Annotated in this window: 49 protein-coding genes and 3 tRNA genes; 23 read left to right on the forward strand and 29 right to left on the reverse strand. The window is 36.3% G+C overall.

Going from position 1 to position 53,762, the window contains the following annotated elements; translation table 11 throughout:
* Together G5B32_RS17100 and G5B32_RS09725 are read left to right on the forward strand one after the other, a co-directional pair.
* Nucleotides 1-286 (forward strand): hypothetical protein (locus G5B32_RS17100; protein ID WP_206366867.1); only part of this gene is annotated, 286 nt, incomplete at its 5' end.
* Nucleotides 287-686: 400 nt separating this feature from the next.
* On the forward strand, nucleotides 687-878 hold the full coding sequence (locus G5B32_RS09725) for a cold-shock protein (protein ID WP_165291352.1): 192 nt from the start codon (nucleotides 687-689) through the stop codon (nucleotides 876-878).
* Between the two features lie 65 nt (nucleotides 879-943).
* On the opposite strand, the gene G5B32_RS09730 is transcribed toward G5B32_RS09725, so the two are convergent.
* The 4 genes from G5B32_RS09730 to G5B32_RS09745 all read right to left on the reverse strand — a co-directional run bounded on the left by G5B32_RS09730 (nucleotide 944) and on the right by G5B32_RS09745 (nucleotide 6,765).
* Nucleotides 944-1,020 (reverse strand) — tRNA-Ala (locus G5B32_RS09730).
* 12 nt (nucleotides 1,021-1,032) lie between these two features.
* Nucleotides 1,033-2,943, reverse strand: coding sequence for a DUF3857 domain-containing protein (locus G5B32_RS09735; RefSeq protein WP_165291353.1), 1,911 nt, complete (start codon nucleotides 2,941-2,943; stop codon nucleotides 1,033-1,035).
* Nucleotides 2,943-4,916 carry a DUF3857 domain-containing protein gene (locus G5B32_RS09740; RefSeq protein ID WP_165291354.1) on the reverse strand — a complete coding sequence of 658 codons (1,974 nt, stop codon included), beginning with the start codon at nucleotides 4,914-4,916 and terminating at the stop codon, nucleotides 2,943-2,945. The genes G5B32_RS09735 and G5B32_RS09740 overlap by 1 nt, the downstream gene beginning before the upstream one ends.
* Nucleotides 4,917-4,986: 70 nt before the next feature.
* The gene (locus tag G5B32_RS09745) at nucleotides 4,987-6,765 is read right to left on the reverse strand and encodes an ABC transporter ATP-binding protein (RefSeq protein ID WP_165291355.1); all 1,779 of its coding nucleotides are present in this window, start codon (nucleotides 6,763-6,765) and stop codon (nucleotides 4,987-4,989) included.
* Nucleotides 6,766-6,924: 159 nt separating this feature from the next.
* Between G5B32_RS09745 and G5B32_RS09750 the strand changes: the two genes are divergently transcribed.
* The 7 genes from G5B32_RS09750 (at nucleotide 6,925) to G5B32_RS09780 (ending at nucleotide 12,380) form a co-directional block, all read left to right on the forward strand.
* Nucleotides 6,925-7,992, forward strand: a complete 1,068-nt coding sequence (locus tag G5B32_RS09750) for a Glu/Leu/Phe/Val family dehydrogenase (protein WP_165291356.1) — start codon at nucleotides 6,925-6,927, stop codon at nucleotides 7,990-7,992.
* 60 nt (nucleotides 7,993-8,052) lie between these two features.
* Nucleotides 8,053-9,000, forward strand: a complete 948-nt coding sequence (gene nusB / locus G5B32_RS09755; RefSeq protein WP_165291357.1) for a transcription antitermination factor NusB — start codon at nucleotides 8,053-8,055, stop codon at nucleotides 8,998-9,000.
* An 8-nt stretch (nucleotides 9,001-9,008) separates the two neighbouring features.
* Nucleotides 9,009-9,446, forward strand: a complete 438-nt coding sequence (locus G5B32_RS09760) for a DUF1573 domain-containing protein (protein ID WP_206366868.1) — start codon at nucleotides 9,009-9,011, stop codon at nucleotides 9,444-9,446.
* Between the two features lie 22 nt (nucleotides 9,447-9,468).
* Complete coding sequence (yajC, locus tag G5B32_RS09765) at nucleotides 9,469-9,783, forward strand: preprotein translocase subunit YajC (protein ID WP_165291358.1); 315 nt, start codon at nucleotides 9,469-9,471, stop codon at nucleotides 9,781-9,783.
* Nucleotides 9,784-9,935: 152 nt separating this feature from the next.
* Nucleotides 9,936-10,832, forward strand: coding sequence for a hypothetical protein (locus G5B32_RS09770; RefSeq protein WP_240899043.1), 897 nt, complete (start codon nucleotides 9,936-9,938; stop codon nucleotides 10,830-10,832).
* A 7-nt stretch (nucleotides 10,833-10,839) separates the two neighbouring features.
* Nucleotides 10,840-11,433: a dephospho-CoA kinase gene (gene coaE, locus G5B32_RS09775; protein ID WP_165291360.1), complete on the forward strand. Its 594-nt coding sequence runs from the start codon at nucleotides 10,840-10,842 to the stop codon at nucleotides 11,431-11,433.
* Nucleotides 11,427-12,380 carry an MBL fold metallo-hydrolase gene (locus G5B32_RS09780; RefSeq protein ID WP_165291361.1) on the forward strand — a complete coding sequence of 318 codons (954 nt, stop codon included), beginning with the start codon at nucleotides 11,427-11,429 and terminating at the stop codon, nucleotides 12,378-12,380. Before coaE ends, G5B32_RS09780 begins: the two co-directional genes overlap by 7 nt.
* Before the next feature lie 205 nt (nucleotides 12,381-12,585).
* Here the strand turns inward: G5B32_RS09780 and G5B32_RS09785 are convergent, their stop codons facing one another.
* From G5B32_RS09785 to G5B32_RS09795, 3 genes are all read right to left on the reverse strand, one after another.
* Nucleotides 12,586-12,894, reverse strand: a complete 309-nt coding sequence (locus G5B32_RS09785) for a hypothetical protein (RefSeq protein WP_165291362.1) — start codon at nucleotides 12,892-12,894, stop codon at nucleotides 12,586-12,588.
* 287 nt (nucleotides 12,895-13,181) lie between these two features.
* A tRNA-Phe gene (locus G5B32_RS09790) sits at nucleotides 13,182-13,254 on the reverse strand.
* A gap of 40 nt (nucleotides 13,255-13,294) precedes the next feature.
* Nucleotides 13,295-13,370: transfer RNA gene (locus tag G5B32_RS09795), tRNA-Phe, on the reverse strand.
* 185 nt (nucleotides 13,371-13,555) lie between these two features.
* Here G5B32_RS09795 and mnmA point away from each other — a divergent pair.
* Nucleotides 13,556-14,647 carry a tRNA 2-thiouridine(34) synthase MnmA gene (mnmA, locus tag G5B32_RS09800; protein WP_165291363.1) on the forward strand — a complete coding sequence of 364 codons (1,092 nt, stop codon included), beginning with the start codon at nucleotides 13,556-13,558 and terminating at the stop codon, nucleotides 14,645-14,647.
* Nucleotides 14,648-14,680: 33 nt separating this feature from the next.
* Here the strand turns inward: mnmA and rimK are convergent, their stop codons facing one another.
* The 5 genes from rimK to rnhA form a co-directional block, all read right to left on the reverse strand.
* The gene (rimK, locus tag G5B32_RS09805) at nucleotides 14,681-15,616 is read right to left on the reverse strand and encodes a 30S ribosomal protein S6--L-glutamate ligase (RefSeq protein WP_165291364.1); all 936 of its coding nucleotides are present in this window, start codon (nucleotides 15,614-15,616) and stop codon (nucleotides 14,681-14,683) included.
* Between the two features lie 59 nt (nucleotides 15,617-15,675).
* Nucleotides 15,676-16,107: an ATP-dependent zinc protease gene (locus G5B32_RS09810; protein WP_317166105.1), complete on the reverse strand. Its 432-nt coding sequence runs from the start codon at nucleotides 16,105-16,107 to the stop codon at nucleotides 15,676-15,678.
* Nucleotides 16,108-16,112: 5 nt separating this feature from the next.
* Nucleotides 16,113-17,291 (reverse strand): AIR synthase related protein, encoded by a 1,179-nt coding sequence (locus G5B32_RS09815; protein WP_165291365.1) that lies wholly within the window; start codon nucleotides 17,289-17,291, stop codon nucleotides 16,113-16,115.
* A 75-nt stretch (nucleotides 17,292-17,366) separates the two neighbouring features.
* Nucleotides 17,367-17,846, reverse strand: a complete 480-nt coding sequence (locus G5B32_RS09820; protein ID WP_165291366.1) for a DNA-deoxyinosine glycosylase — start codon at nucleotides 17,844-17,846, stop codon at nucleotides 17,367-17,369.
* A gap of 11 nt (nucleotides 17,847-17,857) precedes the next feature.
* A complete protein-coding gene (gene rnhA, locus G5B32_RS09825; RefSeq protein WP_165291367.1) occupies nucleotides 17,858-18,361 on the reverse strand; it encodes a ribonuclease HI in 504 nt (167 codons plus the stop codon).
* An 85-nt stretch (nucleotides 18,362-18,446) separates the two neighbouring features.
* Between rnhA and G5B32_RS09830 the strand changes: the two genes are divergently transcribed.
* Nucleotides 18,447-20,273 (forward strand): alpha-L-fucosidase, encoded by a 1,827-nt coding sequence (locus G5B32_RS09830; protein ID WP_165291368.1) that lies wholly within the window; start codon nucleotides 18,447-18,449, stop codon nucleotides 20,271-20,273.
* A gap of 19 nt (nucleotides 20,274-20,292) precedes the next feature.
* On the opposite strand, the gene G5B32_RS09835 is transcribed toward G5B32_RS09830, so the two are convergent.
* The 5 genes from G5B32_RS09835 to G5B32_RS09855 form a co-directional block, all read right to left on the reverse strand.
* The gene (locus G5B32_RS09835) at nucleotides 20,293-20,802 is read right to left on the reverse strand and encodes an FUSC family protein (protein ID WP_165291369.1); all 510 of its coding nucleotides are present in this window, start codon (nucleotides 20,800-20,802) and stop codon (nucleotides 20,293-20,295) included.
* Nucleotides 20,803-20,880: 78 nt separating this feature from the next.
* The gene (locus G5B32_RS09840) at nucleotides 20,881-21,525 is read right to left on the reverse strand and encodes an uL13 family ribosomal protein (RefSeq protein ID WP_165291370.1); all 645 of its coding nucleotides are present in this window, start codon (nucleotides 21,523-21,525) and stop codon (nucleotides 20,881-20,883) included.
* A gap of 16 nt (nucleotides 21,526-21,541) precedes the next feature.
* Nucleotides 21,542-22,651 carry a lipid-A-disaccharide synthase gene (lpxB, locus tag G5B32_RS09845; RefSeq protein ID WP_165291371.1) on the reverse strand — a complete coding sequence of 370 codons (1,110 nt, stop codon included), beginning with the start codon at nucleotides 22,649-22,651 and terminating at the stop codon, nucleotides 21,542-21,544.
* A 277-nt stretch (nucleotides 22,652-22,928) separates the two neighbouring features.
* On the reverse strand, nucleotides 22,929-24,131 hold the full coding sequence (locus tag G5B32_RS09850) for a porin (RefSeq protein ID WP_165291395.1): 1,203 nt from the start codon (nucleotides 24,129-24,131) through the stop codon (nucleotides 22,929-22,931).
* Between the two features lie 237 nt (nucleotides 24,132-24,368).
* Nucleotides 24,369-24,596, reverse strand: coding sequence for a hypothetical protein (locus tag G5B32_RS09855; RefSeq protein ID WP_165291372.1), 228 nt, complete (start codon nucleotides 24,594-24,596; stop codon nucleotides 24,369-24,371).
* Nucleotides 24,597-25,107: 511 nt separating this feature from the next.
* Between G5B32_RS09855 and G5B32_RS09860 the strand changes: the two genes are divergently transcribed.
* From G5B32_RS09860 to G5B32_RS09880, 5 genes are read left to right on the forward strand one after another with little or no spacing between them, the layout of a single operon-like run.
* Nucleotides 25,108-25,827, forward strand: a complete 720-nt coding sequence (locus tag G5B32_RS09860; RefSeq protein WP_165291373.1) for a GNAT family N-acetyltransferase — start codon at nucleotides 25,108-25,110, stop codon at nucleotides 25,825-25,827.
* Between the two features lie 56 nt (nucleotides 25,828-25,883).
* Nucleotides 25,884-27,071 (forward strand): argininosuccinate synthase, encoded by a 1,188-nt coding sequence (gene argG / locus G5B32_RS09865; protein ID WP_165291374.1) that lies wholly within the window; start codon nucleotides 25,884-25,886, stop codon nucleotides 27,069-27,071.
* Nucleotides 27,071-27,517, forward strand: a complete 447-nt coding sequence (locus tag G5B32_RS09870) for a GNAT family N-acetyltransferase (RefSeq protein ID WP_165291375.1) — start codon at nucleotides 27,071-27,073, stop codon at nucleotides 27,515-27,517. The genes argG and G5B32_RS09870 overlap by 1 nt, the downstream gene beginning before the upstream one ends.
* Nucleotides 27,518-27,532: 15 nt before the next feature.
* Entirely contained in the window at nucleotides 27,533-28,552 is a 1,020-nt protein-coding gene (gene argC, locus G5B32_RS09875) for an N-acetyl-gamma-glutamyl-phosphate reductase (protein WP_165291376.1), read from the forward strand.
* A gap of 41 nt (nucleotides 28,553-28,593) precedes the next feature.
* Nucleotides 28,594-30,132 carry a SulP family inorganic anion transporter gene (locus G5B32_RS09880; protein ID WP_240899044.1) on the forward strand — a complete coding sequence of 513 codons (1,539 nt, stop codon included), beginning with the start codon at nucleotides 28,594-28,596 and terminating at the stop codon, nucleotides 30,130-30,132.
* Nucleotides 30,133-30,190: 58 nt separating this feature from the next.
* On the opposite strand, the gene G5B32_RS09885 is transcribed toward G5B32_RS09880, so the two are convergent.
* On the reverse strand, nucleotides 30,191-30,565 hold the full coding sequence (locus G5B32_RS09885; RefSeq protein ID WP_165291377.1) for a hypothetical protein: 375 nt from the start codon (nucleotides 30,563-30,565) through the stop codon (nucleotides 30,191-30,193).
* A gap of 160 nt (nucleotides 30,566-30,725) precedes the next feature.
* On the opposite strand from G5B32_RS09885, the gene G5B32_RS09890 reads away from it, so the two are divergent.
* Nucleotides 30,726-31,514: an SDR family oxidoreductase gene (locus G5B32_RS09890; RefSeq protein WP_165291378.1), complete on the forward strand. Its 789-nt coding sequence runs from the start codon at nucleotides 30,726-30,728 to the stop codon at nucleotides 31,512-31,514.
* Between the two features lie 39 nt (nucleotides 31,515-31,553).
* On the opposite strand, the gene G5B32_RS09895 is transcribed toward G5B32_RS09890, so the two are convergent.
* From G5B32_RS09895 to G5B32_RS09910, 4 genes are all read right to left on the reverse strand, one after another.
* The gene (locus tag G5B32_RS09895) at nucleotides 31,554-33,044 is read right to left on the reverse strand and encodes a RagB/SusD family nutrient uptake outer membrane protein (protein ID WP_165291379.1); all 1,491 of its coding nucleotides are present in this window, start codon (nucleotides 33,042-33,044) and stop codon (nucleotides 31,554-31,556) included.
* Between the two features lie 19 nt (nucleotides 33,045-33,063).
* Entirely contained in the window at nucleotides 33,064-36,273 is a 3,210-nt protein-coding gene (locus tag G5B32_RS09900; RefSeq protein ID WP_165291380.1) for a SusC/RagA family TonB-linked outer membrane protein, read from the reverse strand.
* Nucleotides 36,274-36,495: 222 nt separating this feature from the next.
* Nucleotides 36,496-37,542, reverse strand: a complete 1,047-nt coding sequence (locus G5B32_RS09905) for a dipeptide epimerase (protein WP_165291381.1) — start codon at nucleotides 37,540-37,542, stop codon at nucleotides 36,496-36,498.
* A gap of 8 nt (nucleotides 37,543-37,550) precedes the next feature.
* Nucleotides 37,551-38,777 (reverse strand): C40 family peptidase, encoded by a 1,227-nt coding sequence (locus G5B32_RS09910; protein WP_240899045.1) that lies wholly within the window; start codon nucleotides 38,775-38,777, stop codon nucleotides 37,551-37,553.
* Nucleotides 38,778-38,894: 117 nt separating this feature from the next.
* Between G5B32_RS09910 and msrA the strand changes: the two genes are divergently transcribed.
* Entirely contained in the window at nucleotides 38,895-39,407 is a 513-nt protein-coding gene (gene msrA / locus G5B32_RS09915; RefSeq protein WP_165291382.1) for a peptide-methionine (S)-S-oxide reductase MsrA, read from the forward strand.
* A gap of 43 nt (nucleotides 39,408-39,450) precedes the next feature.
* Here the strand turns inward: msrA and G5B32_RS09920 are convergent, their stop codons facing one another.
* Nucleotides 39,451-42,117 carry a DNA gyrase/topoisomerase IV subunit A gene (locus G5B32_RS09920; protein ID WP_165291383.1) on the reverse strand — a complete coding sequence of 889 codons (2,667 nt, stop codon included), beginning with the start codon at nucleotides 42,115-42,117 and terminating at the stop codon, nucleotides 39,451-39,453.
* 246 nt (nucleotides 42,118-42,363) lie between these two features.
* Here G5B32_RS09920 and G5B32_RS09925 point away from each other — a divergent pair, with 246 nt between their 5' ends.
* On the forward strand, nucleotides 42,364-42,996 hold the full coding sequence (locus tag G5B32_RS09925; protein WP_240899046.1) for a sterol desaturase family protein: 633 nt from the start codon (nucleotides 42,364-42,366) through the stop codon (nucleotides 42,994-42,996).
* Nucleotides 42,997-43,087: 91 nt separating this feature from the next.
* Here the strand turns inward: G5B32_RS09925 and G5B32_RS09930 are convergent, their stop codons facing one another.
* On the reverse strand, nucleotides 43,088-45,115 hold the full coding sequence (locus tag G5B32_RS09930; RefSeq protein ID WP_165291384.1) for a heavy metal translocating P-type ATPase: 2,028 nt from the start codon (nucleotides 45,113-45,115) through the stop codon (nucleotides 43,088-43,090).
* Between the two features lie 194 nt (nucleotides 45,116-45,309).
* On the opposite strand from G5B32_RS09930, the gene dinB reads away from it, so the two are divergent.
* The gene (gene dinB, locus G5B32_RS09935) at nucleotides 45,310-46,488 is read left to right on the forward strand and encodes a DNA polymerase IV (protein ID WP_165291385.1); all 1,179 of its coding nucleotides are present in this window, start codon (nucleotides 45,310-45,312) and stop codon (nucleotides 46,486-46,488) included.
* Nucleotides 46,489-46,667: 179 nt separating this feature from the next.
* On the opposite strand, the gene G5B32_RS09940 is transcribed toward dinB, so the two are convergent.
* Genes G5B32_RS09940 through G5B32_RS09955 form a run of 4 tightly spaced genes read right to left on the reverse strand, consistent with a single transcriptional unit; the run spans nucleotide 46,668 to nucleotide 50,276 of the window.
* Nucleotides 46,668-47,363 (reverse strand): murein L,D-transpeptidase family protein, encoded by a 696-nt coding sequence (locus G5B32_RS09940; protein WP_206366869.1) that lies wholly within the window; start codon nucleotides 47,361-47,363, stop codon nucleotides 46,668-46,670.
* A gap of 29 nt (nucleotides 47,364-47,392) precedes the next feature.
* Nucleotides 47,393-47,962, reverse strand: a complete 570-nt coding sequence (locus tag G5B32_RS09945; RefSeq protein ID WP_165291386.1) for a pentapeptide repeat-containing protein — start codon at nucleotides 47,960-47,962, stop codon at nucleotides 47,393-47,395.
* A gap of 7 nt (nucleotides 47,963-47,969) precedes the next feature.
* Entirely contained in the window at nucleotides 47,970-48,542 is a 573-nt protein-coding gene (locus G5B32_RS09950; protein ID WP_165291387.1) for a Crp/Fnr family transcriptional regulator, read from the reverse strand.
* Between the two features lie 48 nt (nucleotides 48,543-48,590).
* Entirely contained in the window at nucleotides 48,591-50,276 is a 1,686-nt protein-coding gene (locus G5B32_RS09955) for an RluA family pseudouridine synthase (protein ID WP_165291388.1), read from the reverse strand.
* A gap of 148 nt (nucleotides 50,277-50,424) precedes the next feature.
* Between G5B32_RS09955 and G5B32_RS09960 the strand changes: the two genes are divergently transcribed.
* Nucleotides 50,425-51,387, forward strand: coding sequence for an aldo/keto reductase (locus G5B32_RS09960; RefSeq protein WP_165291389.1), 963 nt, complete (start codon nucleotides 50,425-50,427; stop codon nucleotides 51,385-51,387).
* A 42-nt stretch (nucleotides 51,388-51,429) separates the two neighbouring features.
* Nucleotides 51,430-51,900: a Dps family protein gene (locus G5B32_RS09965; protein ID WP_165291390.1), complete on the forward strand. Its 471-nt coding sequence runs from the start codon at nucleotides 51,430-51,432 to the stop codon at nucleotides 51,898-51,900.
* Between the two features lie 34 nt (nucleotides 51,901-51,934).
* Here G5B32_RS09965 and G5B32_RS09970 read toward each other — a convergent pair whose 3' ends face one another.
* Nucleotides 51,935-52,339, reverse strand: coding sequence for an RDD family protein (locus G5B32_RS09970; RefSeq protein WP_165291391.1), 405 nt, complete (start codon nucleotides 52,337-52,339; stop codon nucleotides 51,935-51,937).
* Between the two features lie 167 nt (nucleotides 52,340-52,506).
* Here G5B32_RS09970 and fabV point away from each other — a divergent pair, with 167 nt between their 5' ends.
* Complete coding sequence (gene fabV / locus G5B32_RS09975) at nucleotides 52,507-53,709, forward strand: enoyl-ACP reductase FabV (protein ID WP_165291392.1); 1,203 nt, start codon at nucleotides 52,507-52,509, stop codon at nucleotides 53,707-53,709.
* Nucleotides 53,710-53,762: the final 53 nt, after the last annotated feature.

A 53,762-nucleotide genomic window follows, 5' to 3' on the forward strand; every position in this document is an offset into this window, starting at 1 on the left:
CTCTGTAACTATCACTAAAGAAGCGAAAATTTATTCTAAAACTGATACAAATAGTGTCGAGACAAATTATATTCAGTCTGGAGAGTCACTATATATGATATTAGATAGTTCAAGAAAAGGTTTTCGAAAGGTTAAGTATAATAACAGAATTGGTTTCATTTATAGACCTTCTTTTAAAGCATATTCTCCCAATTTGACTGCGGTAAATGACAGTGCTAAAATTAATAGAAAAAAAAAATCCACAAGCGTCTTCTTCGTCAGCGCCCAGTGGTACTGTTCATGTTAGAGGGTATTATAGAAAGGATGGAACTTATGTAAAGCCGCATACTAGAAGAGTACCTAAAAAGCGATAATTTCAAGAATATCGAACAATTTAAACGTGGAGGATTGCTCAATAATTAAAATAATAAAAAATTGGATATCAGATAAATAATGTTATCTTTGGGTATAATCAGGCTCTGCCTTGCTTCTCTAGAACCGAATAGTTTACTCTTCTTTTTTAGTTTTCGCTTTACATTGCTAATGTTATCATCTAATTTGATGAAGTTACTATTTGAATTTGTTCTCCTTCAAAATCATTTATTTCTTTTCACGTTTAGTTAACGAATGGTTATTTAGATCTAAAAAGTCTTAAAAAGGATGGCTTTATAGCCTTAACAAATTTTTTTATTTTAATATATTACAAAATGCAAGAAGGAACAGTAAAATTCTACAACAACACAAAAGGATATGGTTTTATTACACCAAATGATGGTGGAAACGATTTATTTGTGCACATGACAGGTCTTAGAGATAATATCAGAGAGAATGACCAGGTGTCATATGAAGTAGAACAAGGACGTAACGGACTTAACGCTACTAACGTAAGAGTAGTATAAAATACTTTATATTGTATTATTAGGCTAAAGCATAGTATGTTTTAGCCTTTTTTGTTTATTAAGGTTGGTGGAGCATATCGGATTCGAACCGATCACCTCTTCGCTGCCAGCGAAGCGCTCTAGCCAAATGAGCTAATGCCCCAAAGTGGAGGATTTACTTTTCTTCCGCAATATGGATGGTGTAGCGTATTCGGTCGTTCGCCGCTACTTTAGATATAAAATCAAAATACGTTTGGTATTGATCGGCAGGATAAGTTCCATCCTTAATCTCTAATTTACGATAATATTTCACTTTTTGACCATCAGAGGCAATTTTCAATTCATATTTTCCCATGGCACATTCAATGGATTCATTGACAGGAACTAAAAATCCTTTTAATTTCTCTTCAAAAACAAATTCTGTTTCATCGATATCGGTATATCCTCGGTTAATGTACAGCGGATTTGTTCGGTTTCGAGATTCTGGAATATTACGTTGTACATTGAATACATTAGGTGTCAGAATGTAATTGTTGCCATTTTTCACTACATAACTACGGATATTAACCTCTAAATTTTCTTCTAAAATAGGCTCTTTTTCATTATTTACTTTATATTCGATTTTGTCGAATACAATATTGTTGACATCATAATATTTCTTCAATTGTTTGTTTTGGTCAGGCAAGCTGTTAAACATATTGTAGAAATGGTTTTCAAATTGCGAACCTGAAAATTGAGTTGCTATTTTACCCACTAGAGTTCCTTCTTTAGTGACTTTAAAGGTATTTTTGCGGGTTTGTAGACTTTCAGTAGCAAGATATCTCTGTGTCCGAAATACTTTTCCTCCATCTGCTGTACACGCCAATACCAAGCGGTCATCCGTAAAATCTCCTAAATAACCGAAAGGATTTTTGTTGCTCGTACATTCAAGCCAAGTGGTGTCGTTTTCAAAAGGAACACACAGAATAATATGATTTCCATCCACCGCATTAGCAAAAGATTCATCCAAACTTACTTTCTGGTTACCTGCTTCTACCACACAATACAAGGATGGTATATCTACAGCTGCTAATAAACACTGCATATAGTTTACCAAAGCTTTACAGTCGCCGTATCCTAAACGATCTACGTAGGATGCTGGGAAAGGCTCCAAACCGCCTATGCCGATTTGTACGCTGACATAGCGTGTCTTATCTTGCATATACTTATACAGTGCCTTAGCTTTATCTCTAGGATGGTCAAATTGAGAAGCTATTTGTTTAGCTTTTTCTATTGTTGTGGCAGGGAGGTCATGCTTTCCTTTCAATAGTTCATCGTGTACCCATTTACCGAAATCTTGCCAATTGGTTACTTTACCAGTTCTTTTGTAGTATTGAAAAGTCTCTGGAACGATTTTGACAATCATCTTGCTGGGATGTTCAATCGGAGAATATGGTTCTTCCTTGCGTGCCTGGAGATTGGATGCGGTCCAAGTATATGTTTTTCCTTTTTCGTTAGTGGTTACTACAGCTTCTTGTTGTAGATTTTCGGTTTTGATGCGAAGATTGAGCTCTGGTTTGCAACTAAATTGATAGGTGCTTTTTTCGACGGCGAGATCATTACTGCGATTTGGATACCAATAGGGGATGAACAAATTTTGTCCATGCTTGATTTCATAGCTATACACTATGGTGTACGGATAGATTGTTACACTAGGAGAGTAGTGTTTTACGCGTGAATCCGCATACATGCTTACACCATCAGTAGCACTGTAATCTTTAAAATCTTTCTGTCCGAATTTTCCTATTTGTTTGCCAAATTCATCGTAGACAAATCCTTTGATATCTTTTATTGTTTTGCTCTTATCATAGAATAAAGTCAGATCACTATAATCTTCTCCGGACTTGTTCAGAATCGTAATGGCGCGTGTGACTGTTTCCGTTATATTGTTATCAGCTTTCATGTCAAAACTGATGTGTTCATTTCGCAAAATTGCCGTTGCTCTGCTTTTTAATCCGTTTGGAATAGTTTCAACGGCAAATTCCTGAGCGAAAAGGGAATTAAGAGCAAAGGTCAGCGCAATTAAAAGGATGCTAGTAAATCTCATTATTTAGGCTGGTAATTAAATTCATAATCTATTTGCATATGCTGAATAATGCGAGAGAACAATTCTTTCAAACCAAAATATTCTTCACTGGTATAAATGGCTTTGTTCAGCGCTAATTGTTGGGTAACGATTAATTTATTTCCTTGTACTTCTCCCGAATAATAGTAGCGTGCCGAACTACCTGGTAAGGCTATATTCATTTTTTTAGGTCCTTGTTTGAAAGTAAATCCTTCAGGCAATTCAATTTCTATCGTATGTTTTTCTGAATCACGAGCCCCCAAATCTACATCGTATGTACGTTCATCTAAATTGAATGGATTTTGTGTTATACGCGAAATAAAAATAGGGTTAAACTGAACATGTCCTGACTGCAGCGCCCCTGTTAAATGTGTTTCGATGTCAAACTCTTCATGAAGCAACTTCGCAGGATCATCCAAACTTTGAACGGATGAATTTATAATACTCGTGTTGGTTAATTTTTCATCGAACTTTTCAGTGTATTCCTCAAAACTTGGGTAGTCTAATATTTCTTTTCGTTTGTGTACAGCGTCCAGACCAGCAGATGTAATAGATAGTTTTCCTTTTAATTTACCATCCAAATCAAGTTTACCGATAAAAGTATATTCTTTGACTGAAACAGTTTTATTGGTTAGTTCAATCCATTCGGAGGATTTACGGGAATAAATAATTCGGCCTTTGCCGTTTATACAATGTAGTGGCAATTCTCCAAATGGCACCAACGGATCTGTCGCATCGGCTAGCACGTATTCATCGTTGATCTTCACTGCCGCAATCACATAATTGAAGTCGGATAGTACTGGATGCAAGTCATGCGGCAAACCATTATTTCGGGTCGAAATGATTACAGGATAGGCTTCCAAGCCCGCAGCATTAAATGCTGTGGTTAATGCTAAATTGATATCGCCAACATTTCCGCTACGGCGTTCTAAAGCATCTTCGATGCCATGCTGACTATATTTGCCATAAAGGTTGTTTAGTTTTATGTTTTTACTTACCCATTGGTAAGCTTCCGCTGATCGAAGTTGTGGATCTACAATCTCTAATATCTTAGGGTCTAATTTTTGTTTGATAAAATCTACTTTCTTTAGCTGACCTCCAAAGCTTTTGTCCGTCATTAGCTCCATATCGACATCTTTCCAGGCTTTGGTGTATTTGTCCACAGAGCCATTTGGATTCAGCATTTCGACAAGTTCAAAATTAATAGCAGAAATATAGTTTTTGGGCGCAAGCATATAAGCTTCTTCTTTGAATGCTGGAATAGCATTCATACTGTATATGATGTTCGAGCAATCGTATCGCGCTCCCATCAACACGATACAGCCACTTTCTCTTTTGGATTTAGTGTCTTCTAACTTTAAAGGACCTTTAAGGGTAACATTATAATTGCTTATAGCGGGGATTCGCACATTATATTCGCTGCGAATTTTTGGAATATCGGATTGAAATTGCCAGCTTCTAAAATTGAAAATATCAGGCGAAACTAAATTGTATTCTATTTCAATGATGGAGCCAACTTTAATGTTGGGTAGGGTGAATTTAGTTAATTGCAGGTATTCGCTTTTATTCTCGGTGATTACACTTTTTCGTTCCAGAATGGTTTCAGTCAAGCGTCCATTTTCTAGGTTATATGTTTTACCTTCAACATTGGTTACATATTCGAAATCTTTGCCAAACTTATATAGTGGTATAGTAAAATTAGCTTTATCAAATCCTTCTTGTGAAAGAATTTTTATTCTCGCTTTGTAGGTATGAAAAATGCGTAAAGCACGGTCGCGCTCGCTGATGTCCATGTGCGTTTTAGCAGTTTCCAATAACACAACGGCATTAGCATTTGGGTCAGGATTATTATTGACAATTTGAAAATTTGCTGGAGTAATTTTCGGAAATTCGCTTACTTGAGCAATAGAATGAGTGAAAAAGAGTAATCCTAAAAATACGGCTAATACCTTCATTGGTTAGTTAAAGTAAAATTATTTCTGGAAATTTAACAATTATACTTTAAAAACCAATAATTTATTGTGATTACTCTTGAGCTTGAAGTAGTTGCTTTTCGTACAAATCAGCATACTCGCCACCTAAGGCAAGTAAAGTTTCATGATCACCTTCTTCAATTATTCTGCCATTTTCCAACACAATAATATGATCAGCATTCTTAATCGTAGATATACGATGTGCTATGAATACAGATGTTTTGTCTTTCATAATCTGACTTAGGTTATGTAGAATTTCCTCTTCTGTTTTGGTGTCTACCGCCGAAAGACAATCGTCAAAAATTAAGATTTCTGGATTTTTAATTAAAGCACGAGCAATAGAAACACGTTGTTTTTGACCACCCGAAAGCGTAATGCCACGTTCGCCAATATGTGTTTCAAAGCCTTCTTCAAAACCTTTGATATTTTCGTATACTGCGGCTTGTTTTGCTGCGGTTTCGACTTGTTCTGAAGTATATGTGTCTAATCCAAATGCAATATTATTTGCAATAGTGTCCGAAAATAAGAACACATTTTGAGGAACAAAACCTATCTGATGACGCAAATGCGCATAGTCAAAATCTTTGATGTCTATACCATCGAAACTGATCTTACCCTTGTCAGCATCGTACATACGAAGCAACAGATTGGATAATGTACTTTTTCCCGATCCTGTTTTCCCGATAATAGCTACAGTTTGGCCAGCCTTGATTTCCAGATAGATATTATCCAATGCTTTTATACCTGTTTCTGGGTAAGTGAAGCTAACGTTTTCTAATTTGATATTTCCTGTCAAATTTTTAGTAATCGTTCCATTCGGAATCTCGGAGGTGGTATTCAAAAATTCATTGATACGTTTTTGGGAAGCTGCAGCACGCTGAATCAAAGAAGTTACCCACGCTAATGCCAATGCCGGGAAGGTTAATTGATTGACGTAAATAATAAATTCTGCAATATTACCGGCCGTAATAGTTCCTTTATTCACTTCCAAACCGCCGATATAAACGGTAATGATTGTACTAAAACCAACTAAGAAAATGATTAATGGGAAGAAAATAGCTTGAACACGAACCAAATCCAAAGCCGTATTGCGGTAATGGTTACTTTCTTTCTTGAATTCTTTTATTTTGCTGACTTCTTGGGTATAGGTTTTGATAACGCGTATACCCGAAAACGTTTCTTGTACGAAAGAAGAAAGTTTGGATAGTTGGGCTTGAATACGTGTACTGCGTTGGTTAATTATTTTATTGATAAACAAAATAATCACCATAATAATGGGGATAGGTAATAAAGCGTAAGTAGCCAATGTAGGATTGACATCATACATCGCATAGATGATCATAATTGATAATGTCACCGTATTGATCGTGTACATGATTGCAGGACCAAGATAATTACGCACTTGATTGACATCTTCGGTCGCACGACTCATTAAATCACCTGTATTATTACGTCTGAAAAAAGCAAAATCCAATGCCTGGTAATGCTGATAGATTTCGTTTTTCAAATCATATTCAATATATCTAGAAATTAAAATAATGGATTGACGCATTAAGAAAAGGAAAATACCTCGTAACAATGCTAATAATAATACGAGTCCGCCAAAATAAAGTAGGCTTTTACCGAAAGCATCATAAATAGATTGCTGGTTCTCAAAACCATCGTACAACTTATACAATTCGATGTTTTCTTTCACCAAGTCAAAGGCTTCTCGGATAACTTTGGCAGGTAGTATACCAAATATATTAGAGATAATAACGAAGATAACACCTGGAATCAAGCGCCATTTGTATTTTATGAAATATTTATTTAAATAAGCTAGATCTTTCATGATTTGCTAACAAAGGTAAGGGTTTAGCTTTAATATTTTCATCGATATGGTAGTATTAAAGTCATAGTTTTATAAATGCGTGAAAAGGTGATTTTAACAAAAATTATTTATTAATTTTGTACAGCCTAAGAAAGGGCAGTTTGAATTATAATTTTGGGTATGCAAAATTCTACTATTTTCAATCTGATGTCCACTGCTGATCATCAGAATTTGTTCTTTTGTAATGATCCTGCTGTAGGACTAAAAGCTATTGTAGCGATCCATGATACGACATTAGGTCCTGCCATTGGCGGAGTACGTATGTTGCCATATGAGTCAGAAGAAGAGGCTATCGAAGATGCATTGCGTCTTTCAAAAGCAATTACTTACAAAGCATCATTAGCTGGGTTGAATTTAGGAGGAGGATGTGCTGTAATCATAGGTAACAACCGTACGGACAAAACAGAAGTTTTGATGCGTCGAGTTGGTAAATTTATCGAAGGATTAAACGGTAATTTCATAGCCTCTATAGACGTAGGTACCACACAAAAAGATTTAGAATACATCCATGCCGAGACGAATTATGTAGCGGGCCTACCCACTTCAATGAACGGAGGAGGAGATACTACAGTTTTTGCGGCACGAGGTGTATTTTATGGAATCAAAGCTGCGATCAAAGAGTTATACGGTGATGATTCCTTAGCAGGACGTAAAGTTGCTGTTCAAGGTGTGGGATCTGTAGGGGAGCATTTAGTTTCTATGCTAAGAAATGAAAATGCACGTGTGTACGTTTCGGATATGACCGAAGAGCGTAAATTGAAAGTAGCGGCTAAGTACAAAGCTGAGCCAATCCAATATAGTACAAGTTATGAATTGGATGTGGATGTATATGCACCATGTGCATTAGGCGGAACTGTCAATCCAGATACTGTGCCTAAAATGCGTTGCAAAATCATAGCGGGTTCTGCAAACAACCAAATCAAAGAAGAAGAAAAAACAATACAATTGTTGAAGGAACATAATATATTGTACACACCAGATTTCTTAATCAATTCAGGAGCTTTAATTAGTTGCTATTCTGAATTGGAAGGATATGGTAATGACCGTACAGAATCATTGATCCGCAATATATATACTGCGACACGTCACGTGCTGCAGCGTTCTAGAGAAGAAAATATTACTACTTATGAGGCAGCGAAGCAATTGGCTGAAAAACGTATTGCGGATATGTCTCTAATCAAACGATAAGTGTAATTGGTCTTCACATTTAAAAGCGTTCTTTATAAATAAATTCGTTCTTATACACTTATGTTAAACAGAAGACACCTTAGAGTTAAGGTTATGCAAACGCTTTATGCGTACAGTTTATCTGACGATAAACAGATTAAGGATTTTGAAAAGGCACTTTTCAAGAATGTAGAAGAGGTAAATGAAATGTACATCTGGACATTGAATTTACTGGATGAAGTAGCTGAATACGTAGTAGTAGATGCCGAGAGTCGTGCCGCAAAATTTTTACCTACAGAGAAGGATAAAATTTTGACAACCAAACTGAATAGCAATACGTTTATTGAGTCGCTGCGTCAAAATAGAACTTACCTTGAGCTGGTAAAAAAATATAAGGTGTCTTGGGAGTTTGACCCAGAGATTGTACGTTCGATCTTTGCGCAGCTAAAAGATTCTGAGGCTTACTTGGAATACTTACAATCGGAAGACCGTAGTATCACTGCCGAGAAAGATATTATCAAATATATCTTCAAAAAAATTATTTTGAAATCGGTAGAAATCGAACAAGTTTTCGAAGAGAAATTCATCAACTGGACAGTGGATAAAGAAGTGTTGCAGGCGATGATTGCTAAAACCTTCAAAAACTTCAGTTCAGAAGTTCCTTCACAAAATAAATTAGCTGATTTGACTCCAAATTGGTCTGAAGATGAAGAGTTTGTTTCAGAATTATTGAAAACATCTATCCGTTACGCGGATGAATATCAACAACTTATTGCTGAAAAAACTAAAAATTGGGAAGCAGATCGTATTGCTTTAATGGATACGCTTTTAATGCGTATGGCAATTAGCGAATTAATCAATTTCCCATCTATACCTGTGAAAGTTACCATCAATGAATACATCGAATTGTCAAAAACATTCAGCACATTGAAAAGTAATACATTTATAAATGGTATATTAGACAAAATTCTTGCAGATTTGACCAAGCAAGGTCGTATTCGTAAGTCAGGAAGAGGACTAAAAGACTAGATATAACTATGAACAAACTATTATTTGCTGGTTTAGCTTTATCCATGCTTGTTGCATGTAATAATTCATCTAAAAACTCAAATGAAGCCGCTGATTCTACAGTAACTGTCGAAGGCGAAGCAACAGCTGTTGGTGGTGGCAAAATTGTATTTGAAGAAAGTAAATATGATTTTGGTACAGTAAAAGAAGGCGCAGTGGTGGATCACACTTTTAAGTTCAAAAATGAAGGAACTGAGCCAGTGATATTAGGTCAAGTATCGACTTCATGTGGATGTACGACTCCTAGCTATACTACAGACCCAGTATTGCCAGGTAAAGAAGGCGAAATAAATGTGAGTTTTAATAGCGCAGGTCATCCTGGTGTTCAGCAAAAGTTAATCACAATTTCTTCCAATGCTGAAACTCCTGTAATGACAGTAGAACTTAGAGGAACAGTAGAAAAGTAAATTATAAATTTTTAAATATATTATGATATCAAATATTTTATTACAAGCAAGTGGTGGTGGTTTAATGGGAATGTTACCAATGGTGTTAATCATCATTGTGTTTTATTTCTTTATGATCAGACCACAAATGAAAAAACAAAAAGATCACAAGAAGTATATCGAAGAATTGGGAGTTAACTCTAAAATCGTGACTACTGCTGGTATTCACGGACGTATTGTAGAAGTATCTGACACTACTTTCTTAGTAGATGTAGGTTCTGGTGTTCGCATTCGCTTTGACAAATCTGCAGTTTCTTTAGATGCGTCAAAAGCTGCTAATGCTGAGCCAAAAGTATAATTTTTGAGTTAAAATATATAAATAGCCATTTGCCTCGTCGGTAAATGGCTTTTTTTATGCGGAATACATTCCCATCCGCATATTTTTTTAACTTTGTGTATATGAAGCAACGCAGGTTTACAAAAATTCATAAAAGAAAGATAAACATCTTTTTGCGTTGTCTCATTATATCGTTTGTCGCTTGGTTGTTGATCGCTGTTTCCAATCAATATACATTTACTATCAAGGCCGGTATTCAATATGTCAATATTCCCGAGAAGCGAGCTTTTCACCCCTTGCAATCTGATACCGTGAATATACGGATTAAAATGAGTGGCTGGCATGTTTTGATGTCACAATTGCGCTCGGATACCACCAATGTGCAAGTCGATTTGAGTGGACTAAATACCAAAAATTTTGTGGTTTTCTCTAATCAAATTGGCTTTATCAATAGACAGTTTTCTTCGGAAAAGAAGGTTATTGGCGTTTCACCGGATACCTTGTATTTCGATTTTTCGCGTCAGACTCAGCGTAAAGTCCCTATAAAAGTTCCAACCAGTATTACCTTCAAAAAGCAATTTGGATTTGTAGGTGACACCAAAATGAATCCTTCTATGGTTACGATTACAGGACCGACCGAAGATGTGACCAATATTGAATATCTGGAAACAGATACGATTAAAGGGGATATGGTATTTACCGATATTCGTACGGTTGCCAATATCAATAAGCACAACAAAACGAATATTACCATTTATCCGCGCATGACTGAAGTGGTCATCCCTGTAGGAGAATTGACCGAAAAAATTATCGAGGTTCCGATTAAAATTACAAATGGTACGCGTTATACATCAGTGCGTACGGTTCCAAGTAAAGTGTCTTTAACAGTTATGGTTCCATTAAAAGATTATGTGAAATGGACAGCCAGCGATTTTGAAGCTATTGTAGATTTAGAAAATTGGGACGAAAGACATGTCAAAAGTTTGCCTGTTCGTATCACTAAGCTGCCTGATTTTGTGCAATTAATAAAGTTGGAACCCCAAAACGTAGATTTCTTCGTTCGTAAATAATAATCCTATGAAATCAATTAAAGTAGGAATCACGGGAGGTATAGGCTCCGGAAAAAGTTTTGTAGCTAAAATCTTCAAGACAATGGGTATTCCTTTTTATGATGCAGATAAGGAAGCTAAATTAATAATGACACGAAGTGTTATTATTCGTGAAGGATTGATTCAAGCTTTTGGGGAGGAAGTGTATTTTGAAGATGGAAGTCTGAATCGAAAATGGTTGTCTGCACAAGTATTTAATAATCCCGAAAAATTGGAACTGCTAAATACTATCGTTCATCCCGTGGTCATTCAAGATGCGGTAGATTGGGCTAATACGCAAACTTCATGTTACAGCCTGAAAGAGGCAGCACTTTTGTTTGAATCAGGCTCTTATAAGACCTTAGATTATACTATTCTGGTCGTGGCCCCAGAAGAATTGAGAATAGAGCGTGTAATGAATCGTGATGGGGTGAGCCGAGAAGAAGTCCTCAATAGAATCAACAAGCAAATGCCCGAGGAGGAAAAAAGAAAATTGGCTGATTTTATCATTGTCAATAATGGCATTCAACCTTTAATTCCTCAACTATATGAAATACATAAACAGCTAATACGTACATGCTAAAAACAGATATTTTAGAAGATTTTTTAATAGAGAATGAGTTAGGTTATTATTGTGTGTATGGTGATTTCTATATCGATCCAAAATATCCTGTTTCAAAAGCCGTGATTTCGCATGCGCATGGTGACCATGCCGTTCCAGGACATCATACGATTTTTGCTACTTCAAATACGATTGCTTTTATGCAGCATCGTTTCACTAAGCAACCTTTAAATTCTTATTTTCCAAAGGAATATAAACAGGATTTTAAAATAGGGGAGGTACAAATATCATTTATTCCTGCTGGACATATTTTAGGTTCTGCGCAGATTCTAATGGAATATAAAGGCGTTCGTTATCTTTATACGGGTGATTACAAATTGCAAGAAGATAGTACTTGTGAGGCTTTAGAATATGTCAAAGCGGATGTGTTGATAACAGAAACTACGTTCGCAGATCCAGCAGTTATCCATCCCAATCCGATTGAAGAAATCAAAAAGCTAAATTCAACAAAATTGAATATAATGTTGGGTTGTTATGCGTTAGGAAAGGCACAACGTATTACAAATTTAATCAACACCTACTGTCCCCAAAAGATTGTTTACACACATCATAATATAGCGCCTATTCATCGTATTTATGATGAAAAAGGTTTTGTCAAACTTAGCTATGAAATTTATAATAGAAAGGCTTTAAAGGACGGTCAAGATAAGATATATCTTGTTCCCCCAATGACCTTTCATAATTATTTCCGTGCAAAGAATGTGGTACGTGTGTTTGCTTCAGGTTGGAAGCGATTGCAGAATTATAACGATATGACGTTGTTTATTTCGGATCATATTGATTGGAATGATTTGAACCATTTTATTACGGAAGTCCAACCAACTGAAATTTGGACTGTACATGGTGAAGGTATTCACCTTAAACATCATTATGAGGGAAAAATAAAAGTCAGAAATATATTGAAATAGCTGTCTGGCTATTTCAATATATTATCTTCTTCACTACTGCTTTCTTCTCCTCGCATCGAAAAATACGAACTGATTTTCTCTCTTCTCTTCAGCATAAGATAGCCAAGTATAATCAATAAGATATTCCCTAATTGAAAATTTATACCAAAAGAATAGGCACTAGTAAGGCCTGAACCGTTGGAATTAAAATTAAGATCTAAAAAGTTCAGTAATCCCAAATAATACTTAAAAAACCAATAGTCACCACTAATAAATGAATAAATTCAGGTTTAGTAGTTTGGATCTTGTCGTCATAACCAGAAAGTAACCAATTCGCAAGCCAATCAGTCTTTACTAAGAAAATGTAAGCAAAGACGATGGGAATAATGAAAGTTGTGATTTGATTGCTATTGGCTGTTGATGGAAGAGCGTTAAAAACTGAATTTAAAAATCCGAAAATTCCTATTCCGATCAAGTATAGAAAATAGACTCCGAAAGCTTTTATTATGATTTTAAGCAAGTTTGAAATTAACATAGGTAAAAAGTTTTAATTGGAGGTTTATTAAAAATAGTTATATCTCTACACATATACAATTGCCACAAAACATTTTGAAGCATTCTGGGTTTATATAGTTGTGTCACATTAATAAATACTACTAACATGAACAAATTCTTTAGAGCATTGATAGCAGGCTGGGGTGCCAAGAAAATGGGACTTGGGTGCTTCGGGACGATAATCGTTTTTATAATTATCTACTATTTATTGGGATATTTAGGATAAAATACGAAAAAAAAAGCTTCACATTTGTGAAGCTTTTTTTGTGGTGCCAGCTGGATTCGAACCAGCGACACAAGGATTTTCAGTCCTTTGCTCTACCAACTGAGCTATGGCACCTTTTAAGTTTTTGATTTGAAACTGTTACTTTCAGTTTTAGTGGTGGTGCCAGCTGGATTCGAACCAGCGACACAAGGATTTTCAGTCCTTTGCTCTACCAACTGAGCTATGGCACCTTTTTAGCAACTATTTGTTCCCTTGTTGCGTTGCAAATGTAGCTTCTTTTTTTTAATTCTAAAACATTCCAAGTAATTATTTTCGGTATTTTTTCCAATTCCTTGATTTTGATTGAGATAAAATTACATGAAATAAACACGTTAATAAAGGAATTAAGGGTATCTTTGCACTTTAATAATTTGATATGAGTAAAAAGGGTAGAGTATTGGTCGCGATGAGTGGTGGTGTAGACAGTTCAGTTGCGGCTGTAATGTTGCACGAACAGGGCTATGAAGTGATCGGTATTACGATGAAAACTTGGGACTATGCAAGTTCCGGTGGATCATCGAAGGAAACAGGCTGTTGTAGCTTGGACAGTATCAATGATGCGCGTTCATTAGCTGTAAGTTATGGTTTCCCACACTACATACTAGATATACGTAACGAATTTGGTGATTATGTCATTGACAATTTTGTGGATGAGTATATTGCAGGTCGTACACCTAATCCATGTGTGCTATGTAATACACACATCAAGTGGGAAGCTTTGATTAAGCGTGCAGATAAATTGGATTGTGAATTTATAGCTACAGGGCACTATGCTAATATTCGTCAGCATGATAATGGTCGTTTTGTAATTTCAAAAGGATTGGATGAGCATAAGGATCAGTCTTATGTACTTTGGGGAGTGTCGCAGGAAAATTTAGCGCGTACGCAATTTCCTTTAGGATCTTTCCGTAAGTCAGAAATCAAACAAATGGCTTTGGATATGGGGCAACAAGAATTGGCGAATAAATCTGAGAGCTATGAGATCTGTTTCGTACCGAATAATGATTACCGTGACTTCTTAAGACACAAAAGACCTTCTTTGGATCAAGAGATCGGACCAGGTAACTTCATCTTATCGGATGGTACTGTAGTGGGAAAACATATTGGTTATCCTTACTTCACGATTGGACAACGTAAAGGATTAGGTATTGCCTTGGGTAAACCGATGTTTGTGATTGAAATCTTGCCAGAAAGTAATTCGGTAGTATTAGGCGAAGAGCATGAGTTGGAAAAAACACAAGCTTGGGTGCGTAATATCAATTTGGTGAAATATGCTTCAATTGAAGAGCCGATGGAAGCGGTTACGAAGATCCGTTACAAAGATTCAGGTGCACAATCTATCTTAACACAACACGGAGACACGATGCAAGTGGATTTCCCACATGCTGTAAAAGGTATTGCTCCAGGACAATCTGCTGTATTCTACGAAGGAAACGATCTTTTGGGTGGTGGATTTTTGATGAAATAAGTAATATTAAATATATCTAGAGAAAGCAAGCTATTAAAGCTTGCTTTCTTTTTTTACCCTACGTTTGGTCGTCGTAGGTTTATTTTGCTGTTTGAAATCATATTGTCTTTCTAAATACTTTATGATTTCTGCTGCAATATCTTTTTGCGTTGCTTTTTCAATACCTTCTAAACCAGGTGAAGAATTAACTTCCAAAATCAACGGTCCTCTTGAAGATTGAAGCATATCTACTCCTGCAACAGTTAATCCCATGGCTTTTGCCGCCGCTACTGCCGTTTCTTTTTCTTTGCGTGTTAATTTGATAATTTCAGCTGAGCCTCCACGGTGAAGATTCGAACGAAATTCTCCTTCTTTTGCGGTACGCTTCATAGCGCCTACGACTTTCCCATCTACTACAAAAGCTCTAATATCCGAACCTTTAGCTTCTTTGATGTATTCTTGAATCAAAATATTGTTTCCAAGACCATAAAAAGCTTCAATTACTGAAGATGCTGCTTTCTTTGTTTCTGCTAATACTACACCAATACCCTGCGTTCCTTCTAATAATTTGATAACGAGAGGCGCTCCTCCAACCATGTTGATCAAATCATCTACATCAGAAGCCATACGTGCAAAACCTGTAGTTGGTAATCCTAAACCTGCACCTGAAAGTATTTGCATACAACGCAACTTATCTCGAGAACGTGTGATGGCTTGACTTGGATTTGCCGAAATCACATCCATAACTTCGAATTGACGAACAATCGCTGACCCATAAAACGTCACGGATGATCCTATTCGAGGTATGATGGCATCGATATCGTTGATATCCTGTCCTTTGTAATGAATGCTAGGTTTTCCTTGTTGGATACCTACATAACATTTGCTGTGGTCCATGACAATACATTCATGCCCACGTGCTATTGCTGCTTCTACTAGACGACGTGTCGAATAGATGTTTTTATTGGTCGATAAGACTGCTATTTTCACAAAAAATGCGTGTTAAACTATGCTATAAACAAGAAACTATATAATTGGTTTTAATCCTATTAAAAGGAATTAGAGGCTAAGTTCTTTTTTGAAACATCCACAAGAAATTTCTTACTAATGAAATTTCTACCTAATAACATGGGGTAGGACATGGAAGAACGATCGCGGAGGGACAATTTGATATCATATAGCTGATCAAACATTCTGATTTTTGTTACAAAAATATGTCTCGTTTCTGTCTGTCCAAATGAACTTTTGACTACTCTCTCGCGATGTATCGGAAAGATAATGGTGAGGATTTCTTCGTCTTCTAAATGCGGTTTGATGTGACAGGTAATAAAACGCTGATCATTCTTTTCCGTGATTTCGAAATCCTCACAATGTAAAACTGAAGTGTCTGCTCCGGTATCAATCTTTGCTTCGATATTGTACATTCCCAATTCAGGAAGGTCAATAATCTCTGTGCGACCAATGATGAGCTTATCTTTCACAAATATTATTCGTAGATAAATGTGCCGTAAGGCGACTGAACTGTCACTTGTTTTTTGTCGCTCGCTTCTACACGACCAATAATCTGTGCAGGAATGCCAAACGATTCAGAAATAGCAATAATATCTTGCGCAATTTCTTCCGAAACGTATAATTCCATGCGGTGTCCCATATTGAATACTTTGTACATTTCTTGCCAATCTGTATTCGATTCTTTTTGAATTAATTCAAAAAGTGGAGGAATAGGGAATAAGTTATCTTTGATGACGTGTACATTATCCACAAAGTGAAGCACTTTAGTTTGTGCACCACCCGAACAGTGTACCATACCGTCAATTTGTGAACGGTATTTGTCTAAGATTTGTTTGATCACAGGCGCGTAGGTACGCGTAGGAGATAATACTAATTTACCTGCTGTTACTACTTCGCCAGTTTCTGTGGTGATTTTATCGGTCAATGCTTTACCACCAGCAAATACTAAATCGTAAGGAACTACTGGGTCGAAACTTTCAGGATATTTCTCTGCAATATATTTGCTAAATACGTCGTGACGAGCGGAAGTCAAACCATTAGAACCCATGCCGCCGTTGTATTCTTTTTCGTAAGTCGCTTTTCCGTATGATGCCAAACCAACGATTACATTGCCTGGTTTGATATTGTGGTTAGAAATTACATCTTCGCGTTTCATACGGCAAGTTACCGTACTATCTACGATGATTGTGCGTACCAGATCACCCACATCAGCAGTTTCACCACCTGTAGAGTAGATGCCTACTCCCATTTCTCGCAATTCAGCCAAAATTTCTTCTGTACCGTTGATGATTTCAGCGATTACTTCACCCGGAATATTGTTTTTGTTACGTCCAATTGTGGATGATAAAATGATATTATCAATTGCTCCGACACACAACAAATCATCTAAATTCATGATGATGGCATCTTGCGCAATACCTTTCCAAACGGAGATATCGCCAGTTTCTTTCCAATATACGTATGCTAAAGACGATTTAGTACCAGCACCATCTGCGTGCATAATGTTGCACCATTGTTCATCACCACCCAATATATCAGGGATGATTTTGCAGAAAGCTTTGGGGTATAAACCTTTGTCGATATTTTTTATGGCATTGTGTACATCCTCTTTCCCAGCGGATACACCTCTTTGGTTGTATTTTAAGTCTGACATCTTGCCACAAAAATAATCAAAGCATATGATTATAGCTAAAGTTTTTTACAAACACTATATCGCAGTTTTCCACGATTAAATTTTTATAATTTCCCAATGCTGCAAGAGTTTTTCAATTGAGAACTGTGCGTTGGCAGGGCTAGTACTCGGTAAGGTGATATAATTTAGGTTTTCTTGCTTTTTGAAATACTTCTCAAAAAGTTTTTGAGCTTTTTGCCCGTTAAAAATAACATTTGAAATAGCTGGCTTTTCAGCTAATAATTGAGGGATTGTATTTGGAATAACTTCCGAAATATCCGTGTCCATACTTCCGGGACGAATAGCCGAAGCGCATACATCCCAAAGAGCAATCTGCTGTTGATGAAGGAGCTTTATTCTCTCAGAATAATCAGATGTAAATTCTTGCTCAAAAAGTGCAAATAGCACTTTCCAAAATCTATTTTGAGGATGCGCATAATATTGGTCTTTCGCAATAGATAAATCTCCTGGCAAAGAGCCAAGAATAAGTATTCTAGGTTGATTTGGAATTATCGGAGCAAAAGATTGTTTGAGCATATTTCTATAAATTACAACAATCCCATTTTCTCTTCGGCTTCAAATACAGAATCAATTTGCCATTTCAACGGATCTTTGGAAGCAGCAACGGCTAATCTGTCGCAACGCTCATTTAAAGGATGGCCCGCATGTCCTTTTACCCAAACCAATTTCACATCGTGCAATTTGTAGGATTGCATTAATCGCATCCAAAGGTCTTTGTTTTTTTTGCCAGCAAATCCTTTTTGAATCCAACCATTGATCCATTTTTTATCAATAGCATCGATAAAATATTTGGAATCGGAATAGATTGTGACTTTTTGTTTTATATTTTTTAGTGCTTCCAAACCCACAATCACCGCCATCAATTCCATGCGGTTATTTGTTGTTTTGCGGTATCCTCCCGAAAATTCTTTCTCAATTAATTTGCCTTGAAAATCAGGATTCGATCCCGTATATATTGTACGTAAAATAGTGCCATATCCACCTGGACCAGGATTGCCACTTGAGGCGCCGTCTGTATATAATTCAATCATTATCTACAAAAATACGATTTTGCTTTTCATTATTCGGTTTACATATTTTAAATACTTATTTTTAAAGGGTAAACCTTTTAGCATTATGAAAAATAAACTTTTTGCAGTTTTGTACTGTATAATTGCGCTTCCAACTTTTGCCCAAAACACACTAACGAAGGAATCCCAGAAGATGGAATGGTTTGATGACGCGAAATTGGGCATTTTTATTCATTGGGGAATTTATGCGGTTAATGGCTTATCGGAGTCGTGGTCTTTTTTCAACAACTACACAAGTCATGAAAATTATCTTGAACAATTAAATGGTTTCACGGGAAAAAATTATAATCCGCAACAGTGGGTTAAACTGATTGAAGAGTCAGGAGCTAAATACACTGTAATTACGTCGAAACATCACGATGGAATAGCACTTTGGGATACCAAAGCGGAGAAAGGTTTATCTACAGCAAAAGATGCTGTCGCAAAAAAGGATGTGCTTACGCCTTTCATTCAGGCGGTGAAAAAATCGAATCTGAAAACAGGAATTTATTTTTCACTACCCGATTGGAGTCATCCTTATTATGATATCAAAACCAAAACTCAAAAGCGTTATGATTTAAAGCAAGAACCTCAACGATGGGGAAACTTTGTGGATTTTTATCAAACACAATTAACCGAAATTTCACAGCAATTTAAACCAGATTTATTGTGGTTTGATGGCGATTGGGAACATTCATCAGAAGAATGGAAAGCTGAAGAAAGTTTGAATTTATTACGAAAGTACAATCCAAATATTATCATCAATTCACGTTTAAATCATCATGGAGATTATGAAACACCTGAGCAAGGAATTCCTGTAGAAAGACCTAAAGGTAGATATTGGGAATTGTGCTATACCATGAATGACTCCTGGGGATATCAGCATTTTGACCACAATTATAAAACACCCAATATGATCGTGCGAACGCTGGTAGATTGTATATCCATGGGAGGCAATTTATTGTTAGATATTGGTCCTAAGGAAGATGGAACTATTCCCCACGAGCAAATAGAGATTTTAAAAGAATTAGGTCGCTGGACAAAGAAACATACAGAAGCGGTATATGGCACACGAGCTGGTATCGGTTCTGAGTATATTTTTGAGAAGAATGCTTTTTCTAAAGATGGTAAAACCTTATATATATACTTAGAAAATGTGAAAGAACAAATCGTTCTTTCTAGTTTGCAATCAAGACCTAAAAGTGTAAAAGTAGTTGGAAGTGGAGAGAAGTTGACTTTCGATTTTACACAACAAACTTTATTAGTGGGATTAGAGGATATTACTTTTGATCCGACAGTAACTGTATTAGCTGTTGAATTTGAAGAAAAGCCAACTTTTAATTTAAAACGAATAATCGTTCCTACAGATTTAAAATTTGTGCATACTATAGCGCATCCTTATGCGGGTATAAAAGAAATAGTAAGAAACACGAGTATTGGTGCTAATTTATTCAAAGGAAAATTGAATGATGATGCGAGTGAGATTGATAAAGACATACACTTTGCTTCGGAAACCGTCAATCAATGGGTGAAAAAACATGCTGAAGTATTGTATGATGCAAAAAAAGGTATTGATGGAAATCACTATAATGGTTATTCTGCGCTTTCTCCAGACAGACAGACCTTATATCTATTTGTGGAAGGAAAACCGACAGGACCAATTGCTTTGAAAGGTATTAAAAATGCAATATCAAGAATTCGTATTGTAGGAGAAGGCTCAATGATAGGGCACCAAATTTTCAACAAATTGTATTGGTCTGATCGACCAGGAATTATTTATATTGATATCCCCGAAAATCGACTGGATAAACATATGACTGTGATCGCTGTTTTATTAGACAAACCAATAGAATTGCACAAAGAAGAAGTAAAAGCTATAGAAAGTAATTTGTAAATAATAGAGTTCGGAATGTCTAATAAGGTATTCCGAATTTTCTTTTCAAAGGACGGAATATCATGGAGGTAAATACCACAATCAATAAACCTATGATACAACCTACAGCCACGGAACCAAAACGATAAATTGGTGCTTCTACCATGGAGGATTCGTGTGGTTGAACCATAATAATGAGTAAAGCGACCAAAGCTACTCGTGCCATATTTAATACATTGAAAAGTCGACATACTACGATAGTTATAAATACACCCAATAGTATAGAATAGACAGAAGGTTCGAGGAATAACAATAAAAGCATGGCGACAGCAGAACCTATAAAATTGGATTTAAACCGTTCTGTGGATAATCTTCGCGTATCTTTTTCCTCAGGTGAAATAACGAGGATAATGGAAAGTAAGGTCCAAAAGAGCTCAAAATCTGGAAACTCAATGTACAGCTTATAACCGATCAAAAATCCTATACAACATCTAATAATGTAGATAAGTAGGGGAGATGATACGATTCTTTTAAGCAGTTTGTCGAGCATTAAGGTTTGATTTGTACTGCAAAATTACGGAATCTATTTTGAGTAAAAAAGAAAACCTTCCATTCGGAAGGTTTTCTTTTATTTCGCGGTAATGGTTACTTTTCCCTCTTTACCTGGAGAACCAGAATAAATCTGTCCCTGAGGTACCCCACGCAGTCCGGGTGCAGAACGGCTGATTTGATCATAAATATTTCTCAAATCCGAAGAAGGCGTGACACGCAAACCTCCTGGTGTTACATCCGTGTGTAAATAATTATTAGCCTTTTTATTCTCAGTCTGAGGTGTAATACCCTGCGCATTATAAACGATATTGATATCTCCCGCATCTCCATTTGGATCGGTTTTAGTTCCATTGTTGGCGTCCTGCCCCCGAGCAACAACGTATAATGAACCTAACTTTTGGAAGTTAATATCAATATCAAAATTTGACGCATTATTTTGTCCTGCACGACCGCTGATAAATACTTTATCCCCAATCTCTGCATAACCCACTATTAGCTTTACATCTTTTTTGCCATAAAACTGCAAAGAAGATTTGTCTTTCATTATCAGTGTGTCTATATGGACCACAGCAGAAGAATCTCGATTGCGCTCAGCGAACACTTTCTTCTCTTTCTTATCCAATACTAATTTGGAAATTTTAACTTCATTGCTTTGCGCATTTACACTCCCAATTAAAATGAAAAGCGATAGCGCAAAGGTTAATATTCCTGTAATTTTCATAGTAACTCCTTTTAGTTTAACTTAAATACTCCACGATGAGTTTTGCGGTACGAGCTGAGGCTCCTGGCGTGCCTAATTTCTCCGCTAATACATCGTAATTTTCTAAGATACTTTCTCTATGCTCGGTTTCAACGATGATTTTTCCGATCTCATCTTTGATATCCGATGCTGTACAATCTTCCTGTATCAGTTCAATAACTGACAGATAATTGTTGATAAGGTTTACTAAGGAGATGAATTTAACTTTTATTAATTTTCGAGCAAGCCATACTGAAATAGGATTTGCTTTGTACACCACTACCTGGGGCACACGTAGTATCCCTGTTTCCAATGTCGCTGTTCCACTAGTTACAACAGCAGCTTCTGCATTCTTTAATAAATCATAAGTTTGATCAAAAACTACTGGAATTCCCAAATCGCCAATAAATTGCTGATAATACGCCTGATCAAAATTTGGTGCTCCAGCGATAACCAATTGATGTTTTGGAAATGAAAAACTAACATCTACCATTTCAGGTAAAATCTCCTCAATTTCCATTTTACGACTGCCTGGTAAAAGCGCAATAATTGGAGCATCGGTTAGATTGTTGTCCTGACGGAAATTTGGGTTAAATTCATAAGTAGAAATTGCATCAAGTAGGGGATTACCTACGTAATCCACTTTCATACCAAAACGCTTATAGAAATCTACTTCAAATGGAAGGATACAGAACATGTGGTCGACCACCTTTTTGATTTTGTGCACACGCCCTTGATTCCAAGCCCAGATTTTTGGAGAAATATAATAGCAAACTTTGATTCCTTGCTTCTTCGCGAACGAAGCAATTTTCATGTTGAAACCTGGAAAGTCAATTAAAATAACTGTGTCAGGTTGGTAAGCTAAAATATCTTCCTTTACAGCTTTGAGATTTTTAGAGATTGTACTCAGGTTTTTCAATACTTCGACAAATCCCATAAAAGCCATTTGTGAAGTATGAATCAAAGCTTGTTGATCAGCAGCTTCTTGCATTTTATTTCCGCCAACGATTTTAAATTCCGCTTGCGGATCTTCCACTTTCAATGCTTTGATCAAATTAGCACCATGTAAATCTCCCGATGTCTCTCCAGCTATAATGTAGTATTTCATGTAATTTCCTTTTGAAACCTTAAAGATAAGTAATCTTTTAGGATGGATGCGGTTTTGGATAGGATTCCATAATGTATCTCAAAAAAAATTACATAAAATCAAAAAAGCTCATTACTTGGAGATAATGAGCTTATATATTTATTAAAATATCGTCGATTTGAGTTTCTTTCCGTCATTTCGAACAAAACGAAGTGTAGAGAGAAATCTAATATCAGATTTCTCCTTACGTCGAAATGACGCTTTTCAAATAATGTTCTTCTACTTGAGAACAAAAAATCTAAATACCTAACTCTAATTGGAAAGTACCACCCCAACCATTTTTCTTGTGGCTATTAGAATACATACCATCTTTTACGGTATAATTTCCATTTAATTGGAATTTCAATCGGTGTGCTTTTAAGTATTTTGTTAAACCAATTTCTAATACTTCTGTCTGGTTTTCAAATTGCGAAATCTGCTCATGTGGTTTTAAATAAGTGTAACGTGCAGCGATTTCGTAACCTTTATTCAATAAGTAAGAAGTTTGTTGATTCACACCCCAACCTTTATAGGCGTAGGTTTCTTCTGCAGGATCTTCTTCTAGATAATTGATAGGATTATCTACATCGCGACGCATATATTCCACTTGATAGGCAAATCCTCGATATTTGAAAATCGCATCTGCAAAACTTGTTTTCAATGTAAAAGGATTCAAGACATATTTGCCCAATTGACCGCCTTCACGTATGGTTCGATCATTATAGCTGTAACCTCCCCCAATAGACAATTTTGGTTTTTCTTCTCTTTCCAAATCTCCTTCGGAATAATCTCCAGAGTTTTCAAATTGACCAAAAGGCAAAAATTCTACTCGACCAGTGTAGGCTAATCCGTCATCTGTACCATTTGCAGGTCTTCCTTCACCAGTGGAGATAGCAGCCTTCGCATTGAATGGCATATTGCCAATTTTCTTGCTCAAATTTAATGAAACACCAAAATCTCGATCCAGGGTAAAATTACTGTTCACTAAAGAGCGGTCGGCAAATTGTAATTGTCCCGAAGAATTGACGCGCTGTCTATTGCCTGGCAATTTATTTTGCCCTACTGAAATATATAAATCATCCGAAAAATTATAGAACATAACAGCGTCACGCACGATGTTGGGAATTCCAGAATCGTCTATATCCTGGTCTCCACGGCTAAAAGCTAATTGTACGGAGTAAGAAATCTTTTTAGTATAAATATATCCATCCATACGCATACGTAGGCGACGAATTCTCGCATCAAATTTACCGTTGTCTTCCCCATCAATTACATTATTAAAACCGACACGATTTTGCATACGAAAACGAAAGTTCGTATAGAATAAAGAGTCTTTTGAAGTATATTGAATTCCTTTGAAATTTAGAATAGTAGCTCGATCATCTCTTTCCTGCGCTTGAACAAACGTTGTAAAGCACGCAGCTATGGTAGCAGCAATTATTACAGTCTTTTTATAAATCATTCGGGTCATAAATTATTCTATTTTAGTTCAAACTATGTTGCAATCTATGGTTAGTTAAATGTTTATATAACATTAACTTAACACAAATATATACTTCGAATCTGGAAAAAAATGGGAAAATGAATAATCTAATTTAATGTTAATATATCCTTAACATTAAATTAACCTATCTATAGAAAAATAGTTCTATTGATTACAGAAAGAAGAAAAAACTGTGGAATGAGAAGAAGAATGGTATTATTTTAAATCTGATTCTGCTTCTCTAGCGTCAATTTGGTGTTGCTTGTAGTTTTCAATAGCGTTTTTACTGGCTTTTTGAGAAACATAAATAGCCAAAATTGCTATTACAGTAACTATGCTGATACCCCAAACATACTTGCGTTTGTCTTGCTTTACCAACCAATACATTAAAATAATATATGGAATAGCGAAAATAACGTAAAAAATAATGCTTGGACCTACCATGACTGTTTATTTAAATATTGGGTACAAAATTAGATTATTTCAAAGGATAAACAAAATCGATAAGTGTTATTGACGAAAGGATGAGAAATAAATTGTTTTTTAAACATTTCAACGTTATAGATGTCTTATTAAAAGATTGATTAAATACAGATTTAACCTGTAGTTTTTTTGAAAAAAAACTACAATTCTATTGCATAAAGAAAAAAATATTTTAATACTTTTGCGCTGTCAGATTTAAGAAATAAAACATATTATTCAATGTATTGTACAAGAGAAGATATTACCACTAAGAAACAAGCTTTTAATAAGCTTGTGCAGATGGTTATGGCTTCTTTCAATAGGTTGAATTGTCCAATTCTGCGATTTCGACGACCTATTCTGCCTCGAGCTTGATTTCGGAGGCAGGACACATTAGCTTCATCAAAATTCGTGTAGCTCTACGAGTTTTACAATCCTTAGTTATTTTATTATTTGCACGAGAGTGCGTTAATTATTAGGTCGACATCTTAAGATGACAATTTCAGATTTTTTAATTATTCCTGCTACAGCTGAACACGTGATTCATGCCGAGGCAATCTGTAACGAAATGTTTGAGTCCGCAAAAGCACGTGGAACGGGTATTGCGAGACGTAAACCAGAATATGTAGCCAAAAAGATGGAAGAGGGGAAAGCGGTTATCGCGTTACATAAGGATGGACGTTGGGCAGGCTTTTGCTATATCGAGACATGGTCACATGGTGACTATGTAGCGAACTCGGGACTTATCGTTAGTCCTGAATTCCGTAAAGTAGGTCTGGCTAAAGCTATTAAAAAGCGTGTTTTCGAACTTTCACACGAAAAATATCCAAAAGCTAAAATTTTCGGATTAACTACAGGTTTGGCTGTCATGAAAATCAACTCAGAGTTGGGCTATGAACCTGTTACCTATTCTGAATTGACACAGGATGAAGAGTTTTGGGCGGGTTGCAAAAGCTGTATCAACTACGATATTTTGGTAAGTAAGGACCGTAAAAACTGTATGTGTACGGCTATGCTTTGGGATCCTGCAGAAAAAGCGAAAGAGTTGGAAGAAAGATTACGTCGCAGAGCAGAAGCTAAGGAACGTTTGGAAAGAATATCCAAAAAACAATCGCTATTGAAACGTATTGAAGCAAAATTGTGGCGTTCTACCAAGAAAATTGTCGCTGCGGTATTACCTGAAAAGGTTTCTACAGCAAAAAATTATAATTAGTACATTTGTAATACATTAGAAATAAGGATACTTCCTGTAAAATATTTATATAAAGAATGAAAAAAGTAGTTTTAGCATTTAGTGGTGGTTTAGATACATCTTTTTGTTGTATTTATCTTTCTAAAGATTTAGGTTTAGAAGTACACTCAGTAGTAGTGAATACAGGTGGTTTTTCGGATGAAGAACTTAAAAATATCGAAGCTCGTGCTTACGAGTTGGGTGTGAAATCGCATACAACAATTGACGAAACTGAAAACTACTACCGCGAAACTATTAAATATTTGATTTTTGGTAATGTATTGAAAAATGCAACTTATCCATTGTCAGTATCAGCAGAACGTGTGTGTCAAGCAACAGCTATCGCAAATTATGTAAAGAAAATCGGCGCAGAATCCGTAGCACATGGTTCTACAGGTGCTGGTAACGATCAAGTTCGTTTTGATATGATTTTCAACACTTTGATTCCAGGTGTAGAAATTATTACGCCAATCCGTGATTTGAAATTATCTCGCGAGGCTGAAATCGAATACTTAGGTAAACACGGTTTTCCTTACAGCGCTGAAAAAGCGAAATATTCTATCAACAAAGGACTTTGGGGTACTTCAGTAGGTGGTGCTGAAACATTAACTTCAAACCAATACTTGCCAGAATCAGCATGGCCTACTCCAGCGACTTCTACAGAGCCTCAAACCATTACTATCGATTTCGAGAAAGGTGAGCCTGTAGCATTAAACGGTGAGAAAATTGGAGCTGTAAAAGTTATTCAACAATTACAAGATCTAGCACAGCCTTACGGCATTGGTCGTGATATTCACGTTGGTGATACTATTATCGGAATCAAAGGTCGTGTAGGTTTCGAAGCTGCTGGTCCGATGATTCTTGTGAAAGCACACCATACTTTAGAAAAACATACATTGACTAAATGGCAACTTTCGTGGAAAGATCAAATTGCTGCTTTCTATGGTAACTGGATGCACGAAGGTCAAATGCACGATCCCGTTATGCGTGATATCGAAGCTTTCTTGACTTCAGCACAAGAAACAGTAACAGGTCGTGTTATTGTTGAATTACACCCTTATCGTTTTGTGATTAACGGCATTGAGTCAGCACACGATTTGATGAATAATAAATTCGGTAGTTACGGTGAGATGAATGCGGGATACACAGGAGAGGATGTAAAAGGGTTCTCTAAAATATTCGGAAACCAAACTATCATTTGGCATAAAGTAAATAGCAAAGGCTAATGATTGTTCTTGGTACATTAGATAATTTAAATGATTTAGTGAACCTATTTGATCAATATAGAATCTTTTATAAGAAAGATTCTGATCTAGAAGGTGCTGAGAAATTTTTATCTGAACGTATCAAAAATCAAGAGTCTGTTATTTATATCTATTATGATAAAAATATTCCGGTAGGGTTTACACAACTCTACCCTAAATATTCTTCAGCACGAATGGTGCGAAACTGGATTTTGAATGATTTATTCGTGCTGAAAGAATATAGAAAAACTGGGATAGCCACTCAGTTGATTAATCAAGCTATTGAATTTGCAAAATCCAAGGATGCAAATTTTGTACAGTTAGAAACCCAAGTTGATAATTTCGTAGCACAAAAGCTCTATCAACATTTAAGTTTTGAATTGCAGGGACCTGATGAAGAATTCCTGCTTTATAAAAAGTTTATATAAACCTTAACTTTCAATATGAGCAAAATAAGAGTAGGAATAATCGGTTCAGCAGGATATACAGGTGGAGAATTATTACGGATTTTAATATTTCACCCTGAAGTAGAAATTGTATTTGCAAATTCTGCATCCAATGCTGGCAATAAATTATATGATGTACATAACGATTTATTCGGTGATACAGAATTGGAATTCTCTTCGGATTTTCATTCAAACATTGATGTGTTGTTTTTGTGTGTGGGACATGGTGATGCACGTAAGTTTTTGGATGCAAATCCTGTTGACCCTTCGGTGAAAATCATTGATTTATCGCAAGATTATAGATTGCGTGCAAATACCAGTTATCAAGGCAAAAACTTTGTTTATGGTTTGCCCGAATTAAATCGTGAAGCGATTAAATCTGCACAATATATTGCGAACCCTGGCTGTTTTGCTACGAATATTCAATTGGCATTATTGCCTTTGGCGTCGAAAGGTCTTTTGCCTTCGCAAATTCATATCAATGCAACGACAGGTTCGACAGGTGCTGGTCAAAAACCAACAGCAACGTCTCATTTCTCATGGCGTAACAACAACTTGTCAGCATACAAATCTTTCGAACACCAACATTTGCAAGAAATATCAGAGTCTTTGGATCAATTGCAAAATGAGTTTCTACCAGAATCGGATAAATCATTATTAGATAGAGCTGCGGAGAAAATCAACTTCGTGCCACAACGTGGAGATTTCACGCGTGGTATTTTCTCTGCAATTTACGTAGATTCGGATTTGACAGAAGATGAAGCTTATGATTTGTATAATTCATACTATGCTTCGCATCCTTTTACATCAGTTTCTAAAGCAAATATTGATTTGAAACAAGTTGTGAATACGAACAAATCTATTATCCATTTAGAAAAACATGGTAATAAGTTGTTGATACTAAATGCTACGGACAACTTATTAAAAGGAGCCTCCGGTCAAGCTGTTCAAAACATGAACTTAATGTTTGGTCTGGATGAACGTTCAGGACTTAATTTAAAATCCGTAGGATTTTAATCCATAAAAGATTTATATTTTTGTAAAGCCATCTTTTCCCGATGGCTTTATTTATTTCTATGGCATTCGATACATTTAATTTTTCTAAAGTAAATTTCAAGAACGAGATTTTAGCAGGTCTAACGGTTTCTATGACGATGATTCCAGAGTCTTTATCTTTTGCTATTCTAGCGGGATTAACGCCTTTGATGGGATTATACGCAGCATTTTTGATGGGGATAGTTACCGCTATTTTGGGTGGAAGACCAGGATTAGTTTCTGGAGGAGCAGGAGCCACTATTGTGGTGTTGATGGCTTTAATTGTATCGCATGGTGTAGAATATTTGTTTGCTGCTATCATTCTTGCTGGATTAATTCAGATTCTTGTTGGTGTATTTAAGTTAGGGAAATTCGTACGGTTGATACCACAGCCGGTGATGTATGGCTTCTTAAATGGTTTGGCTATCATTATTTTCATGGCGCAGGTAGAGCAGTTCAAAGTCATAGAAAAAGGTATGTCCACTTGGATGTCAGGCACAAGCCTTTATGTAATGGGAGGATTAACTTTAATCACTATATTGATTGTACTGGGATTTCCGAAACTGACCAAAGCTGTTCCTGCCTCTTTGGTAGCGATTATAGTTACAGCAACGTTGGTGTTCTTCACGGGGATTGATACTAAGAAAGTGCTAGATATTGCATCAGTTAGTGGATCATTACCTTCCTTTCACATTCCAATGGTTCCTTTGCATTGGGAAACACTTGAAGTTGTGTTTCCTTATGCCTTAATCATGGCTGGAGTAGGCTTGGTAGAATCCTTATTGACCTTAAGTATGGTTGATGAAATTACTAATACTAAAGGAAATTCTAATCGCGAGGCTATGGCACAGGGAACAGCGAATATTTTCAATGGATTTTTCGGTGGTATGGGAGGTTGTGCGATGGTAGCGCAGACTTTAGTTAATTTAGATGCTGGAGCACGTACTCGTATTGCTGCCGTAGTTGGAGCTTTAGGTATTCTTTTTGTGATATTGGTAGGAGGGCCAGTTATAGAACAGATCCCTATGGCTGCTCTAGTAGGGGTAATGATGATGGTATCCATCGGTACATTCCAATGGGCGTCACTTAAAGTAATTAAGAAAATGCCAAAGTCAGATGTAATTGTAGGCATTTTGGTAGCCGCTATTACTGTTTTACGTCATAATTTAGCGGAAGCTGTATTAGTAGGTGTAATTATTTCTGCTCTTGTATTTGCTTGGGACAATGCCAAAAGAATCCGTGCTCGTAAAAGTATTGATGCTTTAGGTAATAAAGTTTACGAAATATATGGTCCTTTATTTTTCGGTTCTACCAGTACTTTTATTGAGAAATTTAATGTGCAAGAAGATCCAGATGTCGTGATTGTCGATATGAAAGAATCAAGAGTCGTGGATATGTCTGCTATAGAAATCCTTAATAAACTTACCGAAAAGTATGCTAAGGTCAATAAAAAAATTGTCCTAAGACATTTAAGTAAGGATAGTATTCGTCTTTTGGAAAATGCAAAAGGAGTTATAGAAGTAAATATCGAAGAAGATCCTACGTATAAGGTAATGCCTTAGAGAATTAAAAATGCATTTCTAAGCTTTTAATTTTTAGTTTCACTACTCTCTACTTAGATTAATATACTTTTGGAGCTTCTAATAAATCAGTGACATAACCCAATATCTCTATTTCGCTATCACCATCTTCTAACATAGAAAATGTAAGATATGCTGCATAGATTTCGGCACTGAAAACAATATGCTTGTCACTGATGATATCATCAACCACATGTTCGTATACATGAATGCCTATGTGTGTCAGTTCGTTGTGTAAATTCGTTGAAATGGTATTGTGGCTTTCCCCAGAAGCAAATCCTACAATGATGTGCAGAATAAGTTTGTCATAGATTTTTGGATCTTCAAAATGTTGAAGATATTCCTCGTAATTAAAACGTTGCTTAGCACTATTGACAATTTTGTCCCAGATTAGGAATTCTGTTTTTGTTTGCATAGTATAAACGTGTTTATAAGTGGTTACATAAATATAGACAAAAGATTTTAAAGTTTTCAAAATCTTTATTTTTAGCTAGCTGTTTCCCAATATGATAAACACGGGTTTCCAGAAAGTTAGCTGAAGAATTTTTGTATTTTAGAAATCTAAAAGAGATTATATGAAAATCAACTTAATAGGTAAAAAAGCGTTAGTAGGAGGCAGTACATCAGGAATTGGTAAAGCCATAGCACAACAATTAGCAGCATGTGGAGCTAGCGTGACTTTGGTAGCGCGCAATGAAGATAAGCTTCAAGCTGTACTTGCTAGTTTAGATATTGCGAAAAGTCAATCACATCAATATATTGTAACAGATTATTTGGATTTCGAAGAATATAAGGCTACCATCTCGGAATATTTTACATCGAATTCCGTAGATATATTGGTGAATAATACCCAAGGACCAAGTCCTGGAACAGTTACACAAAAGTCAGAGGAAGATTATCTGCAAGCTTTTAATTTACTTTTCCAAAATGCAGTTTTAACCACCAATCTGGCGTTGGAAAAGATGAAGGAAAATAGTTTTGGAAGAGTTATTAATGTGTCATCCATGACTGTAAAAGAGCCACAGGATACGTTGGTGTTATCCAATACGATGCGTACCGCATTAGTTTCTTGGTCGAAGTCACTTTCAAATTCCGTTGCTAAAGATAATATTACTGTTAATTCTGTTATGACAGGCTATTTTGAAACAGAACGATTAACCAGCTTGATGGAAAACCAAGCTAAAAATGAAGAGGTGAGCTTTGATGAAATTAGAACAAAACGCATTCAATCAGTCCCTGTTCAAAGATTAGGGGATCCAAAAGAGTATGGTTATCTAGTAGCTTTCCTTGCTTCGGAATATGCCTCTTACTTGAGTGGAGCTTCGATTCCTTTGGATGGTGGAATTGCGAAGACAATATTTTAAAAACATTAAAAAGGCTTCCAAATTTTGGAAGCCTTTTGCTTAGTTGTTGTAACCAGGATTTTGTTGTTCTTTTATTACTGAGTTAGCATTTATTTCTGCTAATGGAATAGGAAGAATTGTTTTGAAGAACGATCTATTAATAGTTGCTTCTCTATGGATAGTAGTTATACTTCCTAAAGCATCATCAAACGTAATCGATTTATTCCATCGCATCATATCAAAGAATCTATGACCTTCACCAATCAATTCTTTACTTCTTTCGTCTGCGATCATATCCAAATTTATTGTTGCGTCTGTTGCAGCAGCTAAATTTGGTGATCTCTTACGAATCTGATTTAAGTAATTTGTTGCTTTAGTAAGATCAGGTGATGATTTTCTAAACGCAGCTTCTGCAGCAATTAAATATACTTCAGAAAGACGAATTACTTTGATGTTCACAGCTGTTGTATTTCCTTTACCATCGCCTTTTCCAGTTGTCGCCGAGACATCAGTACTTCCTGAATATTTATATAAAGATCCGAAACGTGTATTGGATGTTTCATCGTAAGACATGATTCCTTTTCTTACATCATTAGGGTCTTGATTTAACAAATTAATAAAGTTTGTACTTGCTGTGAAGTAACCCAATGCAATTGTTGTATTAGGATGTCCTCTACGTCTATAGTATGCTCCTAAGGAACTGTTACCTAAGTCACCTTCACTTGGTAGGATTGCAAGTTCAAATATAGATTCTGAACCAAATTGTATTCCCCAAGAATCCACCCAATTAGCATTAGAGTATAGAGAGTAAACATTTGATGCAATCACTTCTTCTGCTGCAGAAAGTGCATTGTTAAAGTCTTCTTGATACAAGTAGACGCGTGCTTGAAGTGCCTTGTTTGCATAGTAGTTGATAAAGCCATTGGATTTTGCTTTTGGCAATAACGTTTCTGAATCCTTTAGATCTTTTAGAATCTGTTGGTAAGTTTGCTCTACTGTATTACGGCCAGGCTTAGCAGAATATTCTAGGGAATTTATTGTAACAGGAACACCTAAAGCTGCTTTATTTTCATTATAAGGTTCTCCATATAAACGAACCAAGTCAAAATAAATCATTGCTCGTGCAGTTAAAGCTTGACCGATATACGTGTCAAAGTTTTCTGTTGAACCATTTGCTTTGATTTTTTCGATTTGCTCTAATAAATTGTTGATTTGAGCAATACAATAATATCCTTGTGTCCAGATGGATGAATAATTGTTGGTATTCGTGCTGTGGTTGAATACATATAAATAATCATAACCTCTACCTTGGGATACAATGGTGAAGTCGCCACCTTTAACATCGCCGTAAAGTTGCAAATTACGACCTAAATAACTTCCGCTGGCTAAATTACTCATAAGACCGCGGATTATAACTAATGCATCTGCACCTGTCGTAATAGAGGTTGTCGCATCCGCGGCGTGTGTTGGTTTTACGTCAAGAAAATCGCTACATGAAGTAGAGACCGCAGTAGCTGCTAATAAATATGACGCTAATATAATTTTTTTCATGATACTCGAATCTTAAATATTAAAAACTAAAATCAATACCAAAAGTGTAAATCTTAGAAAGTGGAGTTTCCCAACCTCTAGTACTGTATTGGTTTACTTCTGGATCTGCATTCTTGAATTTACTAAACGTAAGCAAGTTTGTTCCGTTAAAGTAGATTCTAGCGTTACTAACCTTAGCTGATTTTAATAAAGACGTAGGGATATTATATGCTAACGAAATATTCTTTAAACGAAGGAAGCTCGCATCATATAGGTGTCTACTACTTCTTTGGTTAACGTCTTCCAAGTCACGTCCAGATACCATTGGTAATGGTCTTGTTGGATTATCTGGAGTCCATGTTTCGTCTGCAAAGATTTGAGAGTGTATACGTTCCCAGTAATATCCATCATCCGCTACATCTTTGTTTGCAGAATCGTACAATTTACCGCCGATTTTATAATTAAAGTTTAAGCCCAATGATAAGTTTTTGTAATCTAAAGTTGAGTTAATACCTCCATAAAATTTAGGAATACCACTACCAATGATTACGCGATTTGCTTTTGTGTAGGTGTATGTTGCACCTTTTCCATTGAATAAGAAATCTCCATCAGGATTATTTTCATCATTAACATACCACACATTTTTACCGTTAGTTTGATCTGTACCAGCCCATTCTAAACCATAGAATGACAAATAAGATTCCCCTTCTTGGTAGATGTACGTTGCTCTGCCGTCGCCTCCTGTTGGGTCAGACCAAACGATAGGCTCTGGGCTATTTAATTTCACAACTTTTGAATTTGTACTAGCTGCATTAATATTAATTGTCCAATTCCAGTCTTGTGATTTGATGATATCTGAACCTAATGAAATTTCAACTCCTTTATTGTTGATTTCACCGATGTTCTGAACCGTAGAACTAAATCCAGTAACCGTAGATTGTGGAACATTTTGGATTAGATCTTTTGAATCTCTGTTGAAGTATTCTAAAGTACCAAATAACTTATTGCTGAATAGCCCAAACTCTAATGCTACAGTAGTATTGTAATTCGTTTCCCAAGTCAGATTTGGATTTGGTGAATTCGCTAAACTACCACCTGCATTTTCCATATACTTACTTCCGTAAGTAATTAATGGTCGCCAAGCATTATTATCTGAAGGTAGGGTACCATTAATACCATAAGAAGCTCTTAAACGAAGTGCATTAATTTCAGGAATATTAGAGATGAAATTTTCTTTGGCTAAATTCCAAGCACCGCCAACAGACCAAAAATTACCCCATCTCACATCTGGTCCCAGCTTAGATGAACCATCTCTTCTGTATGATGCAGAAAGGAAGTATTTTTCATCAAAATTATATTCAGCACGTGATAATGCCGACATAATTGTATTTCCCCAACTGTAAGCTTGCGATTCTAACTTACCCGCTGTCGCTACAGTGTGTAACGTAGAGTTTGGTAAATCACGACCTGTAGCACGTACAAAATCTGTATTATTTTTTTCTGCCTCAAAACCTACTAATAAACCAAAATTATGCTGACCGTTGAAAGTCTTGTTATAATTCGCTGTAGTAGAAGAAACTAGTTTTTGAAAATTAGTGACCATATCATGTACTATACCTTTGTCAGATTGACCTGTATAATGGTTTGCACTATAATATAGATGGTCTTTAGAATTCGTCTCATCAAAAGAGAAAATAGTCTTCACTGATAATTCAGGAAGAACTTTCAACAACAATGATGGAGTTGCAGATATTCTGCGTGTACCACTTAAGTTTTCCCACTCGTTGTTATAATAAGGTACGTTCTGTGCAAAACTTGTATATCTTGCTGTCCACGTATTACCGGTCTTATAGTCCGTTGGCCAATATAAAGGCCATAATAAGTTACTTGCTTGGTACAAATAGTTCGTACTGGTATTTCTAGTATCGTTGACACCTGATAAATCAGTTTTTGCTAAGGATACATTCGCACCAAATTCAAGTAATGATCCAATTTTTTGTGTTAAGTTAACACGGCCATTGAATCTGTCGTAATCATTTAACACTGATCTACCTTTATCGGAAGTATAACCTAGTGATGAAAAATAGTTAGTGGTTTCTGTTGCTCCACTTATTGAAAGGTCATTCACATTGTATTTTCCTGTCCGGAATAATACATCATTCCAATCAAAATATTTACCATCTCTATTCTCCACACCATCCGTTTTGCCTTTAATAGATACATTTTCGAACATGGAGGTACCGTTTGTTGAAAATTCGTAGCCATGTATACCAAAACCGTATGAGGTTACAGGATTTCCATAAGAAGCACCTGGAGTCCAGTTTCTCGAATTAAGACGCATTAAAGTCTGTTCGTTGGCTTGTTCTGGCGTACGTCCTGCTGCGATACGAGAATCGTAAAGAAGACTGTATAGTATATTAACTTGTTCCTGAACGCTCGCTGGCTTATAATTATCCGTTGCCCAAGTAGGACTTAACGCTAATGAACTTTTAAAGTTAATTTTAGCAGCACCTGTTTTACCTTTTTTGGTAGTAATAATCACAACACCATTAGCTGCACGAGAACCATATAATGAAGATGCGGCTGCATCTTTTAATACAGTGATGGATTCAATGTCATTCGGATTCAAGGTGCTCATGACGTTATTCGTATTATACGTATAACCAGACATTTGAGATACTTGTCCAGAAACAACAGGTACACCATCAATCACGTATAATGGTTCATTCGAAGCATTCATAGATCCAATACCACGAATACGAATCGATGAAGTAGACCCTGCTTGACCAGAGGTTGATGTTACACTCATACCAGCTACTTTACCACGTAAAGCATCTTCAAATGAAGTCGTCGGTACATCTTTGATTTCATCTGCAAGAACCGTACTTGCTGATCCTGTAAAAGTACTTTTCTTAGCTGTACCGTAAGCTACAACGATCACCTCGTCTAACTCCTTATCAGAAGATATCAGGGAAACGTTAATCGTTTTGCGACCTGCAACATTGATTTCCTGAGATACGTAACCTACGGAAGAGATAAATAATGTTGCATTTTGATCTGCATTTAAAGAAAAAAGACCATTAGCATTAGAAGTAACGGCAACATTAGTGCCTTTGATACTAATTGTGACGCCTGATAATGGAGTACCATTTTGGTCTGTGATTTTTCCCGCTATAGGGATTTGTTGTGCATTCACGACTTGTAAACCACAAGCCATTACGCACAGGGATGTGAGTAGATGTTTATTCATAATTTTGGTAATAGAGTTATAAATAAATATATATAATTAAACCTAGTTTTTATAAATTATTTTTTATTTATTCAGTGAAATATAATTTATTATGATTTTTAGTCAAAAAATCTCTTAATTCCTTGAATAAAAGTTTAAGAATCTAATTATTTTAAGAATCGTTAATTAATAAGGTAGATTAAATAAGAATACCAAACTACGGCTAGCTTGGTATACTTATTTTTATTTTTTTAAAATTCCAATTCCTGGTCTATCTGGAAGAATGCATTTTCCTTCTTGAACAGTCATTCCATCGTAAATGTCGTTACCAATCAATAATGCACCATCTAAATCCGCCCAATCCACAAGAGGTGCTAATTGTGCTGCTGCTGAGATCGCACATGATGTTTCGGTCATACAGCCCAACATTACTTTCATGTCTAATGAGCGTGCGAGCTCTGCCATTTGTTTAGCTTCGCGCATACCTGTACACTTCATCAATTTGATGTTAATACCAGTATACACACCTTGAAGTTTAGGAACATCGACTAATCGCTGACAGCCTTCATCAGCAATAGTTGGGATAGGAGATTGTGCTGTTAACCACGCATTCTCATCAATCATTTCTTTTGGCATAGGTTGTTCCAAGAACACTACATTTCTTTCGTGCAACCAATGCGCCATTTCCAGCGCTTCTTCTTTATTTTTCCAGCCTTGATTTACATCCGCACACAAAGGAACATCTGTTACCGAACGAATAGTATCAATAATCATTTTGTCGGTGTCCAATCCCAATTTTACTTTCAGAATTTTGAATTGCTCAGCTTCTTCTACTTTCTTGCGGATCATTTCTTCGGTATCAATACCAATAGTATAAGAAGTAGGCGGGATAAGGTCAGGATTTAAGCCCCAAATTTTGTAAAAAGGCTGATTCATGATTTTTCCTAATAAATCATGAAGCGCAATATCTACAGCCGCTTTTGCTGCAGTATTTTTTTCTGTAATTTGGTCTACATATGTTAAGATTTCCGCAGTTTGGAATGGCGAATCAAAATGCGATAGATCAATCTGACTCAAAAATTTAGTCACACTCTCTTGGGATTCACCTAAATAAGGAGGCATACTAGCCTCTCCATATCCTACAATCCCATCGTATTCCAATTCGGTCAATACAACTGGAGTAGTCGTGCGGCTAAAAGATGCAACAGTGAATACATGACGCATCTCTAAAGTAAATGGCCTAAAACGTAATGTAAAACGTCCCATTTTTTTTGTTTCCCAACTGCTCATTCTTTTAGTTATTTTGTATATGATTTGTTTTCTTTAATAGGTTGAATTTGCGGGTCTGAAGCTCCTATATATCTTCTAGCTGCCACCACTGTTCGTGTTTGGAAGTCATCATAATTGCTTGCTTCTTTCAACATAGAATTGATACGAACTCTTCCTGCCGAATGTATGAATTCACCATTACCTATATACATTGCTACGTGCGTAACACGTGCGTTTGGATTAGAATTTTTGCCACCAGCAAAGAAAAGCAAATCAGCAGGTTTCAGGTTTTTTAAGGCAATAGTAGGGTCAAAATTTCCATCTGCTCCCAGTATTTCGATTTTCTCGCCTGCTAAAACTTGTTGTGAAGCATCGCGAGGAATGACATAGCCATTCATATAAAAAGCTGTTTTGGTAAATCCACTACAATCTACACCTTTTACAGAAGTTCCTCCCCATAAATAAGGAAGACCTAACATGGATTTAGCGCTATTTAATACATTTTCTGCGGTCAGTTGACGTGTTTCTAACCATTTATCAAAAGTAGTAGCTTCTTCTTTTTGGATAAAAGCTATTCTTCCATCAGGATATTTAACTTTGTAAAATTTCTTATCCGCGCTTAATAAAGACAAAATATTACCATAAACTAAATCAGATACACGTAAGCTTTTTGTATTAGCTTCAGAATAAGATTTACCAAATTCATTGGTGTAGATCACTTTTGGAGATTCTTTCCAGCTTTTTATTTCGGATTCATCCATTTGAGCTACAGAAGCCGTAGGTACCCAAGCAATGTAGCCTTCGGGCGTGCGTACACGGAATTCTCCTTTATCTTTCTGTAAAATATCAACCTGAGTTCCTAATAAAGTTTGGGTAGCCATTTCTTCGTCATGCCCAGGCTTTGTGCGTAAATTGGCAACAGAAAGAATGATTACTCCATATTTTTTCTGCCCTACAGTACTATCCGGTAAAAGTCTGTATTGTATGTTCGCATTGGAATTTTGTAGTTCTTTATTTAAGAATGAAACAACCTCGTTTTCCGTAGTTTGGATCGTATAGATATTATTCTTAACATCTGCTTTTACCAATTCTAATAATTTAGTTCTCTTATCGGGAGCGTATTTTGGTTTTGCGGAGTCTAGTGTTTTAACGATTGACTTGTATATTGTTGAATCAACTTGAGCATTCGCATTATTGAAGCTTCCAATATATACAGCTATTGGTAAACAGAAATAAACAAATTTGTTTTTCATCATAAATAATTGTGTGCTATAAAATAACGTAAAAAAATGCAAAAAATGGCAATAATATGTTTAAATTATTAAATGTTTTTGCGTTTTTCGTTTGTTTAGTGATAAATAATGTAAAAATATATGAAAGCAACGTTTGGCGGAGGCTGTTTTTGGTGTACCGAAATAATCTTTTTAAATACCGAAGGGGTTAATTCTGTTTTACCTGGCTATATGGGTGGAAAAAGAAAAAATCCCACGTATGAACAAGTTTGTTCTGGAGCTACAGGACATGTAGAAGTAGTTCATTTGGATTTTGATGAAACAAAAGTTTCTTTTGAGGATTTATTAGCGGTATTCTTTAAAACGCATGATCCTACAACGTTAAACCGTCAAGGAGTAGATGTAGGAACACAATACCGATCTGTAGTTTTTTATCACAGTGAAGAACAGAAAGAACAGACAGAGAAATTTATACAAGGGTTGGAAGCAGCTAAAGTTTTTGATGATCCAATTGTTACAGCGGTAGAAGAGGCTTCTGCTTTTTGGCCGGCAGAGGATTATCATATAAATTACTTCAATCGTAATCCAGAAAATCCATTTTGTTCTGCAGTTATTGCGCCGAAATTGACAAAATATTTAAAGACATTGAAATAGTAACAAATAAGGCTCGCGCTAGCGAGCCTTATTTGTTATTTTATTAAAATAATCCTATCTGTCCGTCATCACTAATCTGAATATCATCTGGATTAGTAATTTCTAAGGGTACCGAATTCGTATCTTCTTGTGCTGCGTCTTCTGACTTTTTCTCTTCGTCTTTTGGTGGATTAGCCAAATCGATTTCTTCGGTCAGTGCTTTTACAGTCTGTACATTATGGAAAGAAAGACGATTTCCTTGTGCTTTTATCTTTTTGATATCGATCAACTCATTTAGCGGCTGTTCGATAGTTTCTTCTACTTGAGATTTTCCTTTTAGCTGTTTGATTTTAACAACTGGATTCAAATTATTTGTCAATAAAATCAATTTTGAACCTGGTTCTTCATTTATGATAGAAACACGTTTGCCTAATGGAATCTCATCGAATACAAAACGTTTTACATAATAAGCGCCTGATTTTCCATCTTGATGTACAGCGGTATACACGTGATCAGGATAGAATTTCTCGATACGAATCATCTTTTCATCGAAGTGATTACTCAAATCAAAATTAGAAAGCTCGTATGATCCATCTTTGAAAACCATCAAAATCTTGTCTTCCCCATCAAATTCACCTAAGAATTTGCCGCGCTCATCAGCATTTAATCTTTTCAGTACATCATCGTACCAAATTTTGCGTCCAGCAAGTGTCGATACACCCGCGCTCTTAAAGGTAATTTTCTTCACAGGGTATTTAGAAACCAAGTTACCCATGGAACCTTTTCCTTTGATAGCGATTTCTGCAAAATCTAAATCAAAAGTAAGTTTACGTAATTTCGTATGCGGTTTCAATTGTACATTAACCACTTCGGCTTCACCATTTGGATTCGCGGTGAAATAAAGTATTTTTGAACCTTTAGTTTCTTTGGTTACGTCATATTCTTTTTCACGTGTAACTGCTGTCACTGCGAAACGTTTTACGTACGTATTTCCTTGCGTGCCGTCACGATAGATCGCATTATAAATCGTACGCTCGTCACCTTTTTTGAAAACAGCAACGTGAATAATATCTTTTCCTACAAAGACTTTATCCTGCACTTTGACCACACTATATTTACCGTCCTCGCGGAAGACAATGATATCATCTATGTCCGAACAATCCGTAACGAATTCATCTTTCTTCATTGCCGTGCCGATAAATCCTTCTGCACGGTTCACGTATAATTTAGCATTGGCTAAAGCTACTTGTGTAGCTTCTACTTTGTCAAATACGCGCAATTCAGTTTTACGCTCACGACCTTTAGCATACTTCGAACGTAAATATTCAAACCATTCAATCGCGTATTCTGTAAGATGCTTCAGGTTTTTCTTTACTTCCTTGATCTCATCACTCAAAGCCTTCATTTGCTCGTCCGCTTTTTTCACATCAAAACGTGTGATGCTACTCATCGGCTTATCTATTAGCTTTTTGTAATCTTCTGGAAGAATTTCTCGGTAGAATTGATCGAAGAAAGGTGTGAATAATCTATTCAAAACTTCTACAACGGTCTCAAAATTACCTGCATTTTCATAATCCGGATGTTTGTACATGCCTTCTTGAATGAAAATCTTAAGCAGGGAATTAAAGAATATTTTTTCTTGAAGCTCATTAAGACGAATCTCCAATTCACGTTTTAGAAGTTCTTTAGTTTGTAAAGTGTTTTCAATTAAGATGTCGTTCACACTCATAAAATGTGGTTTGTCATCTTTGATAACACAAGTATTTGGAGAGATAGAAGATTCACAAGAAGTGAAGGCATATAATGCATCAATAGTTACATCTGGCGAAATACCCGGTGCCAAATGAATCATGATTTCTACATCTTTTGCCGTATTATCTTCAATCTTTTTGATTTTGATTTTGCCTTTGTCATTTGCTGAGACAATGCTTTCAATCAAACTACCCGTTGTCGTTCCGAAAGGAATTTCAGTGATAGCTAAAGTCTTTTTGTCTCGTTCTTCGATTTTAGCTCGCACACGAATTTTACCACCACGTTGACCTTCGTTATAGTTCGAGATATCCGCATATCCACCTGTTGGGAAGTCCGGATATAAGTTTGGGCGTTCACCTTTCAATACTTGAATAGACCCATCGATTAATTCGATGAAATTGTGTGGCATAATCTTCGTTGCCAAGCCCACAGCGATACCTTCAGCTCCCTGAGCTAATAATAAAGGAAACTTAACAGGTAAAGTAATAGGTTCTTTGTTACGGCCGTCATAGCTTAGTTGCCATTCTGTAGTATCTGGATTAAACACGACATCATTGGCAAATTTGGACAAACGTCCTTCAATATAACGCGAAGCAGCAGCCGAGTCACCTGTTACAGGATCTCCCCAGTTACCTTGACAATCAATCAATAAGTCTTTTTGTCCCAACTGCACGATAGCGTCACCAATGGAAGCGTCCCCATGCGGATGGTACTGCATGGTATGACCTACTACGTTGGCAATTTTGTTGAATCTTCCATCATCTTTTTCTTTGAAAGAGTGTAAAATTCTACGTTGTACAGGCTTAAAACCATCATTGATATGTGGTACTGCACGATCCAAAATCACATATGAAGCATAATCCAAAAACCAATTTTCATACAGTCCCGATAAGGGAATTGTATTGCTGGCATGTTCGTTTTCAGGCGATGAATTATGATCTTGACTGTTATCTTCTGGGTTAATCGTTTCGTCAATCATCTATGTTTTATTATTTGATTGTTATACGGATTCAAGTTTTTGAATTTGGTAAAATTACAAATTTCTATCAAATGCGGCTTATAATAAAATGAGATTAAATTTGACTAAATTTTTCATTTAGTCAAAAAGTACGTAAATATGACAATTACCATTTTTGCTGAAAATATTTAGGTATTAATTTTGTGGCAATAGATAGAAAAGGTTTCTTCCTTTACTACCACTCAATTCTAAAATGATTATTGTGTTATGGCCAAGAGAAATTACGTATCAAATTCTACCGAAAGTACGCGGATGTTTAAAAATGACTTTTTAGAGTCATTGACAAAAGTACATTATTCTGTTCCTCTTATTTTTTGGATCCCTGTTATTATTTATTTTATTCGTAAGGCATATGTAGTAGGAGAAATGAGTGCAAGCGCAGTTTTCGGTTATTTTCTATTCGGATTGGCGTTTTGGACTTTAGCTGAATATGTATTACACCGTTGGGTATTTCATTTTCATCCAAAAAGTGCTTGGGGACAACGAATCCATTTTATTTTTCATGGCGTACACCATGATTATCCTAAAGATCGTTTGCGTTTGGTAATGCCTTTGTCTGCTAGTATTCCCATGGCTACGATTATTTATTTTATATTTTATGCTTTTTTTGGAGAGTTCACTTTAGCAGCTTTCTTCGCTGGATTTTTGTTTGGGTATCTGATCTATGACGAATGTCACTATGCAATGCATCATGCAAATTTTAAATCTGGCATATTTAAGAAAATAAAGGATCATCATATGTTGCATCATTATTCCGATCCAGAAAAGGGATTTGGTGTAAGCTCAGCTATATGGGACAAAGTTTTCAATTCAGGTTTTCCGAAGAAAGAAATAAAATAAAAGCAATCTGAAAAGATTGCTTTTATTCTGTTAGTGTGATTTTAAGGCGCTTCCACATGTTGTGAAAAATGCTAATATTTTTTCAAAGGCATTATATAGTTTTGGTTGTGAAGTCTTTTTGAATTCTAATAGCATTTAAAATCGCAATTAACGAAACACCAACGTCCGCAAAAACCGCTTCCCACATCGTAGCTAATCCTCCTGCACCTAAAATTAAAACAGCGGCTTTTACCACAAAAGCTAGTGTTATATTTTGCCACACAATAGTTTTTGTTTTTTTTCCTATTCGAATTGCTAAAGGTAATTTAGAAGGTTTGTCGTCTTGGATTACGACATCTGCTGTTTCTATAGTAGCATCCGAACCTAGGCCACCCATTGCAATTCCCACATCGCTTAAGGCTACTACGGGAGCATCATTGACGCCGTCTCCTACAAAGGCTACTTTCTGGTTTAATGCTTTTATTACCTTTACTTGATTGACCTTATCCTCGGGCAACAAATTTCCATAAGCCTGTTTTATTCCCAATTGGTCTGCTACATGTTGAACAACAGTTTCCTTATCACCACTAAGCATGGTGGTTTTAACCCCGAGGTTGTTTAATTGTTGTATCGTATTTGCTGCATCTTCTTTAATGGTATCTGCAATCGTGATATAGCCTACATATTTTTTATCAAACGCCACAGCCAAAGTCGTGTAAACAATTTTTGCTGCATTAGTGTTGTAGCTAATATTGTATTTATCTAAAAGCTTAAAATTTCCTACTAAAACCTCTTTTCCTTCTACGAGGGAACGTAGTCCGTGTCCAGGAATCTCTTCTGTATTTTCCAGTTTAATAGTAGAATCTACTTTTCCAGCATACTCCTGAATGGCGGTAGCGATGGGGTGCGTACTTTGGCTTTCTACAGCGTTCACAATGGAAAGCATGTATTCTTTGTCTACTTCTGGCTGAAAATTGATTTCTTGTACCTGAAAAACACCTTCGGTCAATGTACCTGTTTTATCCATCACAATGTGTTGGATGTTTGCCAGTGTATCTAGGTAGTTTGACCCTTTGAACAGAATACCGTTTTTGCTCGCAGCACCTATTCCTCCAAAATAACCTAACGGAATAGAAATTACCAATGCACAAGGACAGGAGATAACCAAGAAAATTAATGCTCTGTATAGCCATTGATTAAAAACATAATTCTCTACTATCATCGCGGGAACTAAACATATACAAAGGGCCAATGCTACTACAATTGGAGTATATATTTTAGCAAACTTGCGAATAAATAGTTCTGTAGGGGCTTTCTGCGATGAAGCATTTTGAACCAGTTCTAATATTTTGCTCAGTTTGCTATCTTCATACGCTGTGGTAACTCGTACTTGAGCTACCGTATTGAGGTTTATCATTCCAGCCAGCACTTGCTCGCCTTGTTGTTTTGAGTAAGGCTTGCTTTCTCCCGTAAGTGCAGCAGTATTGAATGTAGCGGTATCAGAAATTAATTCACCATCCAATCCTAATTTTTCTCCTGGTTTAAGTTGAATGGTATCCCCAATGGTAGCTTTTGTGGCAGGTATAGTCTTTGGTAGTCCATTTTGAAGGATGGTGACTTCATCAGGGCGTTGATCCAATAATGATTTTATATTCTTTTTAGCGCGAGATACCGCCATCGACTGGAAAACTTCCCCTACTGAATAGAAAAGCATCACAGCTACAGCTTCTGGATATTCTTTGATAGCAAAAGCTCCTACTGTTGCGATTGTCATAAGCAAAAATTCGGAGAATACATCTCCCTTACGTATGCTTACAAAAGCATCTTTGATAACAGGAAATCCGACTATTCCATAAGCGATGAGGTACCAAATAAAGCGTATTGCCCCCGAAAACCAATCTTGCGGCCACCAATTGTCCAAGAGTATGGCGATGATTAATAAAATAAATGATACGCTCGAAGGTAAGAATAACATTCCTATATTGCCACTCATATTACTATGGTCATGATCATGTTCTCCGTGATCATGTGCATGATTATGGCCTTTAATCACCTTCTCCGTATGATTATTGACTTTACAATTTTGCGTACCGCATAATTGTTCTGCTACTTTTTCATTGTGTGTATGTTCTTGTGCCATGCAGTACTATTTTTCACTGTGAGGTGATTGTGAGGTTTGGCTTTTAATATATCTAAATATAATTAATCTTTTCTGTTTTTTTCCAACTGATGGGAAATTGTCCCTGCTTAGCGAATATGTATAAGAAATATATAATAGAATAATTTTTTACTAAAAATTTTAGTATTTTTGAGGTCTAGTTTTTTGGTGATAACATGGATTGGCAGGATACAAAACGGTTTGTAGCACATTTGGATTTGGATACTTTTTTCGTCAGTGTAGAGCGATTAAAGAATAGTCAATTTGTGGGTAAACCTCTTATTGTGGGAGGGTTGAGTGATCGTGGCGTGGTGGCAGCATGTAGCTATGAGACCCGAAAATTTGGTGTTCATAGTGCTATGCCAATGAAGTTGGCTTTACGTTTATGTCCGCATGCGATAGTCGTGCGTGGCGATTCAGATAGCTACAGTTATTATTCTCGCTTGGTGACGGATGTGGTCGCGGACACTGTTCCGGTCATGGAAAAGGCAAGTATCGATGAGTTTTATGTGGATTTAACGGGGGTAGATCGCTTTTTTGGCTGTAGCCAATTTATGGTTGAACTCAAAGAGCGTATTCGCAAAGAGTCAGGACTTCCGATTAGCTACGCTTTGGCTTCGAATAAATTGGTCAGTAAGGTAGCGACGGATGATGCAAAGCCTGATGGTCGAAAAGAAATAGCACATGGCTTGGAGAAATCCTATTTAGCGCCATTGCATATTGACCGTATGCCTGGTATAGGGCAGAAGACTTCCGCACTGCTGCAGCAAATGGGGGTTCGTACCATTAAGGTATTGAGCGAAATTCCTATTCCGATGATGCAAAATTTGTTGGGCAAGAATGGAATAGATTTATCGCGCAAAGCGAATGGTATTGATCCTACGCCTATAGTTCCATATTCCGAACAGAAAAGTATAGGTACGGAGGAAACTTTTCAGCAGGACACTATTGATTTGAAATTTTTGAACAGTGAAATTATCCGAATGACCGAAAAGTTGGCTTTTCAGCTTCGTCAAAGTGGAAAGTTGACGGGATGTATTACAGTGAAGTTACGGTATTCCAATTTTGATACCGTGAGTAAGCAAATGGTGATTTCGTACACGGCTTCGGATGCGGTATTGATTCGAAAGGCGAAGGAACTTTTTGCTAAATTATACGAGAAACGGATGCTGGTTCGCTTGATAGGTGTACGTTTCAGTCACTTGGTGCAAGGCTCGCAGCAGATTAATCTTTTCGAAGATACCGAAGAAGCCGTTCGTTTGTATCAAGCTATGGACGCGATGCGTAATCGTTTTGGTGATGAAGTAATAAAAAGAGCGATTTCCATTCCTGCTAAACCTAATAAAGCCAGTTAGGAAAAGAAGTAAGAAGCCACAAAAGATTTCTTACGGCACGACGTACCGTTCGAAAGAATGTAGTTACAAAGTATCCTTGTAATTCGTAATCGATTAGATATCTCCCGATGGTCGATATGACGTAATTTAGCCTCGTCATTCCGACGATAGGAGGAATCTAAAAGACATGAAAAGAGAAGTTAATAAGCAAAATGATATTTCCTGTCAATTACCTCAAAAGTTACTTCTTTCTTGGATTCTTGAAATAGCTGATAACCTTGTTGAATATTTTGCCAAAAAGAAAAAGTATCGTCATTTACTTGTGGTTTGTAGATCAGCATATTTTCCTCAGTCATTTCAAACGGAAAGATATAAACAGGAATATTCTGCTGTCCAGAATCTTTTGCCCACAAAGCGTAGAGATAAATTTCTTTCATCAAATCATCTGTCATGGGGAGACAGCCTACAGTTTCACATTTGCCATGAATAAAAATATCCGACCCCGTATAATTATGTGCTAAGTCAAATGCATTGGGGTAATTTAATCCCAAGGATAAGTAAAATTTGCTTTTGGGATTGAAGCGGTTGATAGTGTAGAATCCCTCTGGAACTTGCTTGTCGCCTTCCGCTTTTTTAGGTCCTAATTTTCCAGAACGCGCACAGATCGGGTATTGCTGAATGAGTCTGTAATTTTCTTGGCTGGTAGATTTTGCAAATAAATCCAATCTATCCAACTCTTTGTACGCAACGAATAATATGTTCAAATCCGTACTATCTAATTGATAATTCTGAAGATTTTCTAAGATTAAACTACCTTTCTCAGTAATGACGGTTTGTACTCTATCTTCTTCTGGGGATTGAGTTTGAGTAGGAGTGGAGTTGCAATTTGTCATCATGCAAATAAAAAGTAAATAAAGTAAAGTTCTCACGATTGGATACGCAATTTGTATTTGGTCAATAGTGCGGGCAAACTTTGTAGATCAAATTTAGCTCCAGTGACACGATTTGCTTCGGGATCAAGTTGGAAGTTATATGCCGTTGAAAAATCAGCTTTCTCCAAATTACTTTGATAAAAAGTTGCACGATGTAAGTCACAATTTTCAAAAATAGCTTCTTTGAGTTCGGTGCTTTCAAAATCTACTTCGTGCATTCTACAGGATTTAAATTTGGTCTTGTTTAATTTCAAACCAGCGAAAGAACAGTGATCCAAAATGGATTCTGTAAAACTAAAACCGATGTTAAATAGATTTGCTGTAGGGAAAAGTAAACCCAAAACCTTACAATGGGTGAATTTACAATCTTGAAACATGGTATTTTCTATCTTGGCTAAACTCAGGTTACAATGCACAAACTCACAGTCTATAAATTTGATTCCATTTAATACCGTCGTTTCAAAATTGCAGTGTTCAAATCGGCAATATTCGTATTCGGTAATTTCAATGCTTTCTGCTTGAAAGTCTATTTTCTGAAAGGTTTTGTCTTCTATTAAATTCATTCAAAATTTATAAATAAGCCACTTCTTTGCGAATACGACTTAATGAAGTATCCGTAATACCCAAGTAAGTTGCGATATGTTTCAATGGCGCCTGCTGGATGATTTGCGGCTTTTCCTGGATTAATTGCAAATATCGTTTTGATGCGGGTTCCGTAATGATTTCTGTCGCTCTTTTTTTGCTCAAATACAACTCATAGGACATCCAAGCGCGACCCCATTCGCGCATAGCAGGTATTTTGTGAAACAGTTCTTGAAAATCGTCATAACTAATCTTGTATAAACTACAATCCGTCAAACATTGAATATATTCTTGCGAAGGAACACGCGGAAATATAGAAGCTACATCGATCACGACCTCATTATTTCCTTTAAAATCCGTCGTGATTTCATTGCCTTCATAATCGTACAAATAGGCACGCACCAAGCCAGATTCGATGATGTAATATTCGTCTTGAATCTTTCCTTTAGAGAGTAATAATTCTCCTTTATGAGCTGTGATTTTTTGATGTGCTTGTGCAATCAACTCAAAATCTGATGCTTCAAAGAGTGGATGTTGGTAGACTTGTTTGAGGATGTCCATTTTTAGTTTATAATTATTGTTAACCAATTTAACAATAAATCCTATAAATTAAAACGGATCAGCGACGGTAAATGTGACTTCCTGTTTCGTTTTTGGATGGATAAATTGAATATATCCAGCATGCAAATGCAATCTATACGCTCGTTTTCCATACAAATCATCACCCACAATGGGAGTATTCAAACCTTTGACGTGAGCCGAATGGACACGCAATTGATGTGTTCTCCCTGTTAGAGGATAGTAATGTATTCGGGTTCTACCATTTTCTGTCGCTACGACTTTATATTTCGTTTGAGCAGGTTTGCCATATTCATAACAAACCACTTGTCGTGGTCTATCTTCCAAATCTACACGCAAAGGCAAATCAATAATTCCATCTTGGGAATTGATTATCCCATCCAAAAGAGCGGTGTAACGTTTTTCAACAGTATGGCGAATGAATTGATCTTGTATAAATTGATGCGCATCTTTATTTTTCGCAATCACCAAAATGCCCGATGTAGACATATCTAAGCGGTGAATAATCACTGGCCCAGTGATTTCTGGATTTCTGGCTAGAATGCGCGTTTGCACACTATCCTGCACATTGATTCCCGGTACAGAAAGAAACTCCGCTGGCTTGTTCACCACAATAATGTCTTCGTCTTCGTAAATTACTTCTATATCCACTTCAGCTGCAGGATTTTCCAGCATGGGATTGGGATCAACTTCCAGACCCTGCAACATATGCCCTAAAATCGGTTCACATTTGCCCCGGCAAGAAGGGTAGAAGTATTGATGTTTGCGTACTTCCGAAGCAGGAGAAGCTCCCCACCAAAATTCAGCCATACAAATAGGTTTCAAATCATGTAAATAGGCATACTGCAATAATTTCGGAGCAGCGCATTCACCAGCACCTGCTGGCGGTAGCATTTGAATAGCTTCTTGGAAAATGTCCAAAACAGCACGTTTTTCGCCCTTTGCATTCAAGAAATGATACTGATCGAAGAGTTGATTTTGCAAAGTGGAAGATTTAGTTCTGCGCAATTCTTTTTTGTCCTCAATTTCTTGCAACAATACATTTAATTCGTCTTCTAGAATAGCTAGCCTACTTTTGCAGTTTGATTTTAACACATCGTACTCGTGTTGGTCACGATAACTTTGTTTGATCAAATCTTGTTCGACCTCTTGGTAGTCTTCAGGTGAAAGAATTTCTTTTTGCGCCGTTCGAATAGCTTTACGTTCTGCTTTATTTTTTTTGTTCAACGCTCTAGCTTCCGCCAATTCTTGTTCAGTCTCCTTTTTGCAAACTTCTATTTGTTCTTTTAACGCTTGGATTTTTGGATTCTTCTCTAAAAGTTCAATCTCACGATTTAAAGTATTAATAGTTGCTTCTTCATTCAAGAAAAATCCTTCTGGATCTAGCATGTCAAAAATGGGAGGGATGAAATAACGATGTTGGTTCGTACTGGCTAATTTTCCAGAACAAGCTGCTAAATAACCTAAATTACCTTTATTGTCTTCTACCACCAAGACTCCAAACATTTTCCCAATCACAAGACCTTCTTGGCCTTCTTGCAAACCGAAATTGTGTTCAAAATCTTTTTGTATTGATAAATAGTGTTGAACATGTTCTGCAGCTAAAACACTGAAAGGATGCGGTTCGTAACAAAAAGGGAAAGTGAATTTTTCAGGTTTCGCTAAGGTTGAAATATCGTGTTGAAAGGAATGTAAAAACGGAATGTTGGATGCCATTATTCTTGCTTGATAAACTGCAAAATTACTAAGAAAAATCTGTAGCTGCGCTATATAAATTAGCATTTCAAAATGACAATTTTATGTCTTACCATATTCCCCAAAAACGGGGTTTTATCGCTAATTTAGAGCTGTAAAAGCACTACTTATGACAATAGAAACTATACCGTTTGGGCAATCAGATATACAAATAACACCTTTGATTTTTGGCGGAAATGTCTTTGGTTGGACTTTAGATGAACCGAAATCTTTTCAGATTCTGGATGATTTTGTGGACAAAGGTTTTAACGCAATTGATACCTCGAATAATTATTCGCATTGGGTTGAGGGGAACAAAGGTGGTGAATCCGAAACCATTATTGGGAATTGGTTGATACAGCGAGGAAGGAGAGATCAGGTTATTTTGATGACCAAAGTAGGAGGTCGATTTGGTTATGAATCTAAACCTAATGTAAGAGGTGCTTATATCAAGGAGCAAGTGGAGGAATCGTTGCGCCGTTTGAAAACGGATTATATCGATTTGTACCAAACGCATTATGATGACGAGGTAACGCCTATTGAAGAAACCTTACGTGCATACGAAGATCTAATCAAAGAAGGAAAAGTACGTTATATTGGGGCTTCGAATATCGGTCCCGAAAGATTGGTTGAAAGTTTGGATATCGCTGAGGACAAGAATTTACCAAAATATATTTCTTTACAGCCTGAATATAACTTATTTGATCGAGCAAAATTTGAAAATCTTTACCAGAAATTAGCTTTAGAAAAACAAATTGCTGTGATTCCTTATTATTCATTAGCGAGTGGTTTTTTGAGTGGAAAATATCAATTGGAAGAAGATTTTGCTAAAACCTCTCGTGGGAAAGGTATTAAAGATAAATATTGGAATGAGCGAGGTCGACAAATCGTACAGACGCAAAAAGAAATTGCAGAAAAATATAATGTCTCGCCTTCGGCAGTAGCTTTAGCTTGGCTTTTGGCTCAACCTTCTATTACGGCACCTATCGCTAGCGCTACCAAATCTGAACATATTGTTGCTTTTGTAGACGCCTTGCAGCTTAAATTAGCTGAAGAAGATATTCAAAAATTAACTGAAGCAAGTAAATATTAACCACATCACAGAAACAAAATATAACGACTTAACATACACACAATGAAAACAAATATTGGAATTAAGGAGAAAGATACTGCTGCTGTTGCAGAGATTTTAAATAAATTATTAGCGGATCACAATGTATTATATGTGAAAGCAAGAAATGCGCACTGGAATATTGAAGGTCCAGATTTTCATGCACAGCATTTATTTTTCGAAACTATTTATGATGCTTTGGCAGAAACCATTGATGAGATAGCAGAACGTGTTCGTGCTATTGGACATTATGCCGTTGGATCATTAAAGGAATTTTTGGATTTGACGCAGCTTTCGGAAGATAAACCAGCGAAAAATGATAGCCAAAGTTATATTAAAGCACTATTGAACGATTATGAAAGTATTATAATTTCAATTCGTGAAAATATTGAAACTGTTGAAAAGCATGGAGACGCAGGTACGGAAGATTTTTTAGTCGGCATTATGGAAGAACATGAGAAGACAGCTTGGATGCTGAGAGCACATTTAAAATAAGAAAGAGAGGTTAACCTCTCTTTCTTATTTTAAATTATTTTTTTGATGGCAACATTACCGTACCTGCTACTAAATCATGAATGGCTCTTTTTCTATAATCGTTGTGAATCGTCAAAAAGGAAACCCATCCCAAGAGTACCTTCACTATAAAACGAATCAGCGCTTGGAAAAAATTAATTTTTCTTTCGACATCTTGATTTTTTCGGACATTAATTCCTTTAATTCTATTTCCAATTGTACCTCCTAAAGTTTGTAAAGTTGGCTCATATAAAATGAAAACAAATAGTAAAGCAAAACCTCGTATCCAATCGGGAAAGTTTATAGAATCACTGAGTTGAGAAAACACAAAAATAATGATTAAAATTACGCCAAAGTCAATCACACTGGATTGTATTCTGGTTAGTAAAGTAGGAAATTCAAATTCTTCTATCTCGTCCATATTTAAGTTTTTATAATAATTCAATTCTTAAATCTAAAGTAGTAACTTTCTATTAAATTAATGTATTTAATTTTAAAGTAGTATTGAATTTTAAATAGCAATATCCCCCAAAAATTCCGTTAATTTGTAGCTTAATAAAATTGTAAATAACCTTACAACAATATAATATGATTATTCAACCACGTGTAAGAGGTTTTATATGTTTGACTTCGCATCCAGAAGGTACAGCTCAACATATCAAAAACCAAATCGAGTATGTAAAATCAAAAGGAAAAATTGCTAACGGTCCTAAGAAAGTCCTAGTTATTGGAGCTTCTACAGGTTTTGGTCTAGCATCACGTATTTCAGCGGCTTTTGGTTCTGACGCAGCAACTATAGGTGTTTTCTTCGAAAAACCAGCTGCTCCAGGTAAACCAGGTACAGCAGGTTGGTACAATTCTGCAGCTTTTGAAAATGAAGCACATGCTGCAGGTCTTTATGCAAAAAGTATCAATGGTGATGCTTTCTCTGATGAGGTGAAAGCTAAAACTATTGAATTGATAAAACAAGATTTAGGTCAAGTAGATTTAGTGGTGTATTCATTAGCATCTCCACGTCGTACGCATCCTAAGACTGGTGTGGCTCATGCTTCGGTATTGAAGCCTATTGGTCAGCCTTTTACCGATAAAACGGTAGATTTTCACTCAGGTGTAGTTTCTGATATTTCAATCAACCCAGTAGAATCTGACGAAGATATCGCGAATACAGTTGCGGTAATGGGTGGTGAAGATTGGAAATTCTGGATCGAAGAATTGAAAGCTGCGGGTGTATTAGCTGACGGTGTAAAAACTGTAGCGTACTCGTATATTGGCCCTGAATTGACTTACCCAATCTATCGTAACGGTACTATTGGTCGTGCAAAAGACGATTTAGAAGGTACAGTACCAGTAATCAACGATATTTTGAAAGACGTGAATGGTATCTCTTACGTATCCGTAAATAAAGCTTTGGTTACGCAGTCATCATCAGCTATTCCAGTAGTTCCATTGTACATTTCCTTATTGTATAAAGTTATGAAAGAAAAGGGTATCCACGAAGGTACTATTGAACAAATGCAACGTTTATTTGCTGAGCGTTTGTACACTGCAGATGGTCAAGTAGCTTTGGATGAAAAGGGACGTATTCGTGTTGACGATTTGGAAATGCGTGAAGACATACAAGCTGAAGTAGCTAAATTGTGGGAACAAGCAACGACTGAAAACTTAGAAGAAATTTCAGATATCGCAGGATACCGTAATGATTTCTTCAATTTATTTGGTTTTAACTTCCCAGAAGTAAATTACGAAGCCGATACTAACGAAGTGGTTAACGTACCAAGTATTGAAGGATAATATTTTTATTTTACTATATGCTAAAGGCTCATCAGTTTTCTGATGAGCTTTTT

The sequence above is a fragment of the Sphingobacterium sp. SGL-16 genome (assembly GCF_011043515.1).
Classification (GTDB): Bacteria; Bacteroidota; Bacteroidia; order Sphingobacteriales; family Sphingobacteriaceae; genus Sphingobacterium; species Sphingobacterium litopenaei.

Bases quoted from the DNA above. Each gene is read 5' to 3' on its own strand.
- G5B32_RS09735 (WP_165291353.1), bottom strand. From the start codon at position 2,943: ATGAGATTTACTAGCATCCTTTTAATTGCGCTGACCTTTGCTCTTAAT.
- G5B32_RS09905 (WP_165291381.1), bottom strand. From the start codon at position 37,542: ATGAGCAGTTGGGAAACAAAAAAAATGGGACGTTTTACATTACGTTTT.
- G5B32_RS09890 (WP_165291378.1), top strand. From the start codon at position 30,726: ATGAAAATCAACTTAATAGGTAAAAAAGCGTTAGTAGGAGGCAGTACA.
- msrA (WP_165291382.1), top strand. From the start codon at position 38,895: ATGAAAGCAACGTTTGGCGGAGGCTGTTTTTGGTGTACCGAAATAATC.
- G5B32_RS09820 (WP_165291366.1), bottom strand. From the start codon at position 17,846: ATGCTCAAACAATCTTTTGCTCCGATAATTCCAAATCAACCTAGAATA.
- G5B32_RS09950 (WP_165291387.1), bottom strand. From the start codon at position 48,542: ATGGACATCCTCAAACAAGTCTACCAACATCCACTCTTTGAAGCATCA.
- G5B32_RS09725 (WP_165291352.1), top strand. From the start codon at position 687: ATGCAAGAAGGAACAGTAAAATTCTACAACAACACAAAAGGATATGGT.
- G5B32_RS09840 (WP_165291370.1), bottom strand. From the start codon at position 21,525: ATGAAAATTACAGGAATATTAACCTTTGCGCTATCGCTTTTCATTTTA.
- G5B32_RS09855 (WP_165291372.1), bottom strand. From the start codon at position 24,596: ATGGTAGGTCCAAGCATTATTTTTTACGTTATTTTCGCTATTCCATAT.
- G5B32_RS09860 (WP_165291373.1), top strand. From the start codon at position 25,108: ATGACAATTTCAGATTTTTTAATTATTCCTGCTACAGCTGAACACGTG.
- dinB (WP_165291385.1), top strand. From the start codon at position 45,310: ATGGATTGGCAGGATACAAAACGGTTTGTAGCACATTTGGATTTGGAT.
- G5B32_RS09955 (WP_165291388.1), bottom strand. From the start codon at position 50,276: ATGGCATCCAACATTCCGTTTTTACATTCCTTTCAACACGATATTTCA.
- argG (WP_165291374.1), top strand. From the start codon at position 25,884: ATGAAAAAAGTAGTTTTAGCATTTAGTGGTGGTTTAGATACATCTTTT.
- G5B32_RS09960 (WP_165291389.1), top strand. From the start codon at position 50,425: ATGACAATAGAAACTATACCGTTTGGGCAATCAGATATACAAATAACA.
- G5B32_RS09785 (WP_165291362.1), bottom strand. From the start codon at position 12,894: ATGTTAATTTCAAACTTGCTTAAAATCATAATAAAAGCTTTCGGAGTC.
- G5B32_RS09780 (WP_165291361.1), top strand. From the start codon at position 11,427: ATGCTAAAAACAGATATTTTAGAAGATTTTTTAATAGAGAATGAGTTA.
- G5B32_RS09750 (WP_165291356.1), top strand. From the start codon at position 6,925: ATGCAAAATTCTACTATTTTCAATCTGATGTCCACTGCTGATCATCAG.
- rnhA (WP_165291367.1), bottom strand. From the start codon at position 18,361: ATGATTGAATTATATACAGACGGCGCCTCAAGTGGCAATCCTGGTCCA.
- G5B32_RS09900 (WP_165291380.1), bottom strand. From the start codon at position 36,273: ATGAATAAACATCTACTCACATCCCTGTGCGTAATGGCTTGTGGTTTA.
- mnmA (WP_165291363.1), top strand. From the start codon at position 13,556: ATGAGTAAAAAGGGTAGAGTATTGGTCGCGATGAGTGGTGGTGTAGAC.
- coaE (WP_165291360.1), top strand. From the start codon at position 10,840: ATGAAATCAATTAAAGTAGGAATCACGGGAGGTATAGGCTCCGGAAAA.
- lpxB (WP_165291371.1), bottom strand. From the start codon at position 22,651: ATGAAATACTACATTATAGCTGGAGAGACATCGGGAGATTTACATGGT.
- G5B32_RS09815 (WP_165291365.1), bottom strand. From the start codon at position 17,291: ATGTCAGACTTAAAATACAACCAAAGAGGTGTATCCGCTGGGAAAGAG.
- argC (WP_165291376.1), top strand. From the start codon at position 27,533: ATGAGCAAAATAAGAGTAGGAATAATCGGTTCAGCAGGATATACAGGT.
- G5B32_RS09850 (WP_165291395.1), bottom strand. From the start codon at position 24,131: ATGATTTATAAAAAGACTGTAATAATTGCTGCTACCATAGCTGCGTGC.
- G5B32_RS09970 (WP_165291391.1), bottom strand. From the start codon at position 52,339: ATGGACGAGATAGAAGAATTTGAATTTCCTACTTTACTAACCAGAATA.
- G5B32_RS09880 (WP_240899044.1), top strand. From the start codon at position 28,594: ATGGCTTTATTTATTTCTATGGCATTCGATACATTTAATTTTTCTAAA.
- G5B32_RS09925 (WP_240899046.1), top strand. From the start codon at position 42,364: ATGGCCAAGAGAAATTACGTATCAAATTCTACCGAAAGTACGCGGATG.
- G5B32_RS09745 (WP_165291355.1), bottom strand. From the start codon at position 6,765: ATGAAAGATCTAGCTTATTTAAATAAATATTTCATAAAATACAAATGG.
- G5B32_RS09945 (WP_165291386.1), bottom strand. From the start codon at position 47,962: ATGAATTTAATAGAAGACAAAACCTTTCAGAAAATAGACTTTCAAGCA.
- G5B32_RS09835 (WP_165291369.1), bottom strand. From the start codon at position 20,802: ATGCTCGACAAACTGCTTAAAAGAATCGTATCATCTCCCCTACTTATC.
- G5B32_RS09870 (WP_165291375.1), top strand. From the start codon at position 27,071: ATGATTGTTCTTGGTACATTAGATAATTTAAATGATTTAGTGAACCTA.
- G5B32_RS09895 (WP_165291379.1), bottom strand. From the start codon at position 33,044: ATGAAAAAAATTATATTAGCGTCATATTTATTAGCAGCTACTGCGGTC.
- G5B32_RS09760 (WP_206366868.1), top strand. From the start codon at position 9,009: ATGAACAAACTATTATTTGCTGGTTTAGCTTTATCCATGCTTGTTGCA.
- G5B32_RS09930 (WP_165291384.1), bottom strand. From the start codon at position 45,115: ATGGCACAAGAACATACACACAATGAAAAAGTAGCAGAACAATTATGC.
- G5B32_RS09910 (WP_240899045.1), bottom strand. From the start codon at position 38,777: ATGATGAAAAACAAATTTGTTTATTTCTGTTTACCAATAGCTGTATAT.
- G5B32_RS09940 (WP_206366869.1), bottom strand. From the start codon at position 47,363: ATGATGACAAATTGCAACTCCACTCCTACTCAAACTCAATCCCCAGAA.
- nusB (WP_165291357.1), top strand. From the start codon at position 8,053: ATGTTAAACAGAAGACACCTTAGAGTTAAGGTTATGCAAACGCTTTAT.
- G5B32_RS09740 (WP_165291354.1), bottom strand. From the start codon at position 4,916: ATGAAGGTATTAGCCGTATTTTTAGGATTACTCTTTTTCACTCATTCT.
- G5B32_RS09885 (WP_165291377.1), bottom strand. From the start codon at position 30,565: ATGCAAACAAAAACAGAATTCCTAATCTGGGACAAAATTGTCAATAGT.
- yajC (WP_165291358.1), top strand. From the start codon at position 9,469: ATGATATCAAATATTTTATTACAAGCAAGTGGTGGTGGTTTAATGGGA.
- G5B32_RS09920 (WP_165291383.1), bottom strand. From the start codon at position 42,117: ATGATTGACGAAACGATTAACCCAGAAGATAACAGTCAAGATCATAAT.
- G5B32_RS09830 (WP_165291368.1), top strand. From the start codon at position 18,447: ATGAAAAATAAACTTTTTGCAGTTTTGTACTGTATAATTGCGCTTCCA.
- fabV (WP_165291392.1), top strand. From the start codon at position 52,507: ATGATTATTCAACCACGTGTAAGAGGTTTTATATGTTTGACTTCGCAT.
- G5B32_RS09965 (WP_165291390.1), top strand. From the start codon at position 51,430: ATGAAAACAAATATTGGAATTAAGGAGAAAGATACTGCTGCTGTTGCA.